Consider the following 57,671-nt stretch of genomic DNA (forward strand, 5'->3'; position numbering starts at 1 on the left):
CCACCCTAAACTTGACGCTCCATGTGAGCTCTTGTAAAAGCGTTTATGCGTCCACTGTGTGATTCACAGCAAACAACCATCCCCCCAAACAACGTCATGTTGTTGGGCTGGGTTGATGGTTTAACGCTGATAGCTGTTTCGGTGGTTATAGCGGAGGGGAAACGCCCGGTCTCATTCCGAACCCGGAAGCTAAGCCCTCCAGCGCCGATGGTACTGCACTCGGGAGGGTGTGGGAGAGTAGGACGCCGCCGGACTCAACGTACAGTCGAGGGCCTTCCCCGGATGGGGTTGGCCCTCGACTGCTTTTCTGCGTTCAGCGCCTAGTAGCGTTGTACGGACGCCCGTCGGCGTGCCTCGAGCGCGCCGCGGTGCCGGGCAAGACCGAACGTGAGCAAGACCGAGCAAGAGCAAGACCGAGCAAGACCGAACGTGAGCAGGACAGAGCGAGAGCTCGACAAGTCAAGAGCGAGAGCTCGGCACGACGTGCAAGTGAATGCCCCCTGTAGTTGATCTGCTCCGGCGACCGGGCCCTCGTGGCCGGCCACGCCGAACCTTGGAAGGAAATGACCCGTGAACCCAGGACCGCAGGATGGCGGCAACCGCGACGACGAGGCCCGGTCCGGCCGCGCTCGCGACGGCGGCTCCGAAGGACCGCGCGGCGACCGGGGTGACCGGGGCGGAGACCGAGGAGCCCCGCGCCGCGGTGGCTTCCAGAGCGACCGTGGTGGCTCGGGCGGCGGTTTCCGCAGCGGCGGCCCCGACCGTGGCAGCTCGGACCGTGGCGGCTCCGACCGTGGTGGATACCAGGGTGGTGGCGACCGGGGCGGCTTCCGTGGCGGCGACCGCGGCGGATCCACCGGCGGCTTCCGGGGTGGCGACCGTGACCGTGGCCCCTCGACCGGCGGCGACCGTGGCGGCTTCCGCAGCGGTGGCAGTTCGGACCGTGGCGGCTACCAGGGTGGCGGCGATCGTGGCGGCTTCCGCAGTGGCGGCAGCGGCGGCTCGGACCGTGGCGGCTACCAGGGCAACCGTGGCGTGACCGGTGGCGACCGCGGCGGTTTCCGTGGCGGCGACCGTGACCGTGGCTCTTCGACCGGTGGTGGCTTCCGTAGTGGTGGCGACCGTCCCGGCTACCAGGGTGGCGGCGACCGTGGCGGCTTCCGCAGCGGCGGCTCCGACCGTGGTGGGTACCAGGGCGGCGGCGACCGCGACCGTGGTTCCTCGGCCGGTGGTGGCTTCCGTAGTGGTGGTGACCGTCCGGGTTACCAGGGCAACCGTGACAGTGGCCCTCGCGAGGGTGGCTTCCGCGGCGGTGACCGTGACCGCGGTGCTTCGAGCGGCGGTTACCAGGGTGGCGGCGACCGCGGTGGGTTCCGTGGTGGCGACCGTGACCGGGGCTCGTCGACCGGCGGCGACCGTGGCGGATATCAGGGTGGCGGTGACCGGGGCGGTTTCCGTGGCGGCGACCGTGACCGTGGTTCCTCAGCCGGTGGTGGCTTCCGTAGTGGTGGCGATCGTCCGGGTTACCAGGGCAATCGTGACAGTGGCCCCCGCGAGGGTGGCTTCCGCAGCGGTGGCGGTTCGGACCGTGGCGGTTACCAGGGTGGCGGCGACCGTGGCGGGTTCCGCAGCGGTGGTTCCGACCGTCCGGGCAACCGCACCGGCGGCGGCTTCCGCGGCGACCGGCCTTCCGGTGACCGTCCCTCGTTCGGCGACCGGCCCCAGGGCGACCGTGGACCGCGTGAAGGCGGCTTCCGTGGCGGCGACCGGGACCGTGGCGGCGACCGTGGTGGTTACCAGGGTGGTGGCGACCGGGGTGGCTTCCGTGGCGGAGACCGTGGCGGTTCGACCGGTGGCGACCGTGGCGGCTTCCGCAGTGGCGGTGACCGTCCGGGTTACCAGGGCAATCGTGACAGCGGCCCTCGCGAGGGTGGCTTCCGCGGCGGTGACCGTGGTGCATCGAGCGGCGGCTACCAGGGTGGTGGCGACCGCGGTGGGTTCCGTGGCGGGGATCGTGACCGGGGCTCTTCGGCCGGTGGCGGCTTCCGTAGTGGCGGTGACCGTCCGGGTTACCAGGGCAATCGTGACAGCGGCCCTCGCGAGAGCAGTGGCTTCCGTGGCGGCGACCGGGACCGCGGTGCTTCGAGCGGCGGCTACCAGGGTGGTGGCGACCGCGGTGGGTTCCGTGGCGGGGATCGTGACCGGGGCTCCTCGGCCGGTGGCGAGCGTGGCGGGTTCCGCAGTGGTGGCGACCGTCCGGGTTACCAGGGCAACCGTGACAGCAGCACCCGCGAGGGTGGCTTCCGTGGCGGCGACCGGGACCGTGGCGCTTCGACCGGCGGCTACCAGGGTGGCGGCGACCGTGGCGGCTACCAGGGCAACCGTGGCGGCGACCGGGACCGGGGCGGCGACCGTGGTGGATACCAGGGTGGCGGCGACCGGGGTGGTTACCAGGGCAACCGGGGTTCGGCGCGCGATGCGCAGGGGACTCCGCAGGACCGGCCCCAGGATGACCCGACCGCGTTCAAGGCTCCCGCGATTCCCGATGACATCGCGGCGACCGACCTGGACAAGGACGTGCGCTCCGAGCTGCTGAGCCTGTCGCGGGAGACCGCTGACGCGGTGGCGCGGCACCTCGTGGCCGCTGGGCAGATCATCGACGAGGATTCCGAGCTGGCGTTGCTGCACGCAATTGCCGCACGGCGGCTCGCGTCGCGGATCGCCGTGGTGCGGGAGGCTGTCGGGCTGGCCGCGTACGCCGCGGGTGACTGGACCACGGCGATCGCGGAGCTTCGCACGTACCACCGGATGACGGGTAAGCAGACGCACCTGGCCGAGCTGGCCGACTGTGAGCGGGCCCTGGGTCGTCCGGAACGGGCGATCGATCTTTTCCGGGGTGCCGACAAGGAGACGCTGGACAAGGCCGGCGCCATCGAGCTGCTGATCGTGGCTGCCGGTGCGCGTGGCGACCTCGGCCAGAACGACGCCGCGGTGGCGATGCTCCAGGTCAAGGAGCTGACCACGGAGGCGGACGCCGAGTGGGCGGCCCGGCTGCGGTATGCGTACGCGGATGCTCTGCTCGCCGCCGACCGGCGTGACGAGGCTCGGGAGTGGTTCTCGCGGGCCGCTGCGGCGGACGATGACGGCATGACCGACGCCGCGGAGCGCCTGCTCGAGCTCGACGGTGTGTCGATCGAGGGCGACGAGGACGACGAGGACGAGGACGACGCGCAGGACGGCGCCGACACCAGGTCCGAGGCGCAGCTCGACGATGACGACGACGAGGACCTGGACGACGAGCTCGACCAGGACGTCGACGCCGGGATCGACGAGGACGACGACGAAGACGATGAGGATGACGACGAGGACGAGGATGACGACCTCGCCGCTGTCGCCGCCGAGGACGAGGATGACGACGCCGAGGCGCTGACCGATGGTGACCTCGCCGGTGCCGACGCCGACGACCTCGCCGCCAAGACCGATGCTGAGAAGGCCGATGCCGGCAAGGCTGAGCAGGCGAAGGCGGGGGACAAGGAGTGAGCGGGCGGCTGGTCGACGGGTACGACCTGGTCATCTTCGACCTCGACGGGGTCGTCTATCTGATCGACAAGCCGATCGCCGGCGCTGCGGAGGCCGTCACGCAGTTGCGTGCGGACGGCACTCCCATCGCGTACGCGACGAACAATGCGTCCCGGCGCGCGGCTGACGTCGCGAGCCTGCTCAACGGCATGGGTGTGTCGGCGGAGTCGGCTGAGGTCCTGACCTCGGCCGGTGCCGCCGCGGCCCGGCTGGCCGAGCAGTTGCCGGCCGGTGCTCCGGTGCTGGTGGTCGGTGCCGAGGCGTTGCGTGCGGAAGTACGCGACGCGGGCCTGACGCCGGTGGACAGTCTCGACGACAAGCCGGCCGCGGTGGTGCAGGGCTTCGGCCCGGACGTGGGCTGGAAGATCCTGGCCGAGGCGGCGCTCGCCGTTCGGGCCGGGGCGTTGTGGGTGGCGACGAACACCGACCGCACGCTGCCCAGCCCGCGCGGCCCGCTGCCCGGCAACGGTTCGCTGGTGTCGGTGCTGCGGACGGCGCTGGACCGCGAGCCGGACCTCGTGGTCGGCAAGCCGGCGCCGGCGCTGTTCGAGACGGCGGCGTCGCTGTCGAAGTCGCAGCGTCCGCTGGCCGTCGGTGACCGGCTGGACACCGACATCGAGGGCGCGGTCGGTGCGGGCATGGACAGCCTGCTCGTGCTCACCGGTGTGAGTGACGCGGCCGAACTGCTGTCCGCGCCGGAGTCGCGTCGGCCCACTTACGTGGCCGCGGATCTGTCGGGGCTGTTCGCTCCGGCCGAGGACGCGCGGATCCCGGTGACGGGCGGCGAGGCGGGCGGCTGGCGGCTGAGCGACGGGCGGCTCGAAGGCTCGGGTACGCCGGTTGACGCGCTGCGGCTGCTGGCCGGTTTCGTGTGGGGTGGCGGCAAGGCGTCGGCCGGCTCGGACGAGGCCGCGAAGCTGCTGGAGCAGTGGGGTCTCTAGTTCTGGTGAGAATGGGCCGCGGGGCTTCCCGCGGCCCATTTCTCGTTTTACAGCAGTTTGCGCAGCTTCAGCAGGTCGAACGGGTTCGCCTTGATCGAGACCTGCCGGGAGGCGATCGCCTTGGTGACGTCGAGCCGGCCGGTGAGCAGGGCGATGAGGTCGTCGCTGGCCGCGGTGAGGGCGATCTTCGCCTTGGGGTCGTCGCCGTCGGTGATGTCGACGAGCCGGCCGCCCTCGAGGCGGGCGTGGAACGCGGTCGACAGGTCGGGGACCCGGCACGCGAGGGTGCGGTCGAGGTCGAGTTTGCCGCGGGTCTCCGCGTTGGCGTCGAGACGGGCAGCGAGCTTGCTCAGGGCCTCACGGCACTCTTCCACGGTGGCCATTGCGGACGCTCCTTGTCACGACACCTGATCTCGTAACGCACGGTACCCGACGGGCGTGCGGGGTAGCCCGGTAGCGTGGCACCAGCGAAAGCGCAGGCGCAGCGCGAGAGGGGTGTGGGCGAGATGCAGGACGCATGGCGGGCGTATCTGGAGATGGCGCTCGGCTTGACGGAGGCACCGCGCAAGAGGGCGCAGAAGGTCGCCGGTGAGCTGCTGAACAAGGGCGGCGCGACCGCCGGTCAGCTGCAGGGCCTGGTCGAGGATCTGATGTCCACCGGGGTGGCCAACCGGGAGGCGCTGACGAACCTGGTGCGTTACGAGGTGGACAAGGCCCTCGGGCGGGTCGGGCTGGCCACCGCCGAGGAGGTCTCCGACCTCACCGCGCGGGTCAAGGATCTGGAGAAGGAGCTTCGCGAGGCGCAGGAGCGCGCGGACGGTGCCGGGGTGACGCTCGCCGAGCCGGGCCCGGCCACGGTCACGCCACCGGCCCCGCCCGTTTCCGCGGCCTCGTCCGTTTCCAAGGCCCCGCCCGTTTCCAAGGCCCCGCCGGTCTCGCCGGTCCTGCCGGTGAAGAAGGCCGTCGCGAAGAAGGCGGTTGCCAAGAAGGCAGTGCCGGGAGCGGCTGCGCCGACGCCGACGCCGACGCCGACGCCGACGCCGACGCCTGCGACTGCCGGTCCGGCGAAGGCCGCGCCGGAGAAGGCTGTTCCCGCGAAGGCCACGAAGGTGGCGAAGGCCGCCAAGGCCGCGACGGTCACTCCCTCGGCTGAGCCGGCGGGGACGATGGCCGCGCCTACCGCGTCGGTGAAGGCTGCCGCCGCCGAGACGGTGCTGCCGCCGACGTCACCCGCGGCGAAGAAGGCTGCGGCCTCGAAGGCCGCGGCGAAGAAAGCAGCGCCGGCCAATAAAGCAGCGCCGGTCAAGAAGGCCGCGCCGGTCGACAGGGCCGTGCCGGTCAAGAAGGCCGCGCCGGTGAAGAAGGCGGCGCCGGTGCAGTGGACCGCCCCGAATGACAGCGCTCCGGAGGGCACGTCGTGAGTTACCCGAATCAGCAGCCGCAGCAGCCGCGGCCGGGGCCGATGCCCGGTGGGTTCCGGCCCGGTCCGCCGCCGGGCGGGCCGCGTCCGGGAGGATTCCAGCCCGCCGCTCCGTCCTATGCGCCCCAGTCGCGGCCGGTGCAGTCGCAGCCGGCGCAGGCTCAGGCCCCGTCGCAGGTCACCGAGGGGATGCTCGACGGGTCGGAGACGACCGGTCATCCCGCCGTTGACGCTGTTCTGCAGTCGCTTGCCAATGCCGCCACGCTCGCTCCCGCCGACCAGCTCGCCGAGTACGAAGCCGCGCATCAGGTGCTGCAGGAGACGCTGGCGAGCATCGATCGCTGATGGCTCGTCGCGCGCGGCTCGATGCCGAACTTGTACGCCGCAAACTTGCCCGGTCCCGGGAGCAGGCCGCCACGCTGGTGGCGGCCGGCCGGGTGCAGGTGCGCGGCTCCGTGGCGCAGAAGGTCGCCACGATGATCGACCCGGCCGATCCGGTCGTGGTGACCGGGGAGGACCCGGCTGACGAGTACGTCTCCCGGGGCAGTCACAAGCTGAACGGGGCGTTGAAGGCGTTCGAGGGCCTCGAGGTGGAGGGCCGGCGGTGCCTGGATGCCGGGGCGTCGACCGGCGGGTTCACCGATGTGCTGCTGCGTGCCGGGGCTGCCAAGGTGTACGCCGTGGACGTCGGTTACGGGCAGCTCGCGTGGCCACTGCGTACCAATGATCGGGTGGTGGTGATGGAGCGCACGAATGTGCGTACGTTGTCGCCGGAAATGATCGAAGGCCCGGTGGCACTCACGGTGGCCGATCTGTCCTTCATCTCGTTGCGGCTCGTGTTGCCCGCCCTGGCGGCCTGTACGGCTGTCGACGGTGATCTGGCGCTGATGGTGAAGCCTCAGTTCGAGGTCGGCAAGGAGCGGGTCGGCACCGGGGGTGTGGTCCGGGACTGGCGGCTGCGGGCGGAGGCGGTGCTGGACGTCGCCGCGACGGCGGCGGAGCTGGGGCTGGGTGTGGCGTCGGTGGCGGCGAGTCCGTTGCCGGGTCCGAGCGGCAATGTGGAGTTCTTCGTGTGGTTCCGCCGGGACGCATCACCGGCTGATCCTGAGCGAGTACGCGCGGTGGTCGCAGCGGGGCCGTCCGGCGAGGTAAGTTCCGGCGAGCCGGCATCGACGCCGGTTTCGCCCCCCTTGGAGGACGTGTGATGGTTTTCCCCGGTTCGCTGCGTGCCGGAGCAGGGCCCTCATGAGCCGTTCGGCGTTGATGGTCACCCACACCGGGCGGCGGCAGAGCACGCAGTACGCGCAGACGGTCGCGCGGGATCTGGTCGCGAACGGGTTCGAGGTCAAGGTCATCGCCGAGGAGGTCGACGATCTGGAGCTGCCGCCGGGCGTCACCCCGGTGGACGATCCCGACGCGGCCGAGGGCGTGGAGATCGTGTTCGCGCTCGGCGGTGACGGCACGTTCCTGCGCGCGGCCGAGCTGGCGCGCCCGGCGAAGGTGCCGCTGCTCGGGATCAATCTCGGCAAGGTCGGCTTCCTGGCCGAGGCGGAGCTGCAGAACATCGACCAGACCGTGAAGGACATCGTCGCCGGGAACTACACGGTGGACGAACGGCTGACCCTTGACGTGCGGGCGGAGTACGACGGGCGGCTGATCGCCGACTCGTGGGCGCTCAACGAGGTCAGCGTCGAGAAGGGGCAGCGGGCGCAGATGCTCGAGCTGCTGGTCGACGTGGACGGGCGGCCGCTGTCACGGTACGGGTGTGACGGTGTTGTGTGCGCCACACCGACGGGTTCCACGGCGTACGCGTTCTCGGCGGGCGGTCCGGTGGTGTGGCCGGAGGTGGAGGCGCTGCTGCTGGTGCCGATCAGCGCGCACGCGTTGTTCAGCAAACCGATCGTGACGGCGCCCACGTCGACGTTCGTGCTGACCGTCGATCCGTACACGTCGTTCGCGACGTTGTGCTGCGACGGGCGGCGTACGTGGGATCTGCCGCCGGGTGCGCAGGTCACGGTGCATCGTGGTGATCTTCCGGTGCGGCTGGTACGGCTGAACCCGAAGCCGTTCACCGACACGCTGGTGGCCAAGTTCCACCTGCCGGTGGAGGGCTGGCGGGGTAATCGACGCTGATCAGCGTCGTCTTCGGTGGGATGCCGGTGGGCAATTGTCGGTGGGCACCGATACTGTTCGCCCTGTGCTGGAGGAACTCAGGATCACCGGGCTCGGCGTCATTGATGACACGACGCTGCGGCTGACCACGGGCATGAACGCGATAACCGGCGAGACCGGCGCGGGTAAGACGATGGTGGTGACCGGTCTCGGCCTGCTCTTCGGGGGCCGGGCCGACGCCGGACGAGTGCGCGCCGACCCCGGGCGCGCGGTGGTGGAGGGCCGCCTGCGGCTTGACGGGCGGCTGGCCGCTTCGGTGCAGGCCCGGATCACGGACGCCGGCGGCGAGGTCGACGACGACGGTTCGGTGCTGCTGAGCCGCACGGTGACGATCGAGGGCCGGTCGCGGGCGCACGTCGGCGGGCGCAGCATGCCCGTGGCGATGCTGACCGAGGTCGGTGAGCAGGTCGTCGCGGTGCACGGGCAGTCGGACCAGTTGCGGATCCTGCGCCCGGCCGAGCAGCGGGCGCAGCTCGACCGTTATGCGGGCCCGGATCACGAGAAGCTGCTGGAGACCTACCGGCAGGTGTATGCGCAGTGGCGCACGGTGGTGGACGATCTCGCCGACCGGCGCCGCAACGCCCGCGAGCGCACCCAGGAGGCCGAGCTGCTGAAGCTCGGTCTCGACGAGATCACCCGGGTGGATCCGCAGCCGGGTGAGGACGAGGATCTGCGCACAGAGGTGCAGCGCCTCGAGCACGCCGAGGGGTTGCGCACGGCGGCGGCGCTGGCGGGGCAGGCTCTCGCGGGTGGCGTGGAGGAGACCGACGAGGGGCTCGACGCGACCCAGTTGCTGGGCACCGCGAAGCGCACCCTGGAGGCGCAGGCCTCGGTCGACCCGGCGCTGGCGGAGCTGGCGGGGCGCATCGAGGAGGCGGCGACGCTGGTCGCCGACGTGTCCTCGGAGCTGTCGGCCTATCTGAGTCAGCTCGACGCCGACCCGGCGCGGCTGGAGACGATCTACGAGCGGCGCGCGGCGCTGCGGGCGTTGACCCGTAAGTACGCCGACGACGTCGAGGGCGTCATCGCGTGGGCCGATCACGCCCGTTCCCGGCTGGCGCTGCTGGACACCTCCGACGAGGTGCTCGAGGAGCTCGACAAGGAGCGGGTGCGGCTGGCGGCGCAGGTCGCCGAGCTGGCGGGCCGGGTGACGGCGGCGCGGGTCGAGGCGGCCGGGCGGTTCTCCGAGCAGGTGACGGTGGAGCTGGCCGGGCTGGCGATGCCGCACTCGCGGGTGGAGATCGCGGTGCTGGCGCGCACGGCGGGTCGTGACGAGCCGGTGATCGACGAGCTCGCGGTCGGCCCGGACGGCGCCGACGAGATCGAGATCCGGTTGATCGCGCACCCCGGCGCACCGGCGTTGCCGTTGCAGAAGGGCGCGTCGGGCGGCGAGCTGTCGCGGGTCATGCTGGCCATCGAGGTCGTGTTCGCCGGTGCCGGTGGGCCGCCGACGCTGGTGTTCGACGAGGTCGACGCGGGTGTGGGTGGTCAGGCCGCGGTGGAGATCGGACGGCGGCTGGCGCGCTTGGCGCGTACCCATCAGGTGTTGGTCGTGACCCACCTGCCGCAGGTGGCGGCGTTCGCCGATCGGCACCTGGTGGTGCAGAAGGACACCGGCGGCGCGATCACCACCAGTGGGGTGAAGATCGTGGAGGAGACCGACCGGGCGCGGGAGCTGGCCCGGATGCTGGCGGGTCTGCCGGATTCGGATCTCGGCATCGCGCATGCCGAGGAGCTGCTGGCGGTTGCGGACCGTGAGAAGCGGGGCTGAACGACTCGGCAATAGGTGGGGGGTTGGCCGGTCATGCCCCTTTCGGGGGTGACGTTGTGCATGTCGGGTGCGAGGCGTTCGATCCGGCGTGTCAGGATGGCGTGGATGCGACTTCCCACCTTGCGCCGGACCCGGAGTGTCGAAGCCGGGGACCTGTCCGGCACCGCTCGTCTCGACCGCCGGACCAAGCGCCTGGTCGGGCGGTTGCGCCCGGGTGACATCGCGGTCATCGACCATGTCGACATCGACCGGGTCGCCGCCGACTCGCTGGTCGCCGTCGGGGTCGCCGCGGTGCTGAACGCGAAGCCGTCGATCTCCGGGCGTTACCCCAATCTCGGGCCGGAGGTGCTGGTCCAGGCCGGCATCGTGCTGGTCGACAATCTCGGTGACGAGTTGTTCGACCGGCTGAGCGAGGGTGACGTCGTCGCGATCGAGAACGACGCGGTCCTGCTGAACGGCGAGGCGGTCGCCACCGGCATCCGGCAGGACGCGCAGAGCGTCGCGGCCTCGATGGCCGACGCCCGTGAGGGCCTGTCGGTGCAGCTCGAGGCGTTCGCGGCGAACACCATGGATTACCTGAAGCAGGAGCGTGAGCTGCTGCTCGACGGTGTCGGTGTGCCCGACGTCGAGACGAAGGTCGCCGGCCGGCACGTGCTGATCGTGGTGCGCGGTTACGACTACAAGGCCGACCTCGACGTGCTGCGCCCGTACATCCGGGAGTTCAAGCCGGTGCTGATCGGCGTGGACGGCGGCGCCGACGCGCTGGTGGAGTCCGGCTACACCCCCGACATGATCATCGGGGACATGGATTCGGTCACCGACGACGTGCTGCGCTGCGGTGCCGAGGTGATCGTGCACGCCTACACCGACGGGCGCGCGCCGGGTCTGGCCCGGGTGCAGGCGCTCGGGGTCGAGGCGATCACGTTCCCGGCGTCGGCCACCAGCGAGGACCTCGCGATGCTGCTCGCCGATGACAAGGGCGCCACGCTGATCGTGGCGGTGGGCACGCACGCCAACCTGGTCGAGTTCCTCGACAAGGGCCGCGGCGGCATGGCGTCGACGTTCCTGACCCGGCTCAAGGTCGGCGGGAAGCTGGTCGACGCCAAGGGCGTGAGCCGGCTCTACAAGCAGAACATCTCCGGGTCGTCGCTGCTGCTGCTCGTGCTGTCCGCGATCGCGGCGCTGGCCTCCGCGGTGGCCGTGTCCACCGTCGGCAAGGCCTATCTCTCCGTGGTGTCCGAGTGGTGGGACAATCTGGTCTTCCAACTAGGACAGCTCTTTTAACAGCGAGACGGACCAAGAGGCTTTGGCGTGATCAACTTCCGGTACCACGTGGTGTCGCTCACCGCGGTCTTCCTCGCCCTGGCCATCGGCCTGGTGGTCGGCACGACCGCGCTCAACGGTCCCGTGGCCGACAACCTCAAGGCCCGGGTCGACTCGCTGAACAAGGACAACAGCAACTACCGCGACCAGGCCAACCAGTACCGCGACGAGCTGAACCGCAGCCAGGAGTTCGTCACCGAGGTGTCGCCGGCGCTGCTCAACGGCAAGCTGGCCAACCGCCGCCTGCTGGTCGTCGTGCTGCCCACCGGCAAGGACTACGCCGACGGCGTGACCAAGATGCTGACCACCGCCGGTGCCACCATCACCGGGCAGGTCTCGATCGAGGACAAGTTCTTCGACCCGGACAACTCGCTGGAGATGCTGGAGCTCGCCGAGCGGGCGTCGCAGCCGACGGTGCCGTCCGAGGTGCTGCCGCTCAACAGCGACGGGGTCGAGACGTCCAGCGCGCTGCTGGCGGAGTCACTGCTGACGAAGACGGTCGCGGTGACGCCCGCGGACCTGACCGCCGTGCTCACCGCGTACACCGAGCCCGGCTACATCACGGTCAGCGACAAGATCGTGCCGGGTGCCGAGGCGACCGTGATCGTGTCGGGACAGCCGCCGTCGGACAGCAAGGCAGCCGCGAAGAACAAGAACGCCGTCACCCTGACGGGGCAGTTCCTGACCGGGTTCCTGCCCGCGGAGCACCCGGTCGTGGTGGCCGGCACCGGCTCCGGCGACGGCAACCTGGTCTCCGCGGTGCGCGGCGACCCGGCGCTGGTCGTCAAGATCTCCACGGTGGACAACGCCAGCACCCCGCAGGGCCAGCTCGCGACCGCGTTGACCGTGGTCGAGCGGCTGGTCGCCGGGAAGATCGGTCAGTACGGCGTCGCGGCCGGGTCGACCTCGCGCGTCCCCGTGGTCGCCAGCTGAGGCTGGGGTCGTTCCCCTACACTCGGTGGGCCCGCGATGACGTGGGTGAGGCGAGCGCAGGGAGTACACGCATGGCCGGCAGGGTGACGTCGTCCGGGTTCGGGGCGCTCGCGGCCCGCGCCGCGCTGGCCTGGATCCGCCACGACCCGCACGCCGGTCAGCTGCAGCGCACCAACTTCCACGGCCGCACGGTCACCCTCGCGGGTGGTCCGGCTCTCGCGGCCGGGGCGACGCTGGGTGCCGCGCTGGGTGCTCCGGGGGCCGCTGCCGCCGCGGCGGTCGTCGTCGCGGGGGCCGCATCCGGGGCGGTCGGTTTCTACGACGACATCGTCGGCAACCGGCCGGAGCAGAAGGCGGCGAAGGGCTTCAAGGGGCACCTCGCGGCGTTGCGGGACGGGCGGGTCACCAGCGGACTCGTGAAGATCGCCGGGGTGGGTGCGGCGGGGCTGGCGGCGTCGGTGCTGTTGTCGCGGGCTCCGGGCGTACGTAAAGGCACGGTGAATGTGCTGCTCGGAGCGGGAGTGATCGCCGGGAGCGCGAATCTTCTGAACCTGCTCGATCTGCGGCCGGGCCGGGCGATCAAGGCCGGGACCGTCATCGGCGCGCCGCTGCTCGTGGGCCGGGCGGGCGGGATCGCCGCCGGGACGCTCGGGGCGAGCTCCGCGCTGCTGAGCGCCGACCTGGGCGAGGACATCATGCTGGGTGACGCCGGTGCCAACGCGCTGGGTGCGTTGCTCGGGGTCGCGCTCGTGGCGAAGACCGGGCCGTTCGGGCGGGCGGTCGCGCTGAGCGTGCTCGCCGGGCTGACCGCGGCGAGCGAGAAGGTCAGCTTCACCAAGGTCATCCAGGACACCCCGTGGCTGCGTGCGGCCGACGCACTGGGCCGGCGCCCGACTCCGTGACCGCCGCCACCCGCTCGCGGGCCACCGGGCTCGCCGGTGCCGCCGCGGTCATCACCGTGCTGACGGTCCTGGCCCGCATCGCCGGGTTCGGCCGCACCTTCGTCTTCCTGCATACCGTCGGCACCGGCGGGCTGGGCAACGTCTACAACGCCGCGAACACCATCCCGAACATCGTGTTCGAGCTGGTCGCCGGGGGAGCGCTGGCCAGTCTGGTCGTGCCGCTGATCGCCGGGCGGGACCGGGACGACGTCAGCGCGATCACGTCCGCGCTGCTCACCTGGGTGCTGACCCTGATGGTGCCGCTCGCGGTCCTGGTGGCGTTGCTGGCCGGGCCGATCGCGGGGCTGCTCGACGTGCCGGTCGCCGATCAGGAGGTCGCCGCGCGGATGCTGCGGGTGTTCGCTCCGCAGTTGCCGCTGTACGGCATCGGGATCGTGCTGACCGGGGTGCTGCAGGCGCATCATCGCTTCGCGTGGCCGGTGATCGCGCCGCTGTTGTCGTCGGTGACCGTGATGGGCGCGTACCTGAGTTATGCCCTGGTCGACGGGGCGCGCAGCGACATCGCGGGCCTGACCCGCCCGGGTGAGCTGTGGTTGTCGGCCGGGACCACCGCCGGGGTGGTCGTGCTGGCGCTGTGCCTGGTGATCCCGTTGAGTCGGTTGAAGCTGCGGTTGCGCCCGTCGTACCGGTTCCCGGGCGATGAGGGGCGGCAGGCGGTCCGGCTCGGCTGGGCCGGGGCGGTGACGGTGGGCGCGCAGCAGATCATGGTGCTGGTGGTGATCCTGCTGGCTGCCGACGGCCCGCTGACCATCTATACCGCGGCGCAGACGGTGTTCCTGCTGCCGTGGGCAGTGCTCGCTGTGCCACTGTCGACCGCTGTCTACCCCCGGCTGGCGGCGTCGCACGCGCAACAAGACGAAAACGGATATGTCGCAGCTTTGTCGTCCACTGCGCGCACGGTGGTGCTGCTGGCCTGCCTCGGCGCCGCGCTGCTTGCCGCCGTCGCCTGGCCCGCCGCCTACCTGATCGGAGCTGCGTCGGCCGCCCCGGGCATCGTCGGATTCGCACCTGGCCTGGTCGGATATGCACTTTTCGCCCTGCTGTCCCGTGCCTTGTACGCCCGCGGCGCCACCATCGCCGCCGCAGCCGCCACCGCCGTGGGCTGGGCCGTCGCCGCGGTGTCCGCGATCGTGCTCTGCGCGGTGCTCGCCGAGCCGGACCAGGTCGCCGGGCTGGGCGCCGCGAACGCGATCGGTATGTCGGTCATCGGCCTGCTGCTCGTGCTCGCCGTGCGCCGCCACGCCGGCCCGGCCGCACTCGCCGGGCTGAGCAGGGTGACAGCCGTCGGTGTCGCCGCCGCGCTCGCCGCCGGAGCCGCCGGATGGGCCGCGTCGCAGGGCCTGGGCCGGGCGCTGGGCGGCACCCCGGCAGCCGGGGCGAGCCTGTTGCAGGGCATGCTTGGCGCAGTCGTGGTCGCGGTCGTGTTCGTGGCGGTGGTGTACCCGCTGGACCGCCGTGATCTGCGGCCGCTCGTCCAGAAGATCACCAGGAGGGGACGCTCGTGAGTCAGCCGGCGTGGCGAGGATCCGTGGCGCTCGTGCTGGGTTCCAGCACCGGCGGGGTGGGCCGGCACGTCCTGTCGCTCGTGCGCGGCCTGGTCGCCGCGGGCTGCCCTGTGCTGGTGTGCGGGCCCGCCGCCAACGACGAGCTGTTCGGGTTCACGACGGCGGGTGCGGAGTTCCTGCCGGTGGAGATCCCGGCGAGCCCCGGCCCGCAGGATTCCGGCGCGATCCGGGCCATGCGCCGGGCACTGTCGAGCCGGCCCGTCAATGTGGTCCACGCGCACGGGCTGCGGGCGGCGTTCGTCGCCACGCTCGCTCGCCCCGGTGCGCCGCTGATCGTGACGTGGCACAACGCGGTGCTCGCCAAGGGGCTGCGGGGCAGTGCGTCCGCGCTGGTCGAGCGGATCGTCGCCCGCTCCGCGACCCTCACCCTGGGTGCCTCGGACGACCTGGTGCAACGCGCGGTCGGGCTGGGGGCACGCAACGCGCGGCTCTCCCCGGTCGCTGCCCTGGAGACGGCCCCACCCCAAAGATCCCGTTCCGCCGTACGCGCGGAGTTCCGCCTCGCCCCCGCCACGCCGCTGGTCCTGTCCGTCGGCCGCCTGCATCCCCAGAAGCGTTACGACGTGCTGGTCGAGGCGGCCGCGCGGTGGCGTGACATCGACCCCGCCCCGGTCACCGTCGTGGCCGGGTCCGGCCCGAGCTACATGGGGCTCGCCCAGCGCGCCTCCGAGCTGCACGCGAAGGTGCACTTCCTCGGTCACCGCACCGACGTGCCCGACCTGCTCGGCGGCGCCGACATCGCGCTGGTCACCAGCGACTGGGAGGCCCGGCAACTGTTCGCCCAGGAGGCGCTGCGGGCCGGGGTGCCGCTCATCGCCACGGCGGTCGGCGGGCTGCCCGGGCTCGTCGGTGACGCCGCGGTGCTGATCCCGGCCGGTGACGTGGAGGCCCTCGACACCGCGGTGCGCGAGATGCTGGCCGATCCGGAGCGGCGCGCCGACTATGCGCTGCGCGGGCCGCGGCAGGCCGCCACGTGGCCCACCGAGCACGACACGGTGGTGGACGTGCTCGCGGCGTACGCGTCGGTCACCGAGACCAGCCGGGCGAGCCGCGGGTGAAAGCCCTGTTCGCCATCGCCCGGGACCGCCGGGTGTGGGTGCCCTACCTGCTGATCGTGCTGACCGTCGCCGCGAGCCTCGCCGGGCTGACACTGCGCCCGGCCACCGGGGTCTCCGGCAAGACCGCCGACTACGTCATCGTCGCCGGGGCCGCCGGGCTGCGCTGGGACGACCTGGACCCGCAGCGCACCCCGACGCTGTGGCACGAGGCGACCGCGGGGGCCGTCGGCTGGCTGTCCGTGCGGTCGGCCCACGCGACGACCTGCCCCGACGACGGGTGGCTGACTCTCGGCGCGGGCAACTTCTCGGTGTGGAGCACCCGCAACGTCGCGGGGCAGTGCACGGCGATGGCCCCGACCGTGGAGCAGCCCGACAAGATCGGCGCGAACCTGCCGCAGCTGCCCGGCGTGGTGCGCACCAACGACACGCAGCCGTACGGCGCGGTGCCCGGGGCGCTGGCCGAGTCGCAGCGGTGCACGTATGCCGTCGGCACGGGGGCCGCGGTGGCCGCCGCCCGCCCGTACGGCCGGGTCGACCGGTATTCGCCGACCCTGCCCGACGACCTGGCCGGGGTGTTCGACCTGTGCCAGCTCAACATCGTCGACCTCGGCACGGTGACCGGGTCCGGTGCCGCCCGCCAGGCGCAGGTCGCGCAGGCCGACGCGTTGCTCGCCCGGGTCCTCGCCGCCCGCCCACGCAACTCCCTGATGGTCATCGCCGGGGTCTCGGACACCGACACCACCGCGCGGTTGCACGTCGCGATCGCGGAGGGCCCGGGCTGGCAGGGTGGCTGGCTCACCTCCGCGGGCACCGGCCGCGACGGCTACGTCCAGCTGGTCGACCTCGCCCCGACGATCCTCACCGCGCTCGGGCGGGCCGGGCCGGACGGGCTGTTCGGCGGGCGTACGGCCAGCGTCGTCGACGGTCGTGCGGCATCACCGGCCGCCTCGATGCTCGGCTCCCACGACGCCAACCAGCGCGCCGTCGCGCAGTCCGGGGTCACCGGGCGGTTCTACCTCGGCCTGGCCGCGCTGCAGGTCGCGTTGTTCATCCTCGTCGTGCCGCTGATGATGCGCGCGCGCCGGCATGCCGGGCCGACCGGTCCCGCGTCCCCGTCGCGGCTGCTCGTGCGGATCACCGAGGTGCTGCTGATCGCGTCCGGGCTGACCATTCCGGCGGCGCTGCTCGCCGACGCGGTCCCCTGGTGGCGTAGCGGGCACCCGACGCTGGTGTTCGCGGCGCTGACATTCGCGTTCGTCGCGGCCGGTACCGCGGCGATCCGGTTCTCCCCGCGTTACGGGCGCACGCTGTGGCCGCTCGGCACGGTCGCGGCCGTCGCCGTGGTCGTGGTCGGGGTGGACCTGATGACGGGCGCGCAGCTCCAGCTCAACGGCGTGGCGGGGTATTCAGCGATCGAAGGCTCGCGGTACGCCGGGCTGGGCAGCGTCGGGCTCGGGGTGTTCGTCGCCGGGGCGCTGGTCGTGGCGGGGTGCGTCGCGCAGCTCGTACGGCGTCCGTGGCGACCCGTCGTGGTGGTCCTGGCCGGCGGGTTCGCGGTGATCATGGTGGGCAGCCCGTACCTGGGTGCGGACCCGGTCGGCGCCGTAGCCGTGACCGGCGGGGTCTGTGTGGCCGCCGCGATCAGCACCGGCGGCTGGCTGACGTTCCCGCGGTTCGCGTGGGCCACCGTCGCCGGGCTCGCCGTCACCATCGGGTTCGCCGCACTCGACCTGCAGCGCGCGGTTCCGGAGCGGGGCAGTCTCGGTAAGTTCCTCGGAGAGCTGCTCGACGGCACGGCCGGCCCGGCGATGGAACGCGCCGCGGCGTCCAGCGGGCACGCCCTGGACAGTGCCCTGACGATCCTGGCGCTCGCCGGGGCGATGATGCTCGCGTTCAGCCAGTTCTCGGCGTGGGGTGGCCTCAACCGGGTCTTCGGTCTGCATCCGGCGCTGCGGGCGGCGCTGGGCGGCACGACGGTCGCCGTGCTCGGTGCCGGGGTGCTGCAGGGTGCCGGGTTCGCGGTCGCCGGTGCGGCAGCCGCCGTCGCGGTGCCGCTGCTCGTGCTGACCACGTTGCGTGTTCTTGAGCACGCCGCCGACCGGACCCGGCCCGAGGGGGAGACCGATGGCCCCGGCGGGCCCGGCCTTATCCGCCGCGTGCCGGACAAAACGGACGTTAGCGCCACTTGAGACACGCGCGACGACCAGCCCGAACGTGCGTCGTCCCACCAAGGTGTTATCGTGAAATCCCGTGGATGGCGCCTGCTTTGAGCTCTGCTTTCTGGGGAATCTGGGGTCGGCGTCGGTCTGCAACTTTATTTTGACCGACCACGGGAGCAGGCCTTGGCACCTTCAGTGCGCGAGACGCGGCACATCTTCGTCACCGGAGGCGTTGCCTCCTCGCTGGGCAAGGGCCTCACCGCCTCCAGCCTCGGCAACCTGTTGACCGCACGCGGGCTGCGGGTCGTCATGCAGAAGCTCGACCCCTATCTGAACGTCGACCCCGGCACGATGAACCCTTTCCAGCACGGAGAGGTCTTCGTCACCGAGGACGGCGCCGAGACCGACCTCGACGTCGGTCACTACGAGCGCTTCCTCGATCGCCCGCTGTCGGCGAAGGCGAACGTCACCACCGGCCAGATCTACTCGGCCGTCATCGCCAAGGAGCGCCGCGGCGAATACCTCGGCGACACCGTGCAGGTCATCCCGCACGTCACCAACGAGATCAAAGAGCGCATCTTCGCGATGGCCTCACCCGACGACTTCGGCCGCGTGCCGGACGTCGTGATCACCGAGGTGGGTGGCACGGTCGGTGACATGGAGTCACTGCCGTTCCTGGAGGCGATCCGGCAGGTACGCCACGAGATCGGCCGCGACCGCGTCTTCTACCTGCACGTGTCGCTGATCCCGTACCTCGCGCCGTCCGGTGAGCTGAAGACCAAGCCGACCCAGCACTCGGTGGCGACGCTGCGCAACATCGGTATCCAGCCCGACGCGCTCGTGTGTCGCAGCGACCGCGAGATCCCGGACAAGCTCAAGCACAAGCTGTCGCTGTACTGCGACGTCGACCGTGAGGCCGTCGTGGCCTGCCCGGACGCCCCGAGCATCTATGACATCCCCAAGGTGCTGCACCGCGAGGGCCTCGACGCGTACGTCGTGCGCCGGCTCGGCCTGTCGTTCCGCGACGTCGACTGGTCCACCTGGGACGACCTGCTCGAGCGCGTGCACCACCCGCGGCGCACGATCACCGTGGCGCTCGTCGGCAAGTACGTCGACCTGCCGGACGCGTACCTCTCGGTCAGTGAGGCGATCCGCGCCGCCGGCTTCGCGAACATGGCCAAGGTGCAGCTGCGCTGGGTCCCCAGCGACGACGCCGACACCCCGGCCGGTGCGGCCGCAGCGCTCAAGGGCGTCGACGGCATCGTGATCCCCGGCGGCTTCGGCATCCGCGGCATCGAAGGCAAGATCAACACTTCCCGGTTCGCCAGGGAGAACGGCATCCCGATCCTGGGCCTGTGCCTGGGCCTGCAGTGCATGACGATCGACGCGGCCCGCAACATGGCAGGCCTCAAGGGCGCCAACTCCCTCGAATTCGACGAGCAGGCCCCCTACCCGGTCATCTCCACGATGGCCGACCAGGAGGACATCGTCGCGGGCAAGGGCGACCTGGGCGGCACGATGCGCCTCGGGGCGTACCCGGCCGCGCTGACCCCGGGGTCGCTGGTCGCGGAGGCGTACGGCAGCGAGGAGATCTCCGAGCGTCACCGGCACCGCTACGAGGTCAACAACGCGTACCGCAACAAGCTCACCGACGCGGGCCTCAAGTTCTCCGGCACCTCCCCGGACGGCCGCCTGGTCGAGTTCATCGAGCTCGACCGCGAGCAGCACCCGTTCTTCGTGGCCACCCAGGCCCACCCGGAGCTCAAGAGCCGCCCCACCCGGGCGCACCCGCTGTTCACGGCGTTCGTGAAGGCCGCGGTCGACTACAACGCTGCCGACGAGCTGCCCGTGCAGGTCGAGCCGTCCGCCGAGCCCGACACCTCGAAGACCGCGGTCGCCGCCTCATGACCGCTTTCGAGCACGAGACCAAGTCGCGTACGGAGCGATACTCGGGCCCGATCTTCACCGTCTACACCGACGAGATCACCATGAGCAGCGGCGGCACCGCCCACCGCGACGTCGTGATCAACAAGAACGCCGTCGGTGTGGTGGCCCTGGACGAGGTCGGCCGGGTGGCACTCATCAAGCAGTACCGCCACCCGGTCGGCACCCAGCTCTGGGAGCTCCCGGCAGGCCTGCGCGACGTCGACGGCGAGGACCTCGTCGCCGCGGCGGCCCGCGAGCTCGGCGAGGAGGCAGACCTCGTGGCAGCCCGCTACGACCTGCTGGTCGACCTGCACACCTCGCCGGGCTTCACCGCGGAGACCATCCGCATCTTCCTCGCCCGCGACCTCTCCCCGGTGCCCGAGGCCGACCGCCACGAGCGCCAGGACGAGGAAGCCGACATCGAACTCGCCTGGATCGAGCTCGACGAAGCGGTCGCGATGGTCCTGCGCGGCGACATCACCAACGCCGCCGCGGTGGCCGGCCTGCTGAGCACGGCCCGCGCCCGCGACGACGGCTGGGCCACCCTGCGCCCCGCATAGCTTCTCCGGGGCCGCCGCTCACCGCGGCGGCCCCCTTCTGTGCGGCACCGCCTAGGATCGCAGCGTGACTACGCCGATGCGGGTACCACCGTCCGATGGAGACCCTTCCGACGATGACCGCGCCCGCGCGGCCGAGGTGCTGCAGCGCGCCTGCGGCGAGGGCAAACTGACCCTCGAAGAATTCAGCGTCCGGGTGGGTGCGGTCTGGGCCGCGGCGACCTCCGCCGAACTCGTGCAGGCCACCGCCGACCTCGCCCCCGCACCGATCGTGGGCTCCGCCACGACGGTCGACCGGGTCGTCAGCATCTTCAGCGACGTCAAACGCCGCGGCCGCTGGCGCCTGCGCTCCCCGAAACTGACCGTCCGCACCGTCTTCGGCGCCACCGAGCTCGACCTGCGCGAGATCCTCACCGACCAGAGCATCATCGAGATCGACGGCAGCTGCACCTTCGGCGAACTCAAAATCATCGTCCCCGAGGGCGTCGAGGTCGACGTGAGCGGCCCGGCCATGTTCACCTCCCGCAACCTCCACCTCGCCCCGGTGCCCCGCGTGCCCAGCACCCCCGAGGTCCGCGTCACCGTCACCTCCTGGTTCAGCAACGTCGAAGTCGTCTCCAAGCCGTACTCCCGCCCGCAGATCTCCGGCAACTGACCCGCCCGGCGGCGGTTGTGGAGACGTTGTGCAGATCGGCGCGAGGACGAGCATTCCCGCAAACCCGTTGTCACTATGCAGCGCATGGATCTCACCGTGTCGCTCTTCACCGCCGCCGCCCTGCTGACCGGCACCGCCACCTTCTTCGTCGTACGCCGTGACTTGAGCCGGGGTGCGGCCACCGGGATCGCCGTCGCCACGGGGTTGGCCGTGGGCCTCAGCTTCATGTTCATCCTGTATCTGGCCGTGGTCGCGTGGGTTGTCGCGATCGGCGCGTACCTGCTGGCCCGTCCCTGGTTGAAGAACCGCAAGCTGGCACTGCTGGCCGGAGCAGCTGCCTACACCGCCGTGGCCGTGCTCTCCGCCGCTGCCTTCGTGGTCGCGCTCAGCAATATGTAGCGAGCAGCCGGTCCCCTTGTCGGCTCGCGGCGTTGGTCAACATTCTGCGATCCCATGGAGCGGACAACGGCGAACTCGGCCCACATCCGGATCGGAAGGCGTATCCGCTGCGTCCGGCGTCGCCGCCGGAAACGCCTGGTGGGCGTTTGCATAGGACCGTCCACTCAGGAGCTGGAGTTCGAATTCTTCTGCTATTCTCTCGTTCGCGGCTGCATAGTCGGCGCAGGGGCAGGTTACCGGTTAACCGCGTGTTGATTGCTTTCCCCGGCGGGCATTGTCGGTTGCCGAAGGTCCTGTGGTGGTCATCTATGGTTTCCTCAGGCGATGACTGACACATATCGGTCTTTACGTTATCGGCACTTTGGGTAGAGCATGGGGTCCATCGACCTTCGTCAGCGCATTGGGGGCTCTGATGTGACTCACGCCGTCAGAAAAGACCCGGCGGCAGAGCTCCGGAAGGCGCTCGTCGCTGCGTTGGTCGACGTGCCTGTCACCCATAGCCTCGCGGACCGGCGCTTGTTGATCAACCTCGTTCGGCGCGATGTGCGGATGTTCCCGGATGTGCCGGAACGCGACCAGGCCCGTACGCATGTCATCGAAATAGTGCTCACCTGCATCGGCACCCGAGGGGCGCTGCGTGCCCTCAAGGAGGCGCTGGCGGTGATGGCGCCGGAGGCGCCGGCCACTCGACTGGTCGGCTCGCTGGTGGAGTCGGCATCGCTGGCCAGTTTGCTGCTGCCCGGTGAGACGCAGCAGGTGCACGAGCTGCTCCGCCGGGCGGCGGCCGAGGCCGACGATCCGGGGTGGTGGCAGCCGCTCGCCCGGGACATCCTGCCGGAGGCTGCGCCGGGCCGGCGGGATTTGGTCCAGGTGTTCGAGGGCCTGGCGGCGCGCAGCGCTGACGACGTGGCGACTGCGCTGATTTTCGCTCACCGTGCTACGGCGGGTCTGAACGGTCCGCTGCGCGTTGAGCTTGCCACGTGGATCGCCGAGGTCGCCGATCGGCTCGAGCTTTCGGATGAGGTCTTCGCCGAGGTGAGGGCGGCGGCCGCCGCCCCGGGTCCACCCCTTGCGGGCACCCTCGAAGCGGCAGATCCGGAGGGTGGCGCGTCGGTCTCGGAAAACGGACGATTAAGTGCGTTACTCCCGCAAAATGGGGTAATGTTGACGCCTGAAATGCAAATAAATCTCGGGTCATCTCACGATGGTCTCGACGTGGGCGCCCCGGATGCGGAGGTCGAGGCCGCTTCGGTGACTCATGGCGACATGAGCGTTGAGAATGGAGAAGATATGGCTCAGGTCGCCGACACGAAGCAAGACCTGGAGAAGCTTCCCCAGGTCTGGGGTGACGTGCCGCAGCGCAACCCTGACTTCACCGGGCGTGGTGAGTTTCTCGACAATTTGCACCGCGAGCTGAGTATGCGCCGCGAAACCGCGGTTCTGCCCCAGGCGATTCACGGAATGGGCGGCGTCGGTAAATCTCAGATCGCCATTGAATACGTTCATCTGCACAGCAGCGAATTCGACCTCGTGTGGTGGATTCCCGCCGAGGAGATCGGCCAGATTTTGACCTCGCTGACCAAGCTCGCGCAGCGACTGGAGCTCGATGTCAGCCCCGAGGCCAACGCTGCCGTCCCGGCGGTGAAACAAGCGCTCAGCACCGGAGGCACGGCCTATCGTGACTGGTTGCTGATTTTTGACAACGCCGAAGATCCGGTGGAGGTGCGGAAGTTCTTCCCCACCGGTGGTGCCGGACGCATTCTCGTCACCTCACGCAACCCGGAATGGGAGCGTGGCACCCGTGCGCTGGAGGTCGACGTGTTCACCCGCGAGGAGAGCATCGCTTTCCTGCGGAACAGGAACCCCGACCTCGCGGACGGCGATGCGGACAGCCTGGCGGTGGCACTCGGCGACCTGCCGCTGGCGATCGAGGCGGCCTCCGCCTGGCGCGCGACCACCGGCATGGACACCACGGAATATCTGCGGCTCCTGAGCGAGAAGCGGCTCGAGCTGTTCGATGTGGACCCACCACCGGACTACCGTCTCACCGTCCGTGCGGCATGGAGCATGTCCCTCGAGAAACTCACCGTCGACAACCTTGCGGCGCTGCAACTTCTGCAGGTCTGTTCATTCCTTGCGCCTGAGCCCATCTCGCGCAATCTGTTCACCGGTTCGAGCGCGGCCGAAATCACGCCGGAACTCGACGCGACGCTGCGTGACACCTACAGCACCGGCCGGGTGATTCGCGACATCCTGCGACTGGGGCTGGCGAAGTACGACCACCGGGACAACACGCTGCAGATCCACCGCCTCATCCGCCTGGTGCTGACGGACAGCATGGATCCGGATCAGCAGCACCTGATGCGTCAGGGCGCACATACTCTGCTGGCAAATGCGAACCCGAACGATCCGGGCGGTCGGAAGCAGTGGGACCGATACGGCGCCCTGCGCGCGCACGTCGATGCCTCCGGCGCGGTCGCATCGCCCGATCCGCGGGTCCAGGATCTCGTTCTCGGCGTGATGCAGTACCTCTTCTACTTCGGTGACCACGAGGGCAGCGAGGCGTTGTCCGCCCAGGCCCACGTTCATCGCGTCATGGACCGGGGCCCCGCCGACGGCCATACCTTGCGCGTCGCGAAGTGGCTCGGCTGGATGTATTTCGTCAATGGTAAATACCGGGAAGCGCGGACGCTCAACCAGGAAACGCTGGAGCGATACCGGCAGACGTTCGGCGGCGACGACGAGGGCACCCTGGATGCGATGTGGGTCGTCTCGGCCGACCTGAGGGCGGGCGGCGATTTCAAGGCCGCTAAGGAATTGGACCGCAGTGCGGTCGATGTCGCCCGGCGCGCGTTCGGCATGGACGATCCCATCACCCTGAACGGCGTGAACAGTTTCGGGGTGAGCCTGCGGTTCCTGGGGGATTTCCGTGAGGCAGAGCGCAGCGACCGGGAGAACTACCGTCGGCGCATCAACGTTCTGGGCACCGATGACAACGCGACGATGCTCTCGCTCTACAACTTGATGATCGACCGCCGTGAGGCCGGCGATTACATGGCCACCCGGCAGGAGCACGAGCTCGCCTACAAGCGCAGCATCGCTGTCTTCGGCCGCGACGCACCGGCGACCCTGCGCATGGGCAGGGCGCTGTCAGTGACCCGCCGCAAGGCCGGCGATCACCCGGGTGCGCTGGAGCTTTCCAGTGAGACCTTCGACAAGTATCAGCGTCGTTACGGGGAGGATTACCCCGACACGATCGCCACCGCGCAGAACCTTGCCGTCGACCTTCGCCACGACGGGGACCTCCAGAGCGCCCAGAAGGTCGGCGAAGACACGCTGGAAAGATACCTGCGGCTCTTCGGCGAGCGGCACACCTACACCTTGTCGGCCAGGACCAATCTCGCGGTGGTGCTGCGGCTTGACGGAGCGGTCGAGAAAGCGCTGGAGCACGACCGGGAGTCGCTGGCCCTGCTGGAGGAGACGCTCGGCCCCGATCACCCGGTCACCCTCATCTGCGCTACCAACTACGCCAGTGACCTGTTCAAGGTGGGCGAGGTTCAAGAGGCCTACGAGCGGGATACCGACACGCTCGCGCGATCGGAACGGGTCCTCGGCACGGAGCACCCGTCAACGCTCGCGTGCAGTGTCAATCTGGCTCTGGATCTGCGGACTGCCGGACGGATCAGCGAGGCGGACCGGATCCTCTCGGACACGTTGGCGAGCCTTCGACGTGCGCTGGGCGCGCGTCACCCGGCCACGTTGAACGCTCTGCAGAATCTCCGGGCAGACTGCGACATCGATCCGATGCCACTGTAGGGCGACGAGCTGTCGGGGGGTGGCGCCGGTGCCCTGCATCGGCGCCACCCCGCTTTAGTCGACGCGCCCCGGAGGCCCCGTTCCCAGGTTTGCGCGGGCATGTTCGAGTTGTTCCATCATTGCCTCCTGCGACGTGGTCAGCAGGCGCTGGTCGGTCTCGCGCAGTTGCCGGAAGGAAGTGGCCGAAAGGTCGATCAGATCCGTTTCAATCTCCGGGGGATCGCGGTCCACGGTGTGGATTCCCTTCTCACGTCAGACCCTGCTCTCACGTCAGACCCTGCGCTTACGTCAGACCCTGCGCTTAAGTCAGAACCAGTGGGGCTTGAAGGCCGTCACGGTGGCGCCCCGAGTTCCGGTCATTCAGCTCTGTCAGTGTCTCATACGCGCGGGTCACCGAAGGCACTATTCAGTGGTGGTCACGCGTGAGCAAAGCTCGATAGAGTATTCACGCCGTGCCGCGCCGAATCCGGTGCGAATTAGCTGGGGTGAGCGGGGGAGACACGCCGATGCCCGGGGAAGTGACGATCGGAATCGTAACTGCGATAGCGGTCGAGCTTGCCACGGTGCGGGCGGTGCTGGACGAGGTGCGGGATCTGCGGGTGGCCGGCGATCCGGGCCACTACTGCGTGGGGGCGTTGCCGAGTGCGGACGAGGGCACGCCACATCGGGTCGCGGCGGTGATGCTGACCCGGGACGGCACCCGGAATGCCGCGGCGGCAGTTGTCGACATGGCCCGGTCGTTTCCGTCAATGCGGGTCGTTGTCATGTGCGGCATCGCGGCGGGGTTGCCCGCGGCCGGGGTGCGGCTGGGTGATGTCGTCAGCGCTACCCAGGGCATTGTCGACTACGGGCATCTGCGGGCCACCAATGGTTACCGTGAGCTTCGCCGGGCGAGCGGGGACATCTCCACCAGGCTGCTAGCCGCTGACAACCAGCTCGCCGTCGGGCAGCACCGCGGACAGCGTCCCTGGGAGCCGGTGCTGGCGACACTCGAGCGTGCCAACGCCACGTTCCGGCGGCCGTCGCCGGAGGGCGGGCCACCTCTGGTTCACCGGGGTGCGATCGGCAGCGCGGATGTGCTCCTGCGGGACGAGGGTCTGCGCGACGGGCTCGCGGACGCGCACGGCATCATCGCGTTCGAGATGGAGGGGTCGGGGATCTCCGTCGGCGCTGCTCTGCACGGCCGGGAGTGGTTCATGGTGCGGGGGGTCTCCGATCTGGCCGACGACCGTAAGAACGACGGATGGCACGGCTGCGCGGCGGCCGGGGCGGCGGCGTACGTTCGTGCCCTGCTCGGGGTGGTCCAGCCTGTTCCCGCAGTGGAGAAGGCCGCCGGCCGGCCGGGGCGGGTTGCGGCACTGGCCTTGATCGTGGAGGCGATGCTGGCAGTACGGCTGGTCCGCGACGAGCATGAGCGGCGGCTGCTCGTGGATGAGCTGCCCACATATATCCGCTCGGTGATCGCCTACAGCCCGACGGCGCGGACGCATGTCATCTCGATCGTCCGGGCGTGTGAGGGTTTCGAGGAGGGCCGGGCCGCGTTGCTCGCAGCGGTGGGGCTGCTGCTGGGTGCGGAGACGGCGGAGTTCGCACACCTCGAGGAGACCGTCCGGCAGAACTGGAACGGTGTTTAACGGTCGTGCCAGGTTTGGCTCAGCCAGGCTGCCAGCGCGACGGGATCCTTGACGAAGTCGTCGGTCCCGGCGTGGATCGCGCGGACCAGCGAGGGATGTTCAGCCAGTGTCCGTCCCGCCGGGCCGTCGAGGGCGACGCTGAGGCCGCTCCAGGCGTCGAGGTCGCCCGAATCATCGATGATCCGGCGGGCGTAGCGGGCCGTGGCAGTGGGCTTCTCCCCGGCCAGCAGGGCGGCGTCGGCGTCGTCCACGCCGAGGGCACGCAGCCGGGGCGTCGGTGTCGCGTCGCCCCGGGTGGCCCAGCGCCGGGCCAGGGCAAGCTGCCCCTGCGACCAGCGCTTGTCGCCGGCGACGACGTGGTAGCCCGGGTCAAGCAGCGGCGCGGGGTCGCCACGTGACCAGGCGGTGGCTAGTGGCCCGATCGATTCGGGGGCGGGGGTGAGGTGCCGGATGCGCCAGCCCGCGCGGTGGCGGTCGGTGACGACGCCGGCGGCGTGGAACGGGGCTCCGGTGGTGATGTCGCCCGACCATCCGGCGACCCGGTCGGCGAGGCGGGCGATGAGTTGTGTGCCGACCTCGGTGAGCCGTCCGGACGCTGCTGCGACGCTGATGGCCAGCTCGGCCTGGCGGCGGGCATGGAGATATTCGAACTCGGCCACGACGTCGTGGTGCGCGCGGGCTTCGTCGCGCCAGAAACCGGCAATATTGACAAATGCATATATCCCCTGGACAAATCCGGGAAAGCCACGGGGGTCGTCGCGCCAGGGGGCGTAGAAGATCTCGTCGTCGCCGCCGGTCGTCACGGGTAGCAGGTGGAGGAGTGCACCCAGCTGGATGTGCGCATGCTCGTGGACCAGTGCGACTGCGAGGGAACGTGCGTCGTACGGCTCGGAGACCAGCACGCTGCCGAATGCCTCCCCGGTCGAGGCGCTGCGGGTCACATTCCCGCCGTCGTCGGCGAGCGGCACGATCGAGAGGATGGCCGACGCCATGGCCTGCGCGCTGGTGCGGTGGGTGGTGCAGAGGATCTCCCACGCGCCGGCTGTCAGCGCCGTCCACCGGTCGGCCTCGGCCCGGGGCAGACGGCGTGGCTCGGCGGGATCACCGAGGTCCCGGAACGGGTCCAGATCATCTAGCGTCACGTTCAGCGCAGGGTCGGTGCCGAGACTGAGTTGTCGCAGCTCCCGCCATCCGGTGTCGTCGGCCGGTGCTTCCCCGTCGACCGGGCGCCGGATGACGGTTCCTCCGCAGCGCAGCGTCACCTCGCCGGCGTGTGTCTCCGCCTCCACGACGGTCCACCGGGTATGGGCGGGGAAGACCGCCGCCCCCAGGCCCGGGAGCATCGCCTGGCCATCACGGGCGGGAATGAGCGTCGTCCAGTCGTGGCCGTGCCTTACGGCGGCGACGAATGCCACCGCGTGCAGCACTCCCGCATCCACCCATAGTGGTGCGTCGGACTCGACGAACCCCAGGGAGCGGCGCATCAGGTACGCGGCCCACGCTCCCACCTGGGGGTGGAGCAGAACGTCCCGGATGATGTCCCGATCGTCGTCGTCGACCTTCTGCAGCAGGTCGAGGGCGTGCGCCGCGGGTGGCAGGTTGCCGAGGAACTCCGGCCGGCCGGTCAGGAGATCGGTGACGGATTTGACGATCAGCAGCCGGCGGCTGAATTCGGTAATGCGGAGTTCGTGGGTGAGTTCCGCGCTGCCCTGACCGCGATAGAGCAGGTCCAGGTGGGACTTTTGGAGGCGATGGTTCGACAACGGCATCGGTCCCCCCAGCGACAGCGTCATGCCCTGACGTCGACGACTCTCAATGCGCCGGGCAAGCTCATGATACGCACGGTGGGCGAATGCCCATACTTATTCACGTAAGTCAATTCGGCGAAGCCGCCGCCGCCGTCGAAATGGGGCGAATTCCGGGAATGCGGTAACTGTAATTCCCGGGCGGTGGCGGGTGGTCGTGATGCCGCCCGCGCCCGGCGGGCCCGCGGTGGCACGTCTACCCGGCCCGGACGCCTCGGGTGCGTAAGGGCAATCAATCTTTAAATCTTCTTCAAAGAAGAGGTACGCCCGTGGCGCGCTCCCGCATAGTCGAGCGCGCCACCCCCCAGCCCGCGGGAGTCACCGCCCGCCCGATCGATGAGGTACATCGTGTCTTCGCGTCACCGTATGCCGATCAAGCGGACCCGTTACATCGTGCTCGCCACCTGCACCCTCGGGCTGCTCGGGGCCGGTGCTGCCGGTGTCGCGTCCGCGCAGACGACCCATCATCGGCCGCAGGCTGTGCGGCATGCGAATCCGTCGCTCGGGGCGGCGACGAACACGGTCAACGCCTCGCGGGGGCGGTATCACCCGCGGCCGACGAAGTCTGTGACGAGCAAGCCGACGGCCAGCCCGTCCGCGACGCCGACCAGTCCCGCGCCGACGACGGTCGCCCCGACGACTGTCGCTCCGACTACGACGGCGCCCACGACCGCGCCTGCCACCACGGCGCCGACGACTCCGCCGGCCACGAAGCCGCCGGTCACTGTTGCGCCGACCACCGCGCCGACGACTGCGCCGCCGAGCGGGGATGCTGTGCTTGATCAGGTGCTCGCGCACATCAACAGTGCGCGGACGTCGAGCGGGCTTTCGGCGTACACGCTGAGTGCTGATCTTTCGAAGGCCTCAGCGGCCCACAGTGCTCTGATGGTCGGGGGTTGCGGGCTTTCGCACCAGTGTGCGGGTGAGGCAGGGCTCGGGGACCGGTTCACGGCGGCGGGGGTGTCGTGGACGTCGGCCGGGGAGAACATCGGTCAGGGCAACGCCGGTAACAACCAGGCGGAGATCATCGCCGCGGCCAACGGGCTGACCGATCTGATGCTGGCCGAGGTCGCGCCGAACGACGGGCACCGCAAGAACCTCCTCAACTCCGGGTTCAAGCGGATCGGGCTGGCGGTCACCCGGGGCGCTGACGGGCGCGTGTGGGTCACGCAGGACTTCGTCAACTGAGAGCGGTAGCTGCCGTTCGGCAACCACGCAACGCTGCACTACTGATCCGTTCAGCTGAAAGGCGCCTGGCCGTGCGGCCAGGCGCCTTTTGCTTGGTCAGCGGTAGCGGCCCAGGCCTACGGCGTCGAACTCGTCGAAGTGGCCGCCGGGGATTGCGCCCAGGTGGCGCAGGGCCTGGGAGATCGGGGTGGGGTGCGTGGGTGGGTCGTCCTCGTCCTGCACGAGGGGGCCCAGGACCAGGTCGCCGCCGGCGCAGACCACCGCGAACTGCGAGCCCGTGCCGGCGAAGTACTCGGCCTCCACGTACGCGATCGGTCCTGCCGCCGACCAGGCCTCCAGCGTGCGGTTGTCGGTGTCACCCAGGCGCAGGTCGGGCGGTATCCGTACGAGAGCCAGGCCCTGGTCGAGCGGCAGCGGCTCCCCGGCCTGTGTCACGACGGCCGGGGAGCCCAGGACGGCCCGCAATACGTACGCCATGAGGTCAGTTGCGGACGACGAGGGTCTTGGCGGCCATGTCGCCGAGGCGGCGGCGGCGTGAGGAGTTGACCACGATGATGAGGCCGACGAGGTAGCCGATGAGGCCGTCGATCAGGCGTAGCAGGGTGCGGACCAGGACCGAGACGAAGTCGGGGCGGCCGCCGTCCTCGTTGACGACGCGGATGCCGGTGACCATTTTGCCGACCGTGCGGCCGAGGAAGCCCTCCATCAGCAGGTAGTAGGCCAGGGCGAGGACGAGCAGGATGCCGCTGCCGCCGACGTCCAGCTGGGTGAGGTCGATGTCCGAGGTGGGGAGGTCGAGGTTGAAGACGTTGCTGATGATGGCGCTGAGGATGCTGAACACGAGGCCGTCGATCAGGGTCGCGACGATGCGGCGGCCGGTCACGTGCACGTTGAGAGAGGGGTTCACCCGCAACAAGGTAGCGAACGTCAGCAGCCGATCCTGGTGGCTGCCACCGCGACGTCGTCGTACCAGAGGGTGTCAGCGCCCTCGCCGTAGCTTTCCCAGCCCAGGCGCAGGTCGGTGAGGCGGGGGCGGTAGGTGCGGTTGAGCCACTGGCTGTCGATGTCATGAGTGGGTACGCCGTCCTGGCGCAGCCCCGGCACCGAGACGCCGTCGAGCCAGGTCTCCATCGTGCCGTCCGCGCCGTTCACGGAGAACTCGACGCAGGTCCAGGTGTTGACGGGCAGCGGGCGGGACAGGGCGACGCCGGCGGGGCTCTGTTCGGGCAGGGTCGCGTCGTCGGAGGCGCGGTTCCATTGCAGGGCGGCGTTCTGGCCGCCGAAGCGCAGGTCCTTGTTGGCGTCGGCGGCGTCGCGCAGGGCCACGGCGGTGGTGTGGGCCACCGGGAGCGCGGTGGTGTGGCGGACCCAGTAGCGGACGTACCAGGCGGTGGCGGCCGGGTTGAGGATGCTGGTGTTGGCCGCGAACACGTGGTTGCAGTAGCCGGCGGCGCCGTTGATGCGCAGCGACGTGGTGCCGGTGTGCGCGACCGCCTTGTCGATGGTCGCGGTGCCCGCCCCGGAGCAGTCGGGGGTGGAGACGGACCAGTCACCTGCCGGCGTACCCGCGGCCTGGTTCTCAAAGCTGTCGCCCGAGCCGGATGAGGGCGGCGGAGTGGACGTAGGCGGAGAGGAAGGCGACGGCGAGGAAGGGGAGGGGGAAGGGGCGGCACCGGAGCAGGAGATCCCGTTCACCGCGAAGTCCGTGGGCGTGGTGAAGGACCCGGTGGAGGTGCCCTGGACGCCGAAGGAGGCCGAGGCGCCCGTACCCAGCGAGCCGTTCCAGGCGACGTTGGTCGCCGTGACCGCACGGCCGGACTGGGTGACGCCCGCGTTCCAGCCCGAGGTGATCTGCTGGCTGCCCGGGAACGTCCAGGTCAGCGACCACGAGGTGAGCGGGGCGGCGTTGTTGGTGAGTTTGATGTCTGCGGTGAAGCCGGTGCTCCACGAGTTCGTGGCCCAGGCGACATCGCAGGCGGTGACGGCGAAGGCGGGTGCGGTCGCATAGCCGGCGGCGAGGACGGTCGCCGCGGCAGCGAGGGTGACACCCAGGATTTGGGAGCGCTTCCACATATAGATGAACGTACATATCAAGAGGTGTGATCGGAAGAAGCGTCCGACACGAGATCTTGATCGGCGGGTAACTGATCGGCAGTATCTTCCACTGAGTGGGACGGTAGTCTGCGAAGCAGCCCGTCTCGGGTATGAGCCATCGATGTCTCCACCCCCGGAAAGGACGGTGTCGGCTGTGAAGGTCGGCATTCCGAGCGAAGTCAAGAACAACGAGTTCCGGGTGGCGATCACGCCGGCCGGGGTCTACGAGCTGAGCCGCGCGGGTCACGAGGTCTTCGTGCAGGCGGGGGCCGGGGACGGCTCCTCGATCGCGGACGCCGACTACGCGGCGGCCGGGGCGAAGATCCTGCCGGGCGCCGACGAGGTGTGGCAGACCGCGGACCTGATCCTCAAGGTGAAGGAGCCGGTCGCGGAGGAGTATCCGCGGATGCGCGAGGGGCAGGTCCTGTTCACGTATCTGCACCTGGCCGCGTCGAAGGAGTGCACCGACGCGCTGCTGGATCGCAAGGTGACCGGGATCGCGTACGAGACCGTGGAGCTGCCCGACCGGTCGTTGCCGCTGCTCGCCCCGATGTCCGAGGTCGCGGGCAGGCTCGCGCCGCAGGTCGGCTCGTACCACCTGATGCGCTCCGGTGGTGGTCGTGGCGTGCTGATGGGCGGGGTGCCCGGGGTCTACGCGGCGAAGGTCGTCGTCATCGGTGCCGGGGTGTCCGGGATGAACGCCGCGGCGATCGCGCTGGGCATGCAGGCCGAGGTGCTCGTGCTCGACAAGAACATCGCCCGGTTGCGTGCGGCCGACGCCGATTACCGAGGGCATCTGCAGACGATCGCGTCCAACGCGTACGAGATCGAGAAGGCCGTCATCGACGCCGACCTGGTCATCGGCGCGGTCCTGGTCCCGGGTGCGAAGGCACCCAACCTGATCTCCAACGACCTGGTCTCGCGGATGAAGCCGGGCAGCGTGCTCGTCGACATCGCGATCGACCAGGGCGGCTGCTTCGAGGACTCGAAGCCGACGACGCACGCCGACCCGGTCTACCCGGTGCACCAGTCGATGTTCTACTGCGTGGCCAACATGCCCGGGGCAGTGCCGCACACCAGCACATATGCACTGACCAACGTCACTTTGCCGTACGCCCTGGAGCTCGCCAACCTGGGCTGGCGCGACGCCGTCAAGGCCGACCCGGCGCTGGCCCTGGGTCTCAACACCCACGACGGCAACGTCGTCTACGGCCCGGTCGCCGAGGCGCACGGCATGACGGCCGTCCCGCTCGCCGAGGTGCTGAGCTGAGCGTTCCCGTTCTGCAGCGGACGGTGCAGACCTATCTCGACCACCTGACCGTCGAGCGGGGCCTGTCCCGCAACACGCTCACGTCGTACCGGCGGGATCTGGATCGTTATCTGGAATCCCTGACCGCGGCCGGGGTCACCGACCTGGCCGCGGTCACCCCCGCCGATCTCACCAGACACCTGCTCCAGCTGCGGGAGGGGTCACCGGAGCATCCAGCGCTTTCGGCCTCGTCGGCCGCACGGGCGATTTCAGCGGTACGCGGACTGCACCGTTTCGCCGCCCGCGAAGGCATCGCCGCGCATGACGTGAGCCGTGACGTCAAACCCCCCACCCCGCCGAAACGCCTGCCCAAGGCCCTCGACGTCGACCAGGTGACGCGGCTGCTCGGCACGGTCACCGGCGACGAGCCCCTGGCCCTGCGCGACCGGGCGCTGCTGGAATTCCTCTACGGCACCGGCGCGCGGATCTCCGAGGCGGTCGGGCTGGCGATCGACGACCTGGACCGCAGCGTGGTGACACTGCACGGCAAGGGCGGCCGGACCAGGGTGGTGCCGCTCGGAACGTACGCGCGTGACGCGCTCGACGCGTACCTGGTGCGTGGTCGTCCTCCGCTCGTGGCCGCGGGCAAGGGCACTCCGGCGGTCTTCCTCAACGCCCGCGGGGGTGGACTGTCGCGCCAGAGTGCCTGGACGATCCTGCACCGCGCCGCGCACGCTGCGGATCTTCCTGTGGACGGTGCGCACGCCGTCTCACCGCATACACTGCGACACTCGTACGCGACACACCTGCTCGACGGCGGCGCCGACGTCCGCGTCGTGCAGGAGTTGCTGGGTCACGCATCGGTGACCACGACGCAGGTCTACACGCTGGTGACAGTGGACCGGCTCCGTGAGGTGTACGCCACCTCCCATCCCCGCGCTCGTTAACCGATAGGCACCAGTGGGCGACACGCCGAACGGGTGACCCCGGATGGGCGGTCCGGGTGGCGTACAGTCGGGCATCGGCTCCGGCTGCGGGTCGAGAGGGGGCTAGAGGTCATGGCAGGTAACGGTGAGCGTGCGGAGGCCTGGACCTCGGCCCTGAGGGAGCAGCAGAATTCCCTCGACCTGGGTGCCGACCTGGGCCCGGCGGATCCCACTGCGTACACGATGCGCCGTCCGATCCCCGAGCCGATGCCTACCGACCGGCACGGCCCTGCGCGGATCATCGCGCTGGCCAACCAGAAGGGTGGCGTGGGCAAGACCACCACGACCATCAACCTCGGTGCCGCCCTCGCCGAATACGGCCGCAAGGTCCTGCTCGTCGACTTCGACCCGCAGGGCGCCTGCTCCGTCGGGCTCGGTGTCAACCCGCACAACCTCGACCTGAGCATCTACAACCTGCTCATGCAGGACGACGTCACCGCCGAGGACGTCATCATCAAGACCGATGTGGCCGGTCTGCACCTGCTGCCCGCCAACATCGACCTCTCCGCGGCCGAGATCCAGCTCGTCAACGAGGTCGCCCGCGAGATGGCCCTCGCCCGGGTGCTGCGCACGGTCCGCAAGGAGTACGACTTCATCCTGATCGACTGCCAGCCCTCCCTGGGCCTGCTGGCGATCAACGCGCTCACCATCGCCCACGGCGTGCTCATCCCGCTGGAGTGCGAGTTCTTCAGCCTGCGCGGTGTCGCCCTGCTGCTCGACACCATCGACAAGGTCCGCGAGCGCCTCAACTTCGACCTCGAGCTCGAAGGCATCCTCGCCACCATGTACGACTCCCGCACCACCCACTGCCGGCAGGTCCTGCAGCGCGTGGTCGAGGCGTTCGGCGACAAGGTCTACCAGACGGTCATCACCAAGACCGTCAAGTTCCCCGAGTCCACCGTGGCCGGCGCCCCGATCACCAGCCTCGACCCGGCGTCGTCCGGCGCCCGCAACTACCGCCAGCTCGCCCGCGAAGTGATCGCCGCGCACGCCGAACGCAGCTGACCCTTGCTGTTCGCGCTCGTCGAGCCGGTGGCGTTCGTCGCCCTGGTCCTCGCGTTCCTGCTGGCCCTGGTCCTGCGCGCGGTCGCGATCCGGGTCTCCGCCCGCACCCTCGGCCTGGTCAACCGCAACGAATCGATCAGCCCCCGCCCGCGCGAGGACATCGACCCGTTCGGCGCGGTCGCCGCCGCCGTGGGTGGCATGGGCTGGGGCAAGGCCATCTCGGTCGACGAGATCCCCCGCTGGCGCGGCCGGGGCCGGGCCGCCGCGGTCTTTCTCTCCGGGCCGCTGACCTGCATCATCGTGGCCCAGTTCTTCTTCCTGGCGTACGCGCTCACGGCATCGGTGAACTACTTCTCCGTCCTGAACCCGTCCGATGTGCTCCGCGGCATCACGATGCCGTTCACCGACCAGCTCCTCGCCTGCTTCGGCGTGGGCCTGCTCACCTTCGGCCTGCTCGCCCTGATCCCCGTCCCGCCGCTCGACGGCTTCGGGGCACTGTGGTCGGCGATGCGCCGGCCCGGCGCGGGTATGCAATGGATGCGCCTGTGGTTCGAGGAGAAGAACATCGGCGTACTCATCCTGCTGGTCTTCTGTTTCTTCCCGTTCTCGTCACCGATCCTGCTGATCATTCTGGACGTGCTGGGCGTACTGTTCCTGCGCCTCTGGGGCTAATTCGTAGCGCCGCACATTCACCCCCGGATCCCACTCGGACTGCTGCGTGCCGACGTGCTGCCACCCGGTCGCCTCATAGAACCGCACCGCCGCGTCGCCCTCGACGACCACCAGCTTCAAATCACCGCGGTATTGGTCCAGAACGTGCCGCACGAGCTGTTCGCCCACTGCCCGGCGCCGCGCATCCACCGACACGAACAACCGCTGGATCTCCCCGTCCTGCACGGCGACATGCCCGGCAACAACCCCGTCCCGCTCGGCGACCCACGCCGTTTCCAAAAGCCAGGACCGAGGATCACCAGGCCAATTCATCGGGTACGCGTCCCGCTCGTGAACCGCCCGCAACATCGCCACGCACACGTCCAGATCAGCAGCCGTACGCCGTCGAATCCTCATCACTTCTTCTTTCCTGTCATAGGGTGCGCCTAGGGTCGATGGCATGACTACGCTCGACAACCGGCCGAACACGGCCCTGCTCGTCATCGACGTGCAGAACGGCGTCGTGACCGGCGCCCACGAACGCGACACTATCGTCGGCACCATCGCCGCCCTGGTCGACAAGGCCCGCGCCAGCGGCACCGAGGTCGTCTGGATCCAGCACAGCGGCGACGATCTGCCCGCCGACAGTGAAGCCTGGCAGTACGTCCCCGAGCTCAAGCGCGCCGACTCCGAGGCCCTGGTCCACAAACGCTACGGCGACTCGTTCGAGGCCACCGACCTGGAGGACGTCCTCGCCGCCCGGGGTGTCGGCCACGTCGTGATCTCCGGCGAGCAGACCGACGCGTGCATCCGGTCGACGCTGCACGGAGCGATCGGCCGCGGCTATGACACCACCCTGGTCGCCGATGCACACACCACGGGCGACCTCACCGAGTACGGTGCACCGACCCCCGACAAGGTCATCGCCCACACGAACCTCTACTGGGAGTACAGCGGGGCGCCGGGCCGCGTCGCCGCGGTCGTCCCGGCCGCCGACGTCGACTTCGCCGCTAAAGTGCCTTCGTCATGACGTGCTCGCGGCGGACGCCGTCGGGCATCAGGTCGCCGAGCTCGCCCAGGTCCTGGAAGCCGTGGCGCTGATAGAGCGCCACGGCGTTCGTGTTGCCCTCCACCACGGACAGCCGTAGCGTCCGCGCGTGTGACTGGCGGGCCCACTGCTCGATGCTGCTGATCAGTCGATCGCCGACGCCCCGGCCGCGGCCCCGCGGGGCCACGTACATCGAGATGAGCTCGACGACACCGTCGTGATCGGTCGCCGTCCCGCTCGCCATGCCGACGGCCTGCCCGTCGAGCAGCACCATGACGTTGTACGAGCCCGGCAGCGCCAGCCGGGCTCGCCAGCGCCCCTCCCGGTCGCCCTCACCCTGCCAGTCGGCCAGCGTGGAGCCGAACGCATAAGCGGCCTCGGTGAGCGCCCGCAGCCGCAATTCCCGCCACAACTTCCAGTCGTCCTCAGCCAGGACCCGCATCTCGATCACGTCGCGAAGAGTGCCGCAGTCACCCGCCCCGGGCAACAAAATATTGTCGTACCCCCTCACTAGGTTGCCGTCATGAGTTGTGAGGAGCGGTATCGGCAGTCGCTGGAGGCTGCACTGGGCGACGCCGGTGCTGCACGGGTTGAGTTCGACGACGTCGCGGGCTGGGCGGCGTCCGCCGGTGCCGGTCCGGAGAATCCACTGGGGGCCGAGGTCTGGGTGTTCGATGCGGACCTGTCGCGGGTCCTGCTGGTGCGCAATCCGTGGCGGGGCTGGGTTCCGCCCGGCGGGAAAGTCGAGTTGGGGGAGACACCCCGCGAGGCAGCGCGCCGTGAGGTGCGCGAGGAGACCGGACAGGATGTCGATCTCCACGCCCTGCCCGCCGCGGTCGCCGTCCGCTCGTACCATCCCGCTCACCCGGCGACCCTGGGACTGTCCTACGTCGCTATCGCCGACCCTGCGGCTCCGCTGACGGCCGAGCCCGGTCAGCCCGTCGCATGGATGAGCCTGGACCACGCGTGGGAGAGCTGCTTCCCCGACGACTTGTTCCGCATGCGCGGGCACGCTCGGTGGTTGGCCGGCTTTTCCGATTCGGCTGCTGCCCCCGGAGCTTCCTGACCTGACTGTGAGGCTGGTGGTGTCGGCTCGTTGATGAGCTTGCCGCTCGTCGCAGTAGATGTGACCCCTAGCCGGTCTTGCGCGGCAGGCCCGGGCCAGACTGGCGCTGCGGGCGACCACGGCCACCACACCGGCTGCGGCGCTCCGGTTGCCGGTGACGGGCCGGTCGGCGTCGGTGGCCTCGAGGATGGACATGTCAGCGCGGCGGGAGGGCGGGCGCGTCTGTGGGGCGGGGAGGGTGGGTGGACGTGTCAGTGCGGTAGGCGGCGGTCATCGCCGGAATGACCGACAGGCCGAACCCGACGCCCCGGACGACCATGACCAGGCAGATCAGCAGGTACGGCGTGGTGGCGGTCAGGAACACGAACGGGATGGTCGAGACCGCGAGGATGACGGCGCCCGTGAACGCGGTGACCCCGGCGCCGAAGCGGTCGGTGAGCCGCCTGGGCCGATCACGTCCACGCCGGCGTCCGTACCGTGTCCCGGCTGTTCCGCGCCGAGACCGGCCTCACCTTCGCCACCTGGCGCGCCCACGTCCGCATCCGCGCCGCCATCCCGATGTTGGCCGGCGGCGTACCGGTCAACACCACCGCCCGAGCGGTCGGCTACCGCAAACCCAGCGCGTTCATCGCCACGTTCCGCCGGGTCACGGGCCACACTCCCGGCACCTACCTGCCCGCACCGCGGCAGGCCTGCCTGGAGCGCCCGGGCCAGGCGGCGACGGTGGACGCCATGGCGAGGACGCCCAGTCCGGCACCAGCTGCGAGCACGACGGCCGGGGTCCAGAGATCACCCAGCGCCTGCACCAGGACCGGGAACGCGAACCCCACGTAGGTCAGCGCGTAGAACACCGCCACCGCAGTCGCCGCATCGGCCGGGCGGGCCAGTGACTGCACGAGTTGCAGGCCGCTGACCAGGAGCAGACCGTACGCGGAACCCAGCAGCACCGCGCTGACGATCAGTAGAACCACCGACGCGGTGGCCGCGGTCAGAGCCGCGACGAGCATGCCGGTGATGACCGCAGCGACGCCCGTACGGAACGGTGCCGCCGGCGAACGCAGCGCGAGCCGCCGCGCCCAGGGCTGCACCGCGATCCCCGTCCCCAGCGTGACCGCCGCCGCAGCGCCACTGCCCACCGGGCCGTAGTCACCCAGTGGGACGAGCACCGGGAGCGCGGCGAGGGCCACCGTTGCGGCCCCGAACACCCACGGCGCCGTCGGGACGACCGCGGTCAGGAAGACCCGGCTGGTCAGCAACTGCCGCAGGGCGAGCCCGTCGCCGGCCGCGGCGCCCTGATGGCCCGGTTCGGGTGCCCGCCACACCAGGGGCAGGGTGAGAAGGACCAGGGCGATGTGGATCAGGTACGACGTGGTGTGCGGTGCGGGAAGCCACTGCACGACGATGCCCGAGACCAGCGGTCCCGCCGCGAACCCCGAGGTCAGGGCGATCGTCGCGCGCCGGGCACCCTCGCCGGGACCGGAGAGCTCCTTGATCCAGGCGGTGGCCGGGCCGAACGCCGCGCCCGCGCTGACACCGACGATGATCCGCCCGGCCAGGATCCCGGGGAACGCGCTGCCCGCGGCGAGGATCACCGCTGACCCCGTCGCACCCAGCAGCAGCGCCGACAACAGCACCCGGCGGCGGCCGAACCGGTCGGAGATGCGGGCCATGACCAGAAGTGCAGGGATCAGGCCGATGGCGTACGCGCCGAACAGCCCTGTGACCTGGACCCTGCTCAGATCGCCGCGGTAGGTCTGCAGCAGCGAGGCGAACATGTTCGCGCCCCAGCCCACGACGAGAGCTCCGGCGGCCGGGCGGCGCCAGGCGGTGTGCGTTGTCATGATCGAGACTCTAGAGACTCAGTAGACCGGTCGTCTAGTCGGTGAGAGCGGCAATACACGCCCAAGCCGAGGTTGCGGTGAGCCCGTCGGTGAGCAGGGTGGAGAGGTAAGCGGTGGCCTCCGCGATCGTGGCCCCGTCCGACACCGTCTCACTGGGCTCTCCGGTCACGGTGGCACCGCATTCGACACATGGCTGACTGAGGTCGTCTACAACCCGGACCATAAAGCATGCAACCGATGGGGGAGGGTCGCGCGTCTTCAAAGAAGGCAGGTCCGGACGCCGCCACGTCCGGACCGCCCTCCCCATGCGCTGATTGTTCAACGGCGTCATCCACAGGCGGGGTTGACAGCGCTCCGGCCGCCCAAAATCATTGACGCGCGTTCGTAAGGTGAGGGGCTCCACGCCCGCCGCGGGGGACCGAGAGGTAGGGCTCGACACAGTGACTGCTCAGCCGACGCTGATCACCGATGCGCCGGAAGCGGCCGACACGGACGCCTCCGGGCCCGAGCCGGGCGGTCCTGCCGAGCGGCGCCGCCGCTGGCCCTGGCACATCGGCGCCGCGCTGATCTACATCGTGGTCGGCATGGTGGCCATGGGTAACTGGCTCGAGCACCCCAACGAGACCGTCTCCAGCCACCTCGCCAACGACAACACCTGGTTCCAGTGGCTGCTGACCCACGGCGCCTACTCGATCCAGCATCTCGAGAACCCGCTGTTCTCCACCCGGCAGAACTACCCGACCGGCGTGAACATGATGGCGAACACGTCCGTGCTGGGTGTGACGCTGCCCCTGGCGCCGCTGACGATCTGGCTCGGCGCACGGGTGACCTATCTGATCTGGATGATCGGGGCGCTGGCCGGGACGGCGTTCGCCGCGTACTACGTCCTGCAGCGCTGGGTCGTCCGCTCGCCGATCGCCGCGTTCCTCGGCGGCGCGTTCGCCGGGTTCGCGCCGGGCATCGTGCACCACGCCAACGGGCAGCCCAACTTCGCCAGCAACTTCGCCCTGCCGTTCCTGATCCTCATGGTGTTCCGGCTCGGGATCAACGGCCGCTGGCTGCGCGACGGCGTCATCCTCGGCCTGCTCGTGGTCTACCAGGTCTTCATCAACGAGGAGATGCTGGTCGCGATCGCCGCGGGCTGCGTCGTCGCCGTCCTCGCCTGGGCGGTGCTGAGCCCCCGCATGGCGTGGCGGCGGGCCAAGGCGTTCCTGCTCGGTGCCACGGTCACCGCCGTCGTGGCGGGCGCGCTCCTCGCGTACCCACTGTGGTTTCAGTTCAAGGGTCCTCAGACCTTTGAGGCGCTGCCGCTCTACCACTCGTGGGGCGAGGACATCGCCACCTACTTCTACTTCTCCCGCGACACGATCTGGGGTGACCCGATCGTCGAGAAGACCATGGGCTACCCCGAGCAGAACAGCTGGTTCGGCTGGCCCCTCACGATCGTGGTCGCCGTCGCGTTCCTCGTGCTGATCTGGCGCAACCTGATCGTGCGGGTCGCGTTCGTCGCCGGCGTCATCCTCGCGATCATGTCCATGGGCCCGAAGGTCCGCTGGAACGGCACCTACACGACCATCCCCGGGCCGTGGCACTACATCCCCGACGATCTGCCGGTGCTCGGGCTGCTCACGCCCAGCCGGCTGACGTTCACGGTGGTCGGGGTCTTCGCGATCATGGTGGCGCTCGCGTTCGACGCTGCTGCGCGCGTACGCGAAAGAAAAACGATCCTGGGGCGAGGCGCGTCGGTGCTGGCCGGTCTGCTGGTGATCGCGGCCCTTGTCCCGCTCATCCCGAAGCCGCTGCCGGCGAAGGAAGACCCGATGCCGCCGGTGTTCATCACCTCCGGCGCGTGGAAGCCGTACGTTCCGGCCGGTCGGTCGCTGATCCCGGTGCCGGTGCCCAACCGCTACCCGATCGGCCGCGAAACCCTCGGCTGGGCCGCCTGGACCCAGGAGTTCCCCATCCCCGAGGGCTACTTCCTCGGCCCCGGCAAGGACGGCCACGGCCAGCCCGGCGCCGACTGGAGCCGTCTCACCTGGTTGGCCAACAAGACCGTCAAGGACAACAAGGCCCCCAAGGTCAGTGACAAAGACCGAGCCCAGGTCCAATCCGATCTCGTACGGTACGACGCCGGCGTCCTGGTCCTGCGCAACGAACCCCGCTTCGACAACGTCCGCATCCTGGTCGAGGACCTGATGGGCCGCGCCCCCGAGCAGAACCTCGACGTCTGGATCTGGCCCATCGCGTGACCGGGCGCCAACCAGGCTCGCAGAACGCCCTGATCCAGGGCACACCGGGACTCTCCTCTGTGACCACAGAACTACTTTGAGCCGCATGCAACTTTCCCGGGACGCCGTCCGTCGTGGGGGCGTGAGACGAGACGATGGCTCGGGCCGATCCGAGCGAGATGAGCAGTTCCGTCAGTTCGTGCTCTCCCGCCGCGCCGAACTGGTGCGGACCGCGACCCTGCTCACCGCGGGGGACGCGCACCTGGCCGAGGACCTGGTCCAGTCGACGCTGACCAAGCTGTACCTGGCCTGGTCGTCGGTGCGCCGCGCGGACAACCCGGATGCGTACGTGCGCCGCATGCTGGTCAACGCGCTGATCGACGAGCGGCGGCGGCTGTGGTGGCGCCGCGAACGACCGGTGGCGCAGCTGCCGGACCGGGGCGCCGCCGAAGCGGGCAGTGAGTATCTCGGTGACGACATGCGGGCCGCGCTCAAGGAGCTCGCGCCGCGGATGCGTGCCGCGATCGTCTTCCGTTACCTGTACGACCTGGACATCGCCGAGACCGCGGATGCGCTCGGCTGTTCCCAGGGGACCGTCAAGAGCCAGACCGCCCGGGCGCTGGACCGCCTGCGCGATGTCCTCGGCGCTCACCCGATTCTTGTCAAGCAAGGAGTCACCTCATGATGGACCTGCGCAGCGGGCTCGACCAGGTCGCCGGCCCCGCCCAGGAGCCGACCGACGGCCAGGTCGACGCCGACATCGCCCGCGGCCGCAGCGCTCTGCGCCGCCGCCGCACGATGCAGGCCGCCGCCGGTTCCGCGTTCGCGGCCGTCGCCGTGATCGCCGCCGTGTCGTTCACCGCCACCCACTCGGGCAGCACGGCTCCCGCCTATACGGCGGAGGGTGCTCCGACGGTGACCGCCTCGTCGGTGCCGGCACCCGCGCTCGGCAAGCTCGACCTTGTCGCCTACAAGGGCAAGCAGCCCGCCGGGTTCACCGTCGACAAGGTTCCGGACGGCTGGTTCATCCAGAACAGCGACGAAGGCTCGCTGGTGATCGCCCCGGAGGACCTGTCGACGCCGGTGGACAACCCCTACAACGGACCGAAGGGCCAGCCGCGGGTCGAGCCGTCCGTGGCGCCGCTCGAGGATCCGCACAGCTTCGTCGGGAAGATCGTCGTGATGCTGCAGTCCAAGGACCAGGGCGCCCCCGAGGGCGGCAAGAAGGTCAAGGTGGGCGACGCGGGCGGCGTGCTGGTCGGCGACCCGGCGGGCAGCGACGCCACCACGCTGTGGATCGAACAGCCCAACGACATCTACGCGCAGGTGCAGTTCTGGCAGAAGATCGGCCTGACCGGCGACCAGATGGTCGAGTTCGGCGCGGGCGTGCACGTCCACAAGGGCGCGGTCCAGGGCGTCGGCTAAGCACGTTTTGTACCTGCTCAGTTACCCGCTGCCACGACCGGCGTTGACCTTGACGACGGATGTTTTCCGAGGTGGCGGGGGTCGAGTGCATGAGCCTGGAACAGCTGGCCGACCTCGTGGTCTACGGTCAGCACGTGCCCGAAGAGCTTGCGCCCACCCCCGCCTCCGCAGAGCTGGTCGTCATCGACCCCGCGACCGGCGCTGAGGTCGTCGTCGCGGTGGACGCCGACGCCGAGCTCTCGGGTGAGGTCGACAACGGCAAGTTCACCGTCCGGCTGACCAACTTCACCGGCCCGTTCGACCTGCTCCTCCAGCTCATCGGCAAACACAAACTCGACGTCACCGAAGTCGCCCTCCACCAGGTCACCGACGACTTCATCACCTACATCCGCGCGATGGGCGACGACTGGGACCTCGACGAGACCAGCGAATTCCTCGTCGTCGCCGCCACCCTCCTCGACCTCAAGGCCGCCCGGCTGCTGCCCGCCGCCGACGTCGAGGACGAGGAAGACCTCGCCCTGCTCGAAGCCCGCGACCTGCTGTTCGCCCGCCTCCTGCAGTACAAGGCCTACAAAGAGGCCGCCGGCTACATCTCCGAGCTCGAAGGCACCGGCGCCCGCCGCTGGCCACGCATGGTCACCCTCGAGGCACGGTATGCCGAGGCGCTGCCCGAGCTGGTGCTAGGCATCGGCCCGGAGCGGCTTCTCAAGCTCGCGATCAAACAATTCACCCCGAAACCCGGGCCGCCGCAGGTCTCCATCGCTCACATCCACCAGGTACGGGTGAGCGTCCGCGAACACGCCACCCTGATCCGCGACCGTCTGCGCCGTGCGGGTGTGGCAACGTTCAGCCTGCTCATCGCGGACTGCGAGAACACACTCGAGGTGGTCGCACGGTTCCTGGCGTTGCTGGAGCTGTACCGCGAGGGGCTCGTCGACTTCGAGCAGCCCGTCTCACTGGACGAGCTGACGGTCCGCTGGATCGGCGGCGACAAAGCCGAAGCCGAACTCGACATCGACGACTACGAAGGCACGGCACCCGAGCTCGACACCGCCGCCCTCGACCCCGACGACCTTCCCGTGGACCCGGATGACGTCGCGGATGAGGCTCGCCGTCTGCCCGTGCTCGAGGAGCCCGCCGAGGACGACGAGGATGACGACGACCTCGACGACGAGGACGATCTTGTTCTCCCGGACGTGGATCTCGGCCTCTCGATAAACCGCAGCCCGGCCTCGGATGACGACGACGACCCGGACCTCTCGGCGGATCGGGATCTCTCAGCCGACCGGGATCTTTCGGCGGACCGGGCTCTTCCGGCCGGCCAGGATGTCTTGGGCGATCTGGACCTCTCGGTGGACCGGGCGCCTCGTGCGGACGTCGAGGTCCGGGATGACGACGACCTCACCGCTGACCACGACCATGTGGCGCAGCTGAACGGCGAGGATGCGCGCGACCTGAACGCCGCCGGTGGCTTCGCGGACAGCAGCTATGACGCGCAGCCGGCCGAGGGTTTCCTTGACGCCGCAGTCGACGAGGACATGGACGCGCAGTTCGAGGACGTCCGACTCCCTGAAAATGACGTTGACCCCGTTGACCCCGTTGGGGCTGAGGGCGTGCCTCATGTGGCTGCTGGGATTCTTGAGGTTGATCCCACGTTGGCGGCTTTGGCGGAGGCTGAGGTGGGGGATTCGCGTGTTCGCGCGGATGGCGGGGGCGCGGTGGGTAATGCCGCTGGGACGGATACGGAACACGAAGAGGACAGGTCATGAGCGACGAGCGCCCCGATTCCCTGGCTGCGGCGGCAGCGTCGTGGGTTCCACCGTGGGAGCGGCAGCAGCGGCCGCCGGATCCTGAGTACGCCGCCGCTCACCGCGATGCCGACGCCGACGAGCCCGATGATGACGAGCCTTCTGGTGACGAGCTGGGCGGTGGCGGTCGGATTCATTCGGATCGGGCGGATGGCGCGTACGGCGGGGACGATGACGAGGAGTTGTCCGAGGCTGACCTGTCGGATGACGATGACGACTTCGATCCAGCGTTCGAGGGACCGAACCCGGCTGAGGGCGGCACCGGGGTTCCGCCTGAGTTGCCGCCGTTCCCGGAGGAGGGGGGCGGGCCGGCGACTGTTGACTCGCCTCGGGAATTGCCGGGTGAGGACGAGCCGGATCCGACCGATGTCGGGGGTGGGCCGCTGCTGCCGATGCCTGAGGCGATCGAACAGGCTGAGGACAACGAGATCGGCCAGTCGCCCCTGGTCGATGCGCCTCTGCCGTTGGAAGGCGACGACGCCGGTGACGTGTTCGATCGTGCCGCCGATGATGACGTAGCCGACGACGCTGACGTGGATCTCCCGTTCGAGGAGGACGTCCCCGCTGCTGACGACGAGCCTGACAGTGCCGAGTCCGACGATCAGCCTGAGCCGAGCGACGATGCCGCCGAGCCTGAGTCGGGTGCTGCCGGCGACGAGCCTGAGCTGGGCTTGGCTGCGGCGGGGGGCGGCGATGAGCCTGGGAGTCGTGCTGTTGCCGTCGATGCCGGGGCGGTGGGTGGGGCCGAGATTGTGGCGGCCGGGGCTGCGGGTGCGGCGGATGTGGCGGCTGGGCTTGGTGGGGGAGCGGCTGCTCCGGTTTCAGGTGTGCCTGCGTCCGGTGTTCCGGCTCAGGGGCGGCGCCGGAAGCGCGGGGAGAAGACGGGAGCTGCTGTTGCGGTTGTTGAGGAGTCAGCGCGTACCCTCGAAGAATTAGAGCTCAAGCCCCTCGATGAGGGTGAGTTGCGCGCTGCTCTTGAGGCGATTTTGCTGGTGGTGGATGAGCCGGTGGCGGAGATGCAGCTGGCGCAGATCATTGAGCAGCCGACGGAGCGGGTGGCGGCGGCGCTGGAGGATATTTCTGCGCGGTACACCGCGGCGGGGCACGGGTTTGATCTTCGGCGGGCTGCGGGTGGGTGGCGTCTCTATACGCGGCCGGAATATGCGCCGTATGTGGAGCGGTTCGTACTTGATGGGCAGTCTACGCGGTTGACGCAGGCGGCTCTGGAGACACTGGCAGTGGTTGCTTATAAGCAGCCTGTAACCAGGTCACGGATCTCTGCCATCCGCGGTGTGAACTGTGATGGCGTGATGCGTACCCTGGTGACGCGCGGCCTCATTGAGGAATGCGGCACCGAGGTCGAAACCGGGGCATTCCTGTATCGGACCACGGCGCTGTTCCTTGAGAAGCTCGGCCTCAACTCGGTTGACCAGTTGCCGCCGCTGGCTCCGTTCCTACCCGACGACGTGGAAGAAGTGCTCGATGCCTCAGGCTGATCCGGACAACTCCGTGCGGTTGCAGAAAGTCCTCGCGACTGCTGGAGTCGGATCCCGGCGCGCCTGCGAAGATCTGATCTTCCGCAGGCGTGTGACCGTCAACGGCCGCGTGGCCAAGCTCGGCGACAAGGTCGACCCGTCCAAGGTCGAGATCGAAGTCGACGGGTCGCGTGTGGTGACCAACACCAAGATGGTGTACCTGGCCATGAACAAGCCCCGCGGGGTCGTCTCCAGCATGGACGACGAGAAGGGCCGCAACGAGCTCGCCGACTTCCTCGGCAACTTCGAACAGCGGATCTTCCACGTCGGCCGGCTCGACGCCGACAGCGAGGGCCTGCTGCTGCTGACCAACGACGGTGCGCTCGCGCACAAGCTGATGCACCCGTCGTACGGGATCGCCAAGACCTACCTCGCCGAGGTCGAGGGCCCGCTGCCCCGCAACGTCGGCCGGCGCCTGCTCTCCGGCATCGACCTCGAGGACGGCCCGGCGAAGGTCGACGCGTTCAAGCTGGTCGACGCGCTCGGGCGTACCGCTCAGGTCGAGTTGACCCTGCACGAGGGCCGCAAGCACATCGTGCGCCGCATGATGGATGAGGTCGGTCACCCCGTGACCCGCCTGATCCGTACGGCCGTCGGCCCGATCCGCCTCGGCGACATGCGCCCCGGTGGTTTCCGTCACCTGTCCCGCGGTGAGCTGGGCGCACTGTTCAAGGCCGTCGGCGACGGCGACGAGGACGGCGAGATCATCGCCGACGACGAGGCGTAACAGCTTTACGTACGCCGACGGCGGTTCCTGGGCCGCGGACCGCACGGGGCACAATAGGAAAGATTTGTCTGGCGACGATGGAGGTAACGGTGGCGCAAGTAGTACGACCCGAGCGGTGTGTGGTGGCCGTCGACGGTCCCTCCGGGTCGGGCAAATCCACCGTCTCCCGCCGCCTGGCGACCCTGATCGACGGCATCTACCTCGACACCGGCGCGATGTACCGGGCGATCACCTGGGCGGTCCTGCAGTCCGGCGCCGACCTGGCCGACCCTGAGGCGATCCTCAAGGTCGCCCAGGAAGTCGACCTGTCGATCGGCACCGACCCCAAGGCCCCCCACTTCGAGGCCAACGGCACCGATGTCGACGCGGCCATCCGGGGACCCGAGGTCACCGGAGCGGTCTCGGCCGTCGCCGCAGTCCCACAGGTACGAGCAATGCTCGTCCAGATCCAGCAGGACATCATCGCCGGCGCCCCCCGCATCGTCGTCGAAGGCCGCGACATCGCCTCCGTCGTCGCCCCCGACGCCGACCTCAAGGTCTACCTGACCGCCTCCGCCGCCGCCCGCGCCGCCCGCCGCAGCGCCGAGGACGCCACCGACGTCAAGGCCACCGAGGCCGACCTGGCCCGCCGCGACAAGCTCGACTCCTCCCGCAAGACCGACCCGCTCAAACAGGCCTCCGACGCCACCGAGCTGGACACCACGGGAATGGGCATCGACGACGTCGTGACCCGCCTTTTGGAAATGTTGAACAGCAAGGTGAGTTCGTGACTGACTTCCCCGTCGATCTCTCAGAGTTCGACGACGTCCCTTTCCCCAGCTTCTCCACCGACCCGGAAACAGCCTCCGCCCCAAACGGGTGGCAGCCGATCGTCGCCGTCGTGGGCCGCCCCAACGTCGGCAAGTCGACGCTGGTCAACCGCATCATCGGCCGCCGCCAGGCCGTCGTCGAAGACGTCCCCGGCGTGACCCGTGACCGGGTTCCCTACGACGCCCACTGGAACGGCCGGCGGTTCACCGTGGTCGACACCGGCGGGTGGGAGCCCGACGCCAAGGACCGTGCCGCGGCGATCGCCGCACAGGCGGAAATCGCCGTGCAGACCGCTGACGTGGTCGTGTTCGTCGTAGACGCCATGGTCGGCGCCACCGACATGGACGAGAAGGCCGTCCGGATGCTGCGGCGCAGCGCCAAGCCGGTCATCCTCGTCGGCAACAAGGCCGACAACCAGAACCTCGAGCTCGAGGTGAACTCGCTCTGGTCACTCGGGCTGGGGGAGCCGTTCCCGATCTCCGCCCTGCACGGGCGAGGGTCCGGCGATCTGCTCGACGCAATCCTGTCAGCCATGCCGCCGGCACCGGCAATCATCGAGGGCGTACGCCGTGGGCCCCGCCGGGTCGCGCTGGTCGGACGCCCGAACGTGGGCAAGTCGTCCCTGCTCAACCGGCTCGCCCATGAAGAGCGCGCCGTCGTCGACTCCGTGGCGGGCACCACAGTTGACCCGGTCGACAGCCTCGTGGAGATGGACGGGGAGATCTTCCAGTTCATCGACACCGCCGGTCTGCGCAAACGCGTCAACCAGGCTTCGGGTACGGAGTACTACGCGTCACTGCGTACCGCCGGAGCTGTCGAGGGTGCCGAGGTAGGCGTGGTGCTCCTCGACGCCGGCGAAGTCATCAGCGAGCAGGACCAGCGCGTCCTGACCTCGGTGGTGGAAGCTGGGCGGGCACTGGTCATCGCGTTCAACAAGTGGGACCTGGTCGACGAGGACCGGCGTTTCTACCTCGACAAGGAGATCGACCGGGAACTGAAGCGGATTCCGTGGGCGGTTCGCGTCAACATCTCCGCCAAGACCGGGCGTGCGGTGGACAAGCTCGCCCCCGCGATCCGTAAGGCTCTCGCCAGCTGGGAGCAGCGCATCCAGACGGGGGCGCTGAACCAGTGGCTGACGGCGCTCACGCAGGCTACGCCGCACCCTGTCCGTGGTGGGCGGGCTCCTCGGGTGCTGTTCGCTACGCAGGCCGGGGTGGCGCCGCCGCGGTTCGTGCTGTTCACGACTGGGCCGTTCGACGCCGGCTATCAGCGGTTCGTGGAGCGCAAGCTTCGCGAGGAGTTCGGGTTCGAGGGCAGTCCGGTGGAGATCGCCGTACGGCCTCGTAAGAAGCTTGGGCCGGGTGGGCGCGGTAAGGCCCACGGCTGATGTGTTGGACGCCGCGGGCCCGATCCGGTGTGCCGGTGTAAAGCCGGTTGAGGGCCTGCGGTAAGCTTTTGTTGTTGCCGCGCACTGGGGTTCCGGAGCGTGGCATCGGGCTGTAGCGCAGCTTGGTAGCGCACTTGACTGGGGGTCAAGGGGTCGCAGGTTCAAATCCTGTCAGCCCGACCGGGTGTGACCAGGGGATATGCCGCAACAGGCATATCCCCTGCGATCGTCGAGGGGCGATGTTGTCGCCTCGCTGTCGCAGACCTGCACGCAGCCCACACCCGCTCACGCAGCCCGGGCGTCAGCAGCGTCCAGAGCCGCGCAGGTAGCACTGACCCCGTCGTCGGCGGCATCGCGGGTGAGATGGCCGTAGAGGTCGACGGTGGTGGCCACGTTCTTGTGCCGCAACGTCTTGGACACCACCGCCAGCGGCACCCCCTCGCTGATCATGATGGTGGCCGCGATGTGCCGCAGGTCGTGCACCCGAATGGCCGGCAGCCCAGCCTCTGCGGTGAGCCGACGCAAGTGGTCGAGCACGTACTGCGACCTCAGCGGCTGACCGTCCGGCCGGGCGAACACCAGATCAATGTTCTCGTAGTCGCGGGCGGCCAGCTGCTGCCGGCGCTGACGACTGCGCTGCCGCTGCAACGCCTCGACGGCCCGGGCCGACAGAGCGACCCAGGCCTGGCTGCGACGCGTTTTAGGGGCGTTGAACATGCTGCGGCTGTTGTCGACGCTGACCAGCGTCCAGCGCACGAACAACGTCCGCGCCGCCAGGTCCACATCGGCCCAGTGCAACCCCAGGACCTCGCCCTTGCGCATCCCGGTGCAGATCATCACCTCAAACAGCTCCGCCAGAGGATCCTCGACGGTGCGGCAGTGCCGCAGGAACGCACCGGCCTCGGTGGTGCTCCAGCAGGTGAGCTCCGGGCGTGCCGGCCGAGGGATCTTGGCGAAGCGGGCGGCGTTGTGCGGCAGCCGGTGGTTGCGGCGGGCGTCGTTGAGCGCGCTCGACAGGGTGGTGATGCAGCGATGCAGGGTGACCAGGCCGCGGCCGGCCGCGAGTTCCCGCTGCACGAACTGATTGACGTGCTGGTGGGTGAGCCGCTCCAGCGGCAGTGCCCCGAACGCGGGGATGAGGTCGTTGCGCAGGTAGTCGCGGTAGCGGTGCACCGTGTTGACCTTGAGGGTCGGTGACTTGGTCTCCAGCCACTGGGTGAGGTAGCTCGCGACTGTTTCGCTGTCGTCGAGGCTGACACCGACGCGTTCGCACTCGAGCACGTGGGCCAGGGCCGCTGAAGCCTCGGCCTTGGTGGCGAAGCCGGTGCGGCGCATGGTCTTGCGTTTGTCCAGGCTCGGCAGGTCGACGGCGAAGGCCCAGGTGCCGTGCCGGGCGGCGGTCAGCTTCGGGCAGCGGGCGCCGAGTTGCCGGCCGTCGCTGTCGCGGCAGGCGCAGCAGCGGTAGACCCGACCTCGGTGCGGATTCGGCCTCATGATGTCCTCCTCGGTAGAAGTCAGCTTCTGTCACCTCTACCGATTGCCCGTTCGGCTGCGACAACATCGCGACAGCCCCGCACGTCACCCCAGCGTGTGACCCTCGGACTTGTCGCCAGGTCAAGGGTGCCGAAGCCCGATCTGGCTGCCACAACGACGACAATGCTCGGCCGGTCGACCGGCCGAGCATTGAGTGCGTATGCGTGGTCAGATGAGCCAGCGGTTCTTCTGCACGAAGGGCAGCTTGGCCCACTGCCGCCCGAGGCCCCAGGTGTTGCCGGCGTAGGTGAGGGCGAACACGACGGCGCTGACGGCGTAGATGAAGTGGTAGTCGGTGACCGGGTTGCTCGAGCCGCTCGGCTCGCCGGCGCTGGTGTGCTGAGCAAGCGGCCATTCGGCGGCCCACATCATGGCCATCATCGCGACCGCGGCGCCGGCGGCGATGCGCATCCCGATCCCGAGGATCAGCGCGACGCCGATACCGAGCAGCCCGAGCATGAACGCCCAGTTGGCCCAGGTGTCGCCGGCGATGCTGTGGAAGAAGCCCTGCAAGGGGCCCACCTCGACGCTGGACAAGAAGCCCTTGGTCGGCGAGCCGCCGTTGATCCAGGCCCGGGCGTCCGGAGTCGAGTAGCCGAAGCCGAACGTCTTGTCCAGGAAGGCCCACACGAACACGAACCCGGTGGAAATCCGCAGCACGGCGAGCGCGCGGGCAGCGGTCTTGGTGAGCATGGAACCGGGCGCCTCAACGTGCTCGAGGGTGCGCCGCGTGGCTCCGGCCGGTGATGGTCATCGTTCCTCCTCTATAGCTCTCTGTGGCCATGACTCTTCTCCGTCGCAGACGTTGACACCCGGGCCTAAACACCTGACTCCGGCAGGACCAAGGTCCCCTTCATGCGGCGCGAGCGAGCTGGCGGGCATCGTCGTCGATCGCCCGGAGCGCGTTGTCGTCCAGTTGGTGATCGATGCGCATGCGCGTCACCAGGACGTCGATCGGATCGGCGGACTCGTCGAGCCTTACCAGAACAGCTCGGGCGCAATCGCCGGTGCGGACCGCGCCGAGCGCTTGTTGAACGGCGGACAAGAGGTCTTCGACATCGAGGCTGTTCACGGCTTCACGAGCCGTTTCGTCGCCTGCGGACGTCCGCTCGATGCTGATCGAGACGTGCCTCGTCGGTTCCGGAGAACTTCGACCCGCCGGTCGAGATACAAGGATGGCGAAGAGCCCGGTCGGCGGGTGGAACGGTGTCGTAACGACTTCGTCGAGCGGCCCGAGGGCCACAGATACTGCCACGTTGACGGCTTCCTCGCCGAGCCGGCACGTGAGTCCACCCGGCACGGTGACGTTGCGTTCGGCAAGGTGGCGGGTCAACAGCAAGTGGTGGAGCAGCGCTGTGCGTTCAGCGGCCGAGCGTCTTCGGTGACAGTTGAGCGGCATCAAGCACCTCCAGGAGGGCAGGGCAGGCGGCAGGCCGCCGAGGCAAGCCGAGCCCTCCCGCCAGACTTTGCCTGGACTTGCGGTACTGGCCAGAGTCTTTGGTCCCGGCACGGGCAATGACTACAGAGGGGACCAAAGTCCCTGGTCGCGACCCCCGTCATGGGGTGTGCTGAAGGGTAGACAAACCCTTCGGGGAGGCCGCCATGAGTGATCTCGACAGACACCGTGTGCAACAGGAAAGCCGCCGCGTCGCGGGCTTGGGGGCCACGACGCACTACAGCGAAACGATCAACCGATATCTCGGTATCGCGAGCTACGCAGCGGAGAGGCCGGCCGAGCCGATCACGACGGCGCGAGTTGTGGCCACCGCAACCGTCCTCGTCGCCGTCGATGACACACCGGCGAGCTACACCGCAGTGGATCATGCCGCCATTGAGGCTGAACTGCACGGCTGGAACCTGCGGCTGTTCCACGTTCAGCACCCGAGCGGCCTGCATCAGCCATCCCGCGATGACGGTGCACGTCTGCTGGAACAGTTGACAGACAGAGTCCATGCCTGCGCGCCGTCGGTGGCGGTGACGAGCCGCCTTGCTGTGGGTTCGCCCGCATCGCTGCTGCTATCCGCCGCCCGTGACACAAACCTTGTGGTGGTCGGTCACCGGCACGGACCCGTCAGCGCTGCCTTCGGACGCAGCGTCGGCGACCGGGTCGCCGCGCATCACAACGGGGTAGTCATGGTGGTCCGGATGCCGGGCTGGCCGGCCGGCCACGAGTTCGGCAAGCTGCCGCTCGTCGTCGGCATCGATCCGGCGCGTTCCGAAACGCCCGCCGTGGAGTTCGCACTTCGGGAGGGCGCTGCGCGCGGATGCGAGGTCGTGATGCTGCACGCCGACAAGGACGCCACACCCGCCGCCCGGACAGAGACGATCGGCGGCGTCCTGGTCCACCACCGCACCGTCGCTGACGATCCGGTTGCTGTCCTGCTCGAGACCTCGAGCAAGGCTGCCGCCCTCGTCGTCGGTCGCCGTGCCCCGGGAGGGCCGCCCGGATCGTTGCTCGGCTGGGTCAGCCGGGCCATGGTCCAGCGAGCCTCCTGCCCCGTGTTCCTGGTCGGGTGAGCGGATCCGTCGTCACCCCAGCGGAACGAGATGTCAGCATCCTGCCGGCGGCCAATGGACCGCCGGCAGGTCGTCATGGGCGCCTTGCGCTTGGCGACAGGACGAAGGTCCCGTGCCCGCCGGGACCGACCGGCCCTGCCCGCGAGCTGGTCCGATGCCGACGCTGAACCCATGGAACAGACGCTGGCAGTGCCGGAGCCGGTCGACGAACGCCTACCGCCGCCGGAACTCTTCCGAGACTTGCGTACGTCGGTCACTGGCCTAGGTCCACGCGAGGCAGCGCGCCGGCTGACGGTGTACGGCCCGAACGAACTGTCCCGTCGCACGCATGCCCGATGGCCGGCTCAACTGCTGGCGCAGTTCACGCAGCCGCTTGCCGCGTTGCTCATGGTCGCCGCCGTCTTGGCCTGGGTGGGTGGCACGCCCTCGCTCGCCGTCGCCGTCGTAGCGGTCATCCTGCTGAACGCGGCGTTCGCGTTCGTGCAAGAGATGCAAGCGGAGAAGGCCGTGGAGGCGCTGGCTGCCTACTTACCGGCCAATGCCAGGGTCGTGCGCGACGGAGTACCCGTTGAGGTGCCTGCGCGGGAACTCGTCCCGGGTGACGTCGTCATCATCGGTGAGGGCGACCGGATCTGCGCCGATGCCAAGCTGATCGACGGCGATCTGACTGTCGACATGTCCGCGCTCAACGGCGAATCCATGCCGGCCGACCGGCACGCCGACGCCGGCGCGGTACCCGGCCCGCTGCTCGAAGCGCAGGCGCTGATCTTCAGCGGTACGGCCTGCACGGCCGGCCAGGCTTACGCGGTGGTGATCCGCACCGGCATGCACAGTGAGATCGGCCGGATCGCGGCACTCTCGCAACGAGGACGCCCCGAGGCCAGCCCACTGGAGCGTCAGGTGCGGCGTGCGACATGGATCATCGCGGCCGTGGCGGTGGTGGCCGGCGCGGCGTTCCTGCCGATCGGGGTAGTCGCCGGACTGGGATGGGCCGCCGCGATCAGCTTCTCGATCGGCCTCATCGTCGCCAACGTCCCCGAAGGCCTTCTGCCCACGATCACCCTGGCGCTGGCCGGTGGCGTCCGGGAGCTGGCCCGCAACGGTGCAGTGGTCAAACGGCTCTCGGCCGTGGAGACACTCGGCTCCACGACGGTCATCTGCACCGACAAGACCGGCACACTCACCGAAAATCGGATGCGGGTCACCCGGCTGTGGTTGTACGGCCGGGAGCTCGAAGCGGCGACTGCAGCGGGGGACCCGGGGGCCGTACGGCTCGCCCGCGGGGCGGCGCTGTGCACGACTGCCGCCGGCGACGGCAAGGGAGACCCGACTGAACTCGCCCTTCTACGACTCGCCGAAGAACTCGGTACACCGGTTCGGCCCGGAGACCGTGACCACGATCGGCGGCATCTGTACGCCTTCGACGGTCGCCTCAAGCGCATGGCCACCGTCGAGGGCCACGATTTGCACGTGAACGGCGCTGTCGAGTCGGTCTTGCCGTTGTGCACGAAGATCGTCGACGCTGACGGATCGGCGGCTGACCTGTCCTCGGGGATACGCGCCGAGCTGGCATCGACCGTCGACCGGTATGCCTCGGCCGGGCTGCGCGTACTCGCCATCGCCTACCGCGATGTGGTCGAAGACCCGCCAGAGATCCGGGCGGCCGCGGAATCCGACCTGACGCTCCTCGGCCTGGTCGCGATGGTTGATCCGCCGCGGCCCCAAGTTGCGGCGGCTGTCACCGCCGCGCACCAGGCCGGCATCCGGATCCACGTCATCACCGGTGACTACGGCCCGACCGCGGCCGAGATCGCTCGTCAGGTCGGCCTTCCCGGCAACCGGATCGTCACGGGCGCCGACGTGGACGCGATGAGCGACGCCGAGCTGGACCGCCTGCTCGCCGAACCTAACGAGATCGTCTTCGCACGGTCCTCGCCGGAGGGCAAGCTGCGGATCTGCGAGGCGCTGCGAGCGAACGGTCAAATCGTCGCCATGACCGGCGACGGCGTCAACGACGCACCGGCCCTGCGCCACGCGGACATCGGCGTAGCGATGGGCAGATCCGGTACGGACGTCGCCCGAGAGGCCGCGACCATGGTCCTGACCGACGACAACTTCGCGACAATCGTGCGGGCCGTCGACGCGGGGCGCCGCGTCTTCGATAACGTCCGCAAGTTCGTGCTGTACATCTTCGCCCACGCCGTACCCGAGGTCGTGCCGTTCCTGATCTTTGCGTTGTCCGGCGGCGCGATTCCCCTGCCGTTGACCGTGCTGCAGATTCTCGCGATCGACCTGGGCACGGAGACACTGCCGGCGCTGGCACTGGGCCGTGAACGCGCCGAGCCCGGGCTGATGGACCGCCCGCCCCGCTCGCCGCGAGCCGGCGTCATCGACCGCCGGCTCCTGCTGCGGGCGTGGGGGCTGCTCGGCGTGGTCTCCGCTGCACTCGTGATGGCGGGATTCTTCAGTGTCCTGTGGCGTGCCGGGTGGCATCCGGGTGACCCGATCGGCGCCGGGACTGCCCTGCACCACGCCTATCAGCAAGCCACCACGATGACGTTCGCCGGAATCGTCGCCTGTCAGATCGGCACCGCGTTCGCCGCCCGCACCGATCATGCTTCCCTGCGGTCGATCGGGCTGTGGACCAACAAACTGCTGCTGGCCGGCATTGCCTTCGAATTGATATTCGCGGCCGCTCTGATCTATCTCCCACCGCTGCAGTCGATCTTCGGCACAACCGGGCTGAGCCTCGACCAGATCGCTTTCCTGCTGCCGATGCCGCTGCTGGTATGGGGCGTGGACGAGCTGTATCGGATGAGGTTGAGGCGTCGCAAGCGGTCCCGGACGCCCGGGTCCTTCGGCACTGCCGCGGACGCGGCCGGCACACGAGGCTGAAGGTACGAACAAGGGTGGGAGGACAATGATGACCTATCGCATCGCCATCAACGGATTCGGCCGGATCGGCCGCAACTACCTGCGCCGGCTGACCGACAAGAAGCTCGCCAACGCCGGGCTCGAAGTGGTCGCGATCAACGACCTGTACAACGCCGCGACGCTGGCGCACCTGCTGGAGTACGACTCGGCGTTCGGTCGCCTCGACGCCGAGGTCGGGTACGACGACGACAAGCTGACCGTCGGCTGGCACACCATCCCCACCTTCGCCGAGCGTAGCCCCGACGCGCTGCCCTGGGGCGACCTCGGCGTCGACCTGGTCATCGAGTCCACCGGCAAGCTGCGCACCCGCGACGACGTCGCGCTGCACCTCAAGGCCGGCGCCGGACGAGTGCTCATCTCCTCACCGGGCAAAGGCGTCGACGCGACGCTCGTGCCGGGCGTGAACGCCGACACCTACGACCCGGAGCAGCACCAGATCGTGTCCGCCGCGTCGTGCACGACCAACTGCGTCGCCCCGCTGCTCAAGGTTCTGCACGAGGCCTTCACGGTCGAGCGCGGCTACCTGACCACGGTGCACGCGTACACCAACGACCAGAACGTCCTCGACGCGCCGCACAAGGACCCGCGCCGCGCCCGCGCCGCCGCGGTCAACATCATCCCGACCAGCACCGGCGCTGCGAAGGCCGTCGGCCTGGTGCTGCCCGAGCTGGCCGGCCGGCTGGACGGAGTGGCCCTGCGGGTGCCGGTGATCGACGGCTCGATCAGCGACCTGACGCTCGAGTTCGCCACGGAGGTCACGGCCGCAAGCATCAACGAGGCCGTCGCCGCCGCGTCGTCTGCCGGACAGCCGATGCACGGCATCATCCGCTACACCGAGGCTCCACTGGTCTCGACCGACATCGTCGGCGACCCGGCATCGTGCGTCTTCGACGCGGGGCTGACGCAGGCCCAGGGCCGGCTGGCCAAGGTGTTCGGCTGGTACGACAACGAGTGGGGCTACACC

Annotated in this window: 48 protein-coding genes, 1 tRNA gene, 1 rRNA gene and 4 pseudogenes (1 of these 54 running past the window's edge); 40 read left to right on the top strand and 14 right to left on the bottom strand. The window is 69.5% G+C overall.

Annotated elements, in window-relative coordinates; translation table 11 throughout:
- Positions 1 to 137 precede the first annotated feature (137 nt).
- The 3 genes from rrf (at position 138) to Aco04nite_RS25365 (ending at position 4,520) form a co-directional block, all read left to right on the top strand.
- A 5S ribosomal RNA gene (gene rrf / locus Aco04nite_RS25355) occupies positions 138 to 254 on the top strand.
- 2,368 nt (positions 255 to 2,622) lie between these two features.
- On the top strand, positions 2,623 to 3,540 hold the full coding sequence (locus Aco04nite_RS25360; protein WP_244876298.1) for a Replicase polyprotein 1ab: 918 nt from the start codon (positions 2,623 to 2,625) through the stop codon (positions 3,538 to 3,540).
- Positions 3,537 to 4,520 carry an HAD-IIA family hydrolase gene (locus tag Aco04nite_RS25365; protein ID WP_212999762.1) on the top strand — a complete coding sequence of 328 codons (984 nt, stop codon included), beginning with the start codon at positions 3,537 to 3,539 and terminating at the stop codon, positions 4,518 to 4,520. The genes Aco04nite_RS25360 and Aco04nite_RS25365 overlap by 4 nt, the downstream gene beginning before the upstream one ends.
- Before the next feature lie 47 nt (positions 4,521 to 4,567).
- Here Aco04nite_RS25365 and Aco04nite_RS25370 read toward each other — a convergent pair whose 3' ends face one another.
- A complete protein-coding gene (locus tag Aco04nite_RS25370; protein WP_212999763.1) occupies positions 4,568 to 4,903 on the bottom strand; it encodes an SCP2 sterol-binding domain-containing protein in 336 nt (111 codons plus the stop codon).
- A gap of 123 nt (positions 4,904 to 5,026) precedes the next feature.
- Between Aco04nite_RS25370 and Aco04nite_RS49050 the strand changes: the two are divergent.
- From Aco04nite_RS49050 to fxsT, 16 genes and pseudogenes are all read left to right on the top strand, one after another.
- Positions 5,027 to 5,599 (top strand): annotated as a pseudogene (locus tag Aco04nite_RS49050) (phasin family protein); the annotation flags it as partial.
- A 479-nt stretch (positions 5,600 to 6,078) separates the two neighbouring features.
- Positions 6,079 to 6,285 (top strand): hypothetical protein, encoded by a 207-nt coding sequence (locus Aco04nite_RS25380; RefSeq protein ID WP_244876280.1) that lies wholly within the window; start codon positions 6,079 to 6,081, stop codon positions 6,283 to 6,285.
- Complete coding sequence (locus tag Aco04nite_RS25385; protein WP_212999765.1) at positions 6,285 to 7,145, top strand: TlyA family RNA methyltransferase; 861 nt, start codon at positions 6,285 to 6,287, stop codon at positions 7,143 to 7,145. The genes Aco04nite_RS25380 and Aco04nite_RS25385 overlap by 1 nt, the downstream gene beginning before the upstream one ends.
- Positions 7,146 to 7,185: 40 nt before the next feature.
- Entirely contained in the window at positions 7,186 to 8,073 is an 888-nt protein-coding gene (locus Aco04nite_RS25390) for an NAD kinase (protein ID WP_212999766.1), read from the top strand.
- Between the two features lie 64 nt (positions 8,074 to 8,137).
- Positions 8,138 to 9,883, top strand: coding sequence for a DNA repair protein RecN (gene recN, locus Aco04nite_RS25395; RefSeq protein WP_212999767.1), 1,746 nt, complete (start codon positions 8,138 to 8,140; stop codon positions 9,881 to 9,883).
- Between the two features lie 105 nt (positions 9,884 to 9,988).
- Positions 9,989 to 11,167, top strand: a complete 1,179-nt coding sequence (gene steA / locus Aco04nite_RS25400; protein ID WP_203843335.1) for a putative cytokinetic ring protein SteA — start codon at positions 9,989 to 9,991, stop codon at positions 11,165 to 11,167.
- Positions 11,168 to 11,194: 27 nt separating this feature from the next.
- The gene (locus Aco04nite_RS25405) at positions 11,195 to 12,139 is read left to right on the top strand and encodes a copper transporter (protein ID WP_212999768.1); all 945 of its coding nucleotides are present in this window, start codon (positions 11,195 to 11,197) and stop codon (positions 12,137 to 12,139) included.
- 71 nt (positions 12,140 to 12,210) lie between these two features.
- The gene (locus Aco04nite_RS25410) at positions 12,211 to 13,041 is read left to right on the top strand and encodes a hypothetical protein (protein WP_212999769.1); all 831 of its coding nucleotides are present in this window, start codon (positions 12,211 to 12,213) and stop codon (positions 13,039 to 13,041) included.
- A complete protein-coding gene (murJ, locus tag Aco04nite_RS25415) occupies positions 13,038 to 14,606 on the top strand; it encodes a murein biosynthesis integral membrane protein MurJ (RefSeq protein ID WP_212999770.1) in 1,569 nt (522 codons plus the stop codon). Before Aco04nite_RS25410 ends, murJ begins: the two co-directional genes overlap by 4 nt.
- 23 nt (positions 14,607 to 14,629) lie before the next feature.
- Positions 14,630 to 15,724: a glycosyltransferase family 4 protein gene (locus tag Aco04nite_RS25420; RefSeq protein WP_438874939.1), complete on the top strand. Its 1,095-nt coding sequence runs from the start codon at positions 14,630 to 14,632 to the stop codon at positions 15,722 to 15,724.
- Complete coding sequence (locus tag Aco04nite_RS25425) at positions 15,721 to 17,913, top strand: hypothetical protein (protein ID WP_244876281.1); 2,193 nt, start codon at positions 15,721 to 15,723, stop codon at positions 17,911 to 17,913. The genes Aco04nite_RS25420 and Aco04nite_RS25425 overlap by 4 nt, the downstream gene beginning before the upstream one ends.
- A gap of 153 nt (positions 17,914 to 18,066) precedes the next feature.
- The gene (pyrG, locus tag Aco04nite_RS25430; RefSeq protein WP_212999772.1) at positions 18,067 to 19,791 is read left to right on the top strand and encodes a CTP synthase; all 1,725 of its coding nucleotides are present in this window, start codon (positions 18,067 to 18,069) and stop codon (positions 19,789 to 19,791) included.
- Positions 19,788 to 20,369, top strand: coding sequence for an NUDIX domain-containing protein (locus Aco04nite_RS25435; RefSeq protein ID WP_212999773.1), 582 nt, complete (start codon positions 19,788 to 19,790; stop codon positions 20,367 to 20,369). The genes pyrG and Aco04nite_RS25435 overlap by 4 nt, the downstream gene beginning before the upstream one ends.
- Positions 20,370 to 20,433: 64 nt before the next feature.
- A complete protein-coding gene (locus Aco04nite_RS25440; protein ID WP_244876282.1) occupies positions 20,434 to 21,021 on the top strand; it encodes a DUF1707 SHOCT-like domain-containing protein in 588 nt (195 codons plus the stop codon).
- Positions 21,022 to 21,105: 84 nt separating this feature from the next.
- Positions 21,106 to 21,420: a hypothetical protein gene (locus Aco04nite_RS25445; RefSeq protein WP_212999774.1), complete on the top strand. Its 315-nt coding sequence runs from the start codon at positions 21,106 to 21,108 to the stop codon at positions 21,418 to 21,420.
- Positions 21,421 to 21,792: 372 nt separating this feature from the next.
- Entirely contained in the window at positions 21,793 to 25,236 is a 3,444-nt protein-coding gene (fxsT, locus tag Aco04nite_RS25450; RefSeq protein WP_212999775.1) for an FxSxx-COOH system tetratricopeptide repeat protein, read from the top strand.
- Between the two features lie 54 nt (positions 25,237 to 25,290).
- On the opposite strand, the gene Aco04nite_RS25455 is transcribed toward fxsT, so the two are convergent.
- Positions 25,291 to 25,467, bottom strand: a complete 177-nt coding sequence (locus Aco04nite_RS25455) for a hypothetical protein (RefSeq protein WP_212999776.1) — start codon at positions 25,465 to 25,467, stop codon at positions 25,291 to 25,293.
- A gap of 287 nt (positions 25,468 to 25,754) precedes the next feature.
- Here Aco04nite_RS25455 and Aco04nite_RS25460 point away from each other — a divergent pair, with 287 nt between their 5' ends.
- Positions 25,755 to 26,870 carry an effector-associated domain 2-containing protein gene (locus tag Aco04nite_RS25460; protein ID WP_212999777.1) on the top strand — a complete coding sequence of 372 codons (1,116 nt, stop codon included), beginning with the start codon at positions 25,755 to 25,757 and terminating at the stop codon, positions 26,868 to 26,870.
- Here Aco04nite_RS25460 and Aco04nite_RS25465 read toward each other — a convergent pair.
- Positions 26,867 to 28,663, bottom strand: a complete 1,797-nt coding sequence (locus Aco04nite_RS25465) for an HEXXH motif domain-containing protein (protein ID WP_212999778.1) — start codon at positions 28,661 to 28,663, stop codon at positions 26,867 to 26,869. The two genes, Aco04nite_RS25460 and Aco04nite_RS25465, sit on opposite strands and share 4 nt — an antisense overlap.
- A gap of 378 nt (positions 28,664 to 29,041) precedes the next feature.
- Here Aco04nite_RS25465 and Aco04nite_RS25470 point away from each other — a divergent pair, with 378 nt between their 5' ends.
- Positions 29,042 to 29,863, top strand: a complete 822-nt coding sequence (locus Aco04nite_RS25470) for a CAP domain-containing protein (protein WP_212999779.1) — start codon at positions 29,042 to 29,044, stop codon at positions 29,861 to 29,863.
- A 96-nt stretch (positions 29,864 to 29,959) separates the two neighbouring features.
- Here Aco04nite_RS25470 and Aco04nite_RS25475 read toward each other — a convergent pair whose 3' ends face one another.
- The 3 genes from Aco04nite_RS25475 to Aco04nite_RS25485 are packed head-to-tail and all read right to left on the bottom strand — an operon-like array spanning position 29,960 to position 31,936.
- Complete coding sequence (locus tag Aco04nite_RS25475) at positions 29,960 to 30,340, bottom strand: hypothetical protein (protein ID WP_212999780.1); 381 nt, start codon at positions 30,338 to 30,340, stop codon at positions 29,960 to 29,962.
- A gap of 4 nt (positions 30,341 to 30,344) precedes the next feature.
- Positions 30,345 to 30,770: an RDD family protein gene (locus Aco04nite_RS25480; protein WP_212999781.1), complete on the bottom strand. Its 426-nt coding sequence runs from the start codon at positions 30,768 to 30,770 to the stop codon at positions 30,345 to 30,347.
- A gap of 20 nt (positions 30,771 to 30,790) precedes the next feature.
- Positions 30,791 to 31,936: a cellulose-binding domain-containing protein gene (locus tag Aco04nite_RS25485; protein ID WP_212999782.1), complete on the bottom strand. Its 1,146-nt coding sequence runs from the start codon at positions 31,934 to 31,936 to the stop codon at positions 30,791 to 30,793.
- A 175-nt stretch (positions 31,937 to 32,111) separates the two neighbouring features.
- On the opposite strand from Aco04nite_RS25485, the gene ald reads away from it, so the two are divergent.
- From ald to Aco04nite_RS25505, 4 genes are all read left to right on the top strand, one after another.
- Entirely contained in the window at positions 32,112 to 33,227 is a 1,116-nt protein-coding gene (gene ald, locus Aco04nite_RS25490) for an alanine dehydrogenase (protein WP_212999783.1), read from the top strand.
- Positions 33,224 to 34,153: a site-specific tyrosine recombinase XerD gene (locus Aco04nite_RS25495; RefSeq protein ID WP_212999912.1), complete on the top strand. Its 930-nt coding sequence runs from the start codon at positions 33,224 to 33,226 to the stop codon at positions 34,151 to 34,153. The genes ald and Aco04nite_RS25495 overlap by 4 nt, the downstream gene beginning before the upstream one ends.
- 111 nt (positions 34,154 to 34,264) lie before the next feature.
- Positions 34,265 to 35,197, top strand: a complete 933-nt coding sequence (locus Aco04nite_RS25500; RefSeq protein ID WP_203843321.1) for a ParA family protein — start codon at positions 34,265 to 34,267, stop codon at positions 35,195 to 35,197.
- Positions 35,198 to 35,200: 3 nt separating this feature from the next.
- Entirely contained in the window at positions 35,201 to 35,869 is a 669-nt protein-coding gene (locus Aco04nite_RS25505) for a zinc metalloprotease (protein WP_212999784.1), read from the top strand.
- On the opposite strand, the gene Aco04nite_RS25510 is transcribed toward Aco04nite_RS25505, so the two are convergent.
- Positions 35,807 to 36,265, bottom strand: a complete 459-nt coding sequence (locus tag Aco04nite_RS25510; RefSeq protein ID WP_212999785.1) for a GNAT family N-acetyltransferase — start codon at positions 36,263 to 36,265, stop codon at positions 35,807 to 35,809. The two genes, Aco04nite_RS25505 and Aco04nite_RS25510, sit on opposite strands and share 63 nt — an antisense overlap.
- Positions 36,266 to 36,308: 43 nt before the next feature.
- Here Aco04nite_RS25510 and Aco04nite_RS25515 point away from each other — a divergent pair, with 43 nt between their 5' ends.
- Positions 36,309 to 36,878, top strand: coding sequence for an isochorismatase family protein (locus tag Aco04nite_RS25515; protein WP_212999786.1), 570 nt, complete (start codon positions 36,309 to 36,311; stop codon positions 36,876 to 36,878).
- On the opposite strand, the gene Aco04nite_RS25520 is transcribed toward Aco04nite_RS25515, so the two are convergent.
- Positions 36,859 to 37,338: a GNAT family N-acetyltransferase gene (locus tag Aco04nite_RS25520; protein WP_244876299.1), complete on the bottom strand. Its 480-nt coding sequence runs from the start codon at positions 37,336 to 37,338 to the stop codon at positions 36,859 to 36,861. The genes Aco04nite_RS25515 and Aco04nite_RS25520 overlap by 20 nt on opposite strands.
- Before the next feature lie 81 nt (positions 37,339 to 37,419).
- Between Aco04nite_RS25520 and Aco04nite_RS49055 the strand changes: the two genes are divergently transcribed.
- On the top strand, positions 37,420 to 37,962 hold the full coding sequence (locus tag Aco04nite_RS49055; protein ID WP_244876283.1) for an NUDIX domain-containing protein: 543 nt from the start codon (positions 37,420 to 37,422) through the stop codon (positions 37,960 to 37,962).
- Between the two features lie 196 nt (positions 37,963 to 38,158).
- On the opposite strand, the gene Aco04nite_RS25530 is transcribed toward Aco04nite_RS49055, so the two are convergent.
- Positions 38,159 to 38,326, bottom strand: a complete 168-nt coding sequence (locus Aco04nite_RS25530) for a hypothetical protein (protein WP_212999788.1) — start codon at positions 38,324 to 38,326, stop codon at positions 38,159 to 38,161.
- Between the two features lie 113 nt (positions 38,327 to 38,439).
- On the opposite strand from Aco04nite_RS25530, the pseudogene Aco04nite_RS50045 reads away from it, so the two are divergent.
- Positions 38,440 to 38,577, top strand: a pseudogene (locus tag Aco04nite_RS50045) (helix-turn-helix domain-containing protein); the annotation flags it as partial.
- 260 nt (positions 38,578 to 38,837) lie between these two features.
- On the opposite strand, the pseudogene Aco04nite_RS25535 reads toward Aco04nite_RS50045, so the two are convergent.
- Positions 38,838 to 39,803, bottom strand: a pseudogene (locus Aco04nite_RS25535) (MFS transporter); the annotation flags it as partial.
- 34 nt (positions 39,804 to 39,837) lie between these two features.
- The gene (locus tag Aco04nite_RS49705; RefSeq protein WP_280519380.1) at positions 39,838 to 39,972 is read right to left on the bottom strand and encodes a hypothetical protein; all 135 of its coding nucleotides are present in this window, start codon (positions 39,970 to 39,972) and stop codon (positions 39,838 to 39,840) included.
- A gap of 271 nt (positions 39,973 to 40,243) precedes the next feature.
- Between Aco04nite_RS49705 and Aco04nite_RS25540 the strand changes: the two genes are divergently transcribed.
- From Aco04nite_RS25540 to Aco04nite_RS25580, 9 genes and pseudogenes are all read left to right on the top strand, one after another.
- Positions 40,244 to 42,052 (top strand): hypothetical protein, encoded by a 1,809-nt coding sequence (locus Aco04nite_RS25540; RefSeq protein ID WP_244876284.1) that lies wholly within the window; start codon positions 40,244 to 40,246, stop codon positions 42,050 to 42,052.
- 121 nt (positions 42,053 to 42,173) lie between these two features.
- Positions 42,174 to 42,716 carry a SigE family RNA polymerase sigma factor gene (locus Aco04nite_RS25545; protein ID WP_239159716.1) on the top strand — a complete coding sequence of 181 codons (543 nt, stop codon included), beginning with the start codon at positions 42,174 to 42,176 and terminating at the stop codon, positions 42,714 to 42,716.
- The gene (locus Aco04nite_RS25550; protein WP_212999791.1) at positions 42,713 to 43,456 is read left to right on the top strand and encodes a hypothetical protein; all 744 of its coding nucleotides are present in this window, start codon (positions 42,713 to 42,715) and stop codon (positions 43,454 to 43,456) included. Before Aco04nite_RS25545 ends, Aco04nite_RS25550 begins: the two co-directional genes overlap by 4 nt.
- A gap of 89 nt (positions 43,457 to 43,545) precedes the next feature.
- A pseudogene (locus Aco04nite_RS25555) lies at positions 43,546 to 44,619 on the top strand (segregation and condensation protein A); the annotation flags it as partial.
- A gap of 1,133 nt (positions 44,620 to 45,752) precedes the next feature.
- A complete protein-coding gene (gene scpB / locus Aco04nite_RS25560; RefSeq protein WP_244876300.1) occupies positions 45,753 to 46,760 on the top strand; it encodes an SMC-Scp complex subunit ScpB in 1,008 nt (335 codons plus the stop codon).
- Positions 46,747 to 47,526: a pseudouridine synthase gene (locus Aco04nite_RS25565; RefSeq protein WP_203843312.1), complete on the top strand. Its 780-nt coding sequence runs from the start codon at positions 46,747 to 46,749 to the stop codon at positions 47,524 to 47,526. The genes scpB and Aco04nite_RS25565 overlap by 14 nt, the downstream gene beginning before the upstream one ends.
- Before the next feature lie 89 nt (positions 47,527 to 47,615).
- Positions 47,616 to 48,296, top strand: coding sequence for a (d)CMP kinase (gene cmk, locus Aco04nite_RS25570; RefSeq protein ID WP_203843311.1), 681 nt, complete (start codon positions 47,616 to 47,618; stop codon positions 48,294 to 48,296).
- Positions 48,293 to 49,723: a ribosome biogenesis GTPase Der gene (der, locus tag Aco04nite_RS25575; RefSeq protein WP_212999794.1), complete on the top strand. Its 1,431-nt coding sequence runs from the start codon at positions 48,293 to 48,295 to the stop codon at positions 49,721 to 49,723. Before cmk ends, der begins: the two co-directional genes overlap by 4 nt.
- 106 nt (positions 49,724 to 49,829) lie before the next feature.
- Positions 49,830 to 49,903 (top strand) — tRNA-Pro (locus Aco04nite_RS25580).
- A 105-nt stretch (positions 49,904 to 50,008) separates the two neighbouring features.
- On the opposite strand, the gene Aco04nite_RS25585 is transcribed toward Aco04nite_RS25580, so the two are convergent.
- The 3 genes from Aco04nite_RS25585 to Aco04nite_RS25595 form a co-directional block, all read right to left on the bottom strand.
- Positions 50,009 to 51,217 carry a tyrosine-type recombinase/integrase gene (locus tag Aco04nite_RS25585; protein WP_212999795.1) on the bottom strand — a complete coding sequence of 403 codons (1,209 nt, stop codon included), beginning with the start codon at positions 51,215 to 51,217 and terminating at the stop codon, positions 50,009 to 50,011.
- 207 nt (positions 51,218 to 51,424) lie between these two features.
- Positions 51,425 to 51,949 (bottom strand): DoxX family membrane protein, encoded by a 525-nt coding sequence (locus Aco04nite_RS25590; RefSeq protein WP_212999796.1) that lies wholly within the window; start codon positions 51,947 to 51,949, stop codon positions 51,425 to 51,427.
- A gap of 160 nt (positions 51,950 to 52,109) precedes the next feature.
- Complete coding sequence (locus Aco04nite_RS25595) at positions 52,110 to 52,658, bottom strand: hypothetical protein (protein WP_212999797.1); 549 nt, start codon at positions 52,656 to 52,658, stop codon at positions 52,110 to 52,112.
- A 200-nt stretch (positions 52,659 to 52,858) separates the two neighbouring features.
- Here Aco04nite_RS25595 and Aco04nite_RS25600 point away from each other — a divergent pair, with 200 nt between their 5' ends.
- The 3 genes from Aco04nite_RS25600 to gap form a co-directional block, all read left to right on the top strand.
- Complete coding sequence (locus Aco04nite_RS25600; protein WP_212999798.1) at positions 52,859 to 53,773, top strand: universal stress protein; 915 nt, start codon at positions 52,859 to 52,861, stop codon at positions 53,771 to 53,773.
- A gap of 171 nt (positions 53,774 to 53,944) precedes the next feature.
- Positions 53,945 to 56,668 (top strand): cation-translocating P-type ATPase, encoded by a 2,724-nt coding sequence (locus Aco04nite_RS25605; RefSeq protein ID WP_212999799.1) that lies wholly within the window; start codon positions 53,945 to 53,947, stop codon positions 56,666 to 56,668.
- A gap of 28 nt (positions 56,669 to 56,696) precedes the next feature.
- A protein-coding gene (gene gap, locus Aco04nite_RS25610; RefSeq protein ID WP_212999914.1) for a type I glyceraldehyde-3-phosphate dehydrogenase crosses the window boundary here: on the top strand, positions 56,697 to 57,671 show its 5' portion. 42 nt of this gene lie beyond the right edge of the window; 975 of the gene's 1,017 nt are visible here — the first part of the coding sequence; the start codon lies at positions 56,697 to 56,699; the stop codon falls past the right edge of the window.

The organism is Winogradskya consettensis (genome assembly GCF_018332715.1).
Classification (GTDB): Bacteria; Actinomycetota; Actinomycetes; order Mycobacteriales; family Micromonosporaceae; genus Actinoplanes; species Actinoplanes consettensis.

Excerpts from the sequence above, each read along its gene's own strand:
- Aco04nite_RS25370 (WP_212999763.1), bottom strand. The coding sequence starts at position 4,903 with ATGGCCACCGTGGAAGAGTGCCGTGAGGCCCTGAGCAAGCTCGCTGCC.
- Aco04nite_RS25385 (WP_212999765.1), top strand. The coding sequence starts at position 6,285 with ATGGCTCGTCGCGCGCGGCTCGATGCCGAACTTGTACGCCGCAAACTT.
- Aco04nite_RS25390 (WP_212999766.1), top strand. The coding sequence starts at position 7,186 with ATGAGCCGTTCGGCGTTGATGGTCACCCACACCGGGCGGCGGCAGAGC.
- steA (WP_203843335.1), top strand. The coding sequence starts at position 9,989 with ATGCGACTTCCCACCTTGCGCCGGACCCGGAGTGTCGAAGCCGGGGAC.
- Aco04nite_RS25410 (WP_212999769.1), top strand. The coding sequence starts at position 12,211 with ATGGCCGGCAGGGTGACGTCGTCCGGGTTCGGGGCGCTCGCGGCCCGC.
- Aco04nite_RS25435 (WP_212999773.1), top strand. The coding sequence starts at position 19,788 with ATGACCGCTTTCGAGCACGAGACCAAGTCGCGTACGGAGCGATACTCG.
- Aco04nite_RS25445 (WP_212999774.1), top strand. The coding sequence starts at position 21,106 with ATGGATCTCACCGTGTCGCTCTTCACCGCCGCCGCCCTGCTGACCGGC.
- fxsT (WP_212999775.1), top strand. The coding sequence starts at position 21,793 with ATGGGGTCCATCGACCTTCGTCAGCGCATTGGGGGCTCTGATGTGACT.
- Aco04nite_RS25465 (WP_212999778.1), bottom strand. The coding sequence starts at position 28,663 with ATGACGCTGTCGCTGGGGGGACCGATGCCGTTGTCGAACCATCGCCTC.
- Aco04nite_RS25470 (WP_212999779.1), top strand. The coding sequence starts at position 29,042 with ATGCCGATCAAGCGGACCCGTTACATCGTGCTCGCCACCTGCACCCTC.
- Aco04nite_RS25475 (WP_212999780.1), bottom strand. The coding sequence starts at position 30,340 with ATGGCGTACGTATTGCGGGCCGTCCTGGGCTCCCCGGCCGTCGTGACA.
- Aco04nite_RS25485 (WP_212999782.1), bottom strand. The coding sequence starts at position 31,936 with ATGTGGAAGCGCTCCCAAATCCTGGGTGTCACCCTCGCTGCCGCGGCG.
- Aco04nite_RS25500 (WP_203843321.1), top strand. The coding sequence starts at position 34,265 with ATGGCAGGTAACGGTGAGCGTGCGGAGGCCTGGACCTCGGCCCTGAGG.
- Aco04nite_RS25510 (WP_212999785.1), bottom strand. The coding sequence starts at position 36,265 with ATGAGGATTCGACGGCGTACGGCTGCTGATCTGGACGTGTGCGTGGCG.
- Aco04nite_RS25515 (WP_212999786.1), top strand. The coding sequence starts at position 36,309 with ATGACTACGCTCGACAACCGGCCGAACACGGCCCTGCTCGTCATCGAC.
- Aco04nite_RS25520 (WP_244876299.1), bottom strand. The coding sequence starts at position 37,338 with ATGCGGGTCCTGGCTGAGGACGACTGGAAGTTGTGGCGGGAATTGCGG.
- Aco04nite_RS49055 (WP_244876283.1), top strand. The coding sequence starts at position 37,420 with ATGAGTTGTGAGGAGCGGTATCGGCAGTCGCTGGAGGCTGCACTGGGC.
- Aco04nite_RS25550 (WP_212999791.1), top strand. The coding sequence starts at position 42,713 with ATGATGGACCTGCGCAGCGGGCTCGACCAGGTCGCCGGCCCCGCCCAG.
- Aco04nite_RS25565 (WP_203843312.1), top strand. The coding sequence starts at position 46,747 with ATGCCTCAGGCTGATCCGGACAACTCCGTGCGGTTGCAGAAAGTCCTC.
- Aco04nite_RS25585 (WP_212999795.1), bottom strand. The coding sequence starts at position 51,217 with ATGAGGCCGAATCCGCACCGAGGTCGGGTCTACCGCTGCTGCGCCTGC.
- Aco04nite_RS25590 (WP_212999796.1), bottom strand. The coding sequence starts at position 51,949 with ATGCTCACCAAGACCGCTGCCCGCGCGCTCGCCGTGCTGCGGATTTCC.
- Aco04nite_RS25600 (WP_212999798.1), top strand. The coding sequence starts at position 52,859 with ATGAGTGATCTCGACAGACACCGTGTGCAACAGGAAAGCCGCCGCGTC.
- Aco04nite_RS25605 (WP_212999799.1), top strand. The coding sequence starts at position 53,945 with ATGGAACAGACGCTGGCAGTGCCGGAGCCGGTCGACGAACGCCTACCG.